Source organism: Lysinibacillus fusiformis, assembly GCF_003049525.1.
Classification (GTDB): Bacteria; Bacillota; Bacilli; order Bacillales_A; family Planococcaceae; genus Lysinibacillus; species Lysinibacillus fusiformis.
Genome location: NZ_PYWL01000015.1, coordinates 1 through 57,671 on the forward strand (window position 1 = coordinate 1; position 57,671 = coordinate 57,671).

Sequence of the window (57,671 nt, forward strand, 5' to 3'; positions counted from 1 at the left end):
TACTCATGCTAATTTCTCCCGTTCTTAATTTCGTATATTTAGTATAACGAGATTTTTTTGTGAAATGAACAAAAAACCCCGAATAGGGTCACTTTTTAAAGTGTCCACTATTCGGGGTTCAGTTCAATATCTAAATTGTGTGGCCCTTTATTTTCAACACTTTTCCCCATCTAACCTAAATATAAATTATTCTAGTAAAATAAAAAAACCCAATCCATTAATTACTAAAATATACGTAAACGTTAGTTTTTGTTACACTATTGGAAAAAGCGAAAAGAGGTCGTCATGAAAAGAAAAATATTTATATTACATGAAATATACGGCATCAATCAATTTATCAAAGAACAAGCCCAATCCTACCTTGACGAGTATACCTCCGTTTGCTGTGTTTCACTTTATCCAGAAGGAAAATCCTTTTCATACAAACAGGCACAACAAGCTTATGATTATTTCTTACATACAGTCGGCTTTGACGCACCTCTTGAGATGTTATCCAAAAAACTACTAAAGGCATGTGAAAAATATGATGAAGTAGTGCTAATTGGATATAGTGTAGGTGCCACATTAGCCTGGAGATTATCAACTCTTCCCTTACATCGAGTTATTTGTGTTTATGGCTCACGAATACGACAATTCTTAGATGTCCAACCATCATGTCCAACTTTGGTCATTTTACCTAGCTATGAAAGTAGCTTTGATGTGAATGCATTAAAACAGGAACTCAGACATAAATCCAATGTTCAAATGGAGCAATATCAAGGATATCACGGTTTTATAGATACTTATAATTCCAATTTTTGTCCAGCTAGCTACATGCAAGCACACGCAAAAATCTTAAACTTTTTACGAGTAGAACAACATTAGGAGGAACAAACAATGGAACAACATATAGATATTTTGGTTGACCCTTATATTGAGGGAGGTAATGTGATATATCCGAGCTTTCCTATATCCTTACAACCCGGCATGATTATCGGCATCTACACGGATGTTTCTAAAATACATACTTTAATGCAATGGTTTATGAAACGAGATCATACATTTACATATTTCCGCGAAAGTGCACTCTATGAACGCCTTACTGTTCGTGAGCATATACGTTTTTATTTAAAATTATTCAAACGTCCAACTAATGAGGTTGAGGATTTATTAAAGATATTTAGCTTAACTGATCAAAGAAACATTCGAATTAGTAAGCTTTCTACTAGTGAAAAACAGCGATTAAAGCTATTGGGTACATATCTTCAGGAAGTGTCTCTTCTTGTATTAGAAGAACCCTTTCAAAATATCGATGAGTTTTCCAAGCAAAATGTCCAACAAATACTAAAAACACTCACAAAAAGGCAAAAAAGCATCATTTTACTTTCTAATAATCTAGAAGACTTAATGATTGCAAGTACCGCTATACATAGATTAGATGGGGCCGGCTTACATACCTTGGATGTTAAAGCGGAAGAATTAGAGCAAACACCACCTCCCCAACTTGAAAATTCACCGATTCGCATTGATAAAATTCCAACAAAGAAAAATGACAAGATCATTTTATTCAATCCGCCAGAGATTGATTATATTGAAAGTGTGGAAGGTATCGTTTCTGTTAATGTTGCAGGTGAAGCCTACCCATGTACACTATCACTGAATGAGCTAGAGCAAAAACTGACACCATTCGGCTTTTTCAGAAGCCACCGTTCATACATTGTTAACCTACAAAAGGTTCGAGAGATCATTACATGGACACGCAATAGCTATAGCCTTGCACTCAACAGTACTGATAAAACCGTTGTGCCTTTGTCGAAAAATAAACTAGCAGATTTAAAGGAAATACTCGGAATTTAGTAGATTTCCCAGGAAATAAACGACTCCTGTCACCTTCCATATTGTTTCGTTGATGGTCTTTTTTCCGCCTCTCATCTAATTTTTGCTGTGAACCTTTCACTTGTTGTTTATAGTTTAGACATCAACAACAAACAGGAGGCTTACACATGAACGCAGTAATTGATGTACAGCATTTGAAAAAAATCTTTAATAAAGAAACCGCCCTACAAGATGTTTCCTTTACTATACAAAAAGGAGAAATATTTGGTTTCCTTGGTCCGAGTGGCTCTGGAAAAACAACTACTATTAAAATATTGACTGCGCAAACTGAAAAAACGGCTGGAAATGTTCTATTATTTGGACAGCCAGCAGCTGACATGAAACAAAGTCAAAATCGTAAACGTTTTGGCATATTAACAGATAATAGCGGTTTGTATACTAGGTTATCTATTGAGGAGAATTTATTACTCTATAGTAAGTTATATGAGCTGTCAGTCACTGCCGTTAAAGAAGCTCTTGATTTTGTGAACTTATATGCTGATCGTAAAAAGAAGATTAGTCAGCTATCAAAGGGAATGATACAGCGGGTTACACTGGCTAGAGCTATTATGCATAAGCCCGAATTATTATTTTTAGATGAGCCTACTTCTGCCCTTGATCCTGTAAATACAGAACATATCTATAATGGTTTACGAAAACTGAATGCCATGGGGACAACGATATTTTTAACAACACATGACATGAGCGAAGCCGAAATACTTTGTGACCGAGTTGCTTTTCTGCATAAAGGGAAAATTCGAGCAATTGGTGCTCCAAGCGACTTGAAGCAGGAATTTGGCACCGATTCTCTGACTGTTGAGCTTACAGATGGTACACAAGAAGTTATTCAAAACGGCGCTCAAGATGCTGAGAAGCTGTATCAATGGATGAAAGCCAATGTCGTTACTCGAATCCATACAAATGAACCAACATTAGGCGATATTTTTATGCAAATAACAGGGAGTGATTTAGTATGAATATTTCAATGACAAGAATTCAAGCTATATTAATGAAAGATTATAAGGAATTTTCACGTAACTATGCTGTATCTTCGATGGTACTCTTACCGATAATTTTGGCATTTTTATATAACCAATCCGGTGCATCCTCTATCAACGCTTATCTCTTACCTATTAATATGACATTTTCAATGGTAACGGCTTATATACAATGCTGTTTAATTGCGGAGGAGAAGGAGAAAAATACATTACGCAGCCTGATGCTCTCCCCTGCCTCACTAGGAGATATATTAATTGGTAAAAGCTTATTTGTGCTTATCGTAACGATGATCGTGGTAGCTATGTCTATTTTTATTGTCGGATATAAACCATCTAACCTACTCATTTTAGCGATTTCATTAGTACTTTCTACTGTATTTTATATTGCACTTGGAACGATTTGTGGACTATTTTCTAAGTCTATTATGGAAGGTTCCATCATTGTTTTACCGGTTATCATAATTTTCTCTTTTGGCCCAATCGCCCTAAATTTTGCTTCTACTTATCCAATCCTAAAGATTGCAGAATGGTTACCAAGCTCACAATTATTACTGTTAGCAGAAGCATTAGAAGGTAAATATTCAATGTCAGATGTATTCATTCCTATGATTACGATAGTTGTATGGTCTCTACTTTCTTGGTTTCTCGCTGCATTTATTTATAAAAAAAGAATGGTCGATTAATGACTATTCTTTTTTTACTATAATAGTTCCTGCTCAAGTTTTTCAATCTCGCTAAGTTGATCGGCATACCATATTCCAACGAATCTAGAGGGAACAGGTTCATCGAAATAATCCCCGTCATAAAATGATAACGGAAATAATATTTTCTGTTCAACAAACTTCTTAATGGTTTGAAAGAAAACTTCATTTTCCTGTGGACTTTGTGCAACATAGGAGGCAAATTTATTGATAGGCTTACCTAAAGTATCATGAAACATTAGCATAGAGGTGGAGCCATTTTGGCGGAAATTCAAATCAATAGCCTGAACATCACCAGCCTCTGTGACAATTAAATCAAACCCTGCCACACCAACGAATCCTTCTGCAACGCCTTGCTCCATAATATGTCTTCCTACTTCGATGACCTTTTCAGGAACTTCATCTACTATTATATTACCGTGATAAATACCGTTTTCATCGGTAATTTGTTGAGAGGCTCCTAAATATTGAATACCTAGCTCCTCGGAGTAGACAAATTGACAGCTATAATTGTCCTTTGTCTGTAATAACTCCTCAATAATTATGCTCTCCGTTCCAGTCATTCGGAATTGCCGCAGACCTTCCGTCAGTTCCTCTTTATTATGGCAAATGATGACTCCATATCCTCCAGAGGTTGGGGAATCATCGCCCGGCTTAAGGACCACAGGCGGTTGCCAATTTTTGATGGCATCTGAGAGCCTATAGGTTTCAACATTTAAACGACTCGGAACAAATTTGCTATCGATTAAATGATCAATATATGCTTTTGAATTCAATTCATTAAATTTCTCGGCATCCATCCAATAGCATTGACGGTCCATATGATCCAAGTCATGTATATATTGACAAACAATCGTTTTGTCGTCTTCACACCAAGAACGAATATGAGCTAAATACTCCTCCTGTGTGTCATAACTAAAAGGCTGTTCGACCCATGGTAAACCTGTTAATCGATGTAGTTCCTGAGCTTTTCCAGTTTGGGTAGCTCGGTGCACTAATACAGGAATATCAGCAATTGCTACTTCTCTAGAGGTTAGGGCATCCAGTTTATGAGGATCGTCCATCATCCATGGATTATCACTAAACGGCGTTCTTGGTGTATAAACTGCATTCTCACCATAGATTTGTCTTAGCGTGTATTTTGGTTTCAAGTAGATTACCCTCTTTCAATTTTTAAGTACTCTACCCTTCCCCTTATTTTTTGACACTTTTTAATAGAAAAAAAAGTCTTAGCGGCCAATAAAAATCCATTAAAACCCAAATATTAAATAGATTCGCCTAATAATTGATTTAAGTGAATTTTCACCTGCGGCCACTCCTCTAACGTCATACTATACATGACTGTATGGCGAGTGGTTCCATCTTTACGAATCATATGATTCCGTAATACACCTTCCTTTGTCGCTCCTATACGCTCAATAGCTTTCTGAGATTGAATATTTTCATGATCAGTTTTGATTTGAACTCGCTGTAAAAGAAGGATTTCAAAACAGTATTGTAATAATAGGTATTTACAATTTGTATTAATAGCGGTACGCCAGTAGGCTGGTGTCAGCCATGTTGTTCCTATTTCAACCCGCTGATGTGTATCATCTATATCCATAAAACGTGTAGACCCTATGATCTCTCCCGTCTTTTTATCCACAATAACAAAAGGAAATTCTGTTTTATTACGCCTCATTAATAAAGCATTTTCCACAAAGTTATTCACATCCACGATTTTTTCAATCGTTGTGGACATATGTGACCATATTTCTGGATAACTCGCCGCCTCTAGTATCCCCGATAAATCATTTAACTCTAAAGGCTTTAGTTTAACTATTTCATTTTCTAATGCAATAAATTCCATGATGTATCACTCCTTTTTTTAATTATTTAACGGTAAAATTGGTAGGATGGAAAGTACCAATTATTAAAAACCAGACCATATCAGAGGAGGTTATCTTGTGGAGCTATCCATTTCATTGACAGGAGATTCAGCCAAATACATTCAGATTTACGAAGAAATTAGACAGTCTATTTTATCTAAAAGGCTATTAGGTCATGAGCAATTACCCTCTAAGCGAGCCCTTGCACGAACTCTCGATGTAAGTGTACATACTGTGAAGGAGGCTTATGAACAATTACTGGCAGAAGGTTATGTTTATAGTAAAGAACGGTCGGGTTATTTTATTGCTCCCTTTGAATTTGATTGGGTACAAGATGAACAGCAGCATGAGGTTCCTCTAAGGACAATCATATCCAATGACATTCAGTATGATTTTCATAACGGGCATGTGGATAACGAGGCTTTTCCCTATTCACTTTGGCATAAGCTCCTGAAAAAACATGTAAACAGGAATAATTTATCCACAAGTCCTTGGGCAGGAGAAGACGTTTTACGATCTGAAATTGCGCGCTATGTACAACGTTCACGTGGCGTTGTTTGTGATGCCTCACAAGTGTTTGTTTATGGTGGAACACAAAGTCAACTTCAAGCCCTTAGTCTCTTTTTAGGTCCCCAGAGTAAGGTCGGAGTAGAAGAACCGGGTTTTAAACGGGCACATATTACTTTACGACAATGCGGTTTGTCTACAAAGGCCATCCCTGTGGATAAAGCCGGTATAACTCTTCCTTCAAAAACAATTCACATGTTATACACAACACCAGCTCATCAATTTCCTTTGGGCATGATTATGACCGTAGAGAGAAGAGCCGCCTTGTTGCAATGGGCAAATTTGAATGAGGCATACATTATTGAAGATGACTATGACTCAGAATTTCGTTATAAAGGGCTGCCAATCCCCTCTTTAGCAAAAATGGATCAGCTTCAGCGAGTTATTTATTTTGGAACATTTTCTAAAACGTTGCTGCCTTCTTTGCGAATCAGTTATATGATTTTACCAAAGTCATTAATTGCATCGTTTAATGCCTTTAACCATGATCAAAAATCAGTTGTCTCCAGAGTAGAGCAACTTGTTTTAGCTGATTTCATTGGACAAGGTCAATTTGATAAACATTTAGCGAAAATGCGGACAGTTTATCGTAAAAAACAACAAGCTCTACTAACTGCTATCTCCACTCATTTTTCGGAGGAATTTCAAATCATCGGTGAAAAATCTGGGCTACATATCGTGATGAAGTTACCTAATAGACTCTCTGAGAAAAATGCGATTCAACTTGCTCAAAACATTGGAATTCTTGTCTATCCATGTTCTACTTCCTATCAGCATGGTACAGAGGATACTTTAATCATTTTAGGCTATGGGGGACTGACACTTCAGCAAATAGATGAAGGTATTGCACTCCTTGCTTCCATCTGGCAATAACATATCATTTTATTAGATGGTCGGAGTCCATTTGTACTTGAACCTTTATTTTCGACACAAAAAATATACAGATGAATCAAGACAAGGCGAAACCTTATACTATTTTTTTCGTATGTAAAGTAAAAGAACACATAAGGGGATAGACAATAATGGAGAACCGTCAGCTATTAGAGCAGCACTTGCAGGAAATTCAGGTTTGGGAAAAGGATCAAAAGGATTTATGGTTTTGGGAGAAACTAGGTAGAATACCGTTTAAGTTGTTAGATAAAATGACGCCTACTTTTATTCAAAATAAAATTGCATTATTAGTCGATGAATTAGGGAACTACATACAATCCGGTGGAAAATATTTAATCAATGAACAAGCCATGATTCAAAAAATCCGTAACCATTCTTCCACAGAGCATATTTTGGGCATTTCAGATATTGGTCAAATCCCATTAGAGGATATGATTACTCTTAGTGATAAATTGCAAAATGAGCGTGTAAAGTTTGCGACTGTTCAAGGGGCTTCTACTGGATTTGGCGGAATATTTACCTTGGCTATTGATATACCTGTTATTTTAGGAACCGCACTGAAGACATTGCAAGAAATTGCTATTATACATGGCTATGACCCTAACGATAAAATGGAGCGAATTTTTATTGTGAAATGCCTGCAATTCACATCAGCAGATATCGTCGGTAAGGAAGCCATCCTACAGGAGCTTTCCACTATGAATAGTACTAATAAAGCTACTGATAATATGATTTCCCAGCTACAAGGCTGGCAGGAGGTATTTTATACGTATCGGGACCAGATGGGCTGGAAAAAACTGTTTCAAATGATACCTATTGCTGGTATGATCTTCGGCGCATACGCAAATAAAGGCATGATTCAAGATGTTGCTGAAACGGGTATTATGCTATATCGAAAAAGACGTATATATGAAAAACTAAATGAATTAGACCGTTGATAAAGAGAGATGGCGCTCTTCCTATGAGCGTCACTCTCCCCTTGTTTCTATATTTTTATTACTATTTTTCCCTGATGCTGACGACTTTCCATCAGTTCATGAGCCTTCGGCATATCCTCTAATGAAAATTCTTTAGCAATAGGCACTTGAAAACTATCCTCTTTTAATAAAGTAAAAATATGTTGAGCAACCTGTTGTAACATTTCCGGTCTTAAGTCCCTAGTCGTACCAAGACTAAATCCTTTTACATTACGACAGCTACTATGTAAATTCGATGTTTTAATAATTCCTGCCTTGCCTCCACTATTGCCGAATTGTACAAGTGTGCCATATGGTGCTAGGCAAGTTAAGCTTTCCTCTGTTATAGCTCCCGCAATGGAATCAAAGACAATATCGGCACCAAGACCTCCAGTAAAGCCTCTTACATGTTCACTAAATTGATCGTATGTAAGAACAAGATCTGCCCCAAGCTGATAAGCTATCGATGCCTTCTCCAAAGTACTTACAGTTCCAATAATTTGTTTAGCGCCTAGCTTTTTGGCCATTTGAATAAGCATTGTTCCTACCCCACCAGATGCAGCATGAATTAATACCGAATCATTCTGACTAATAGGTGCTATCTGATGTGTTAAGATGTACGATAAAAACGATACAGTTGGCACAGCTGCTACCTTCTTTAGCGGTACATCATAGGGGACTTTAAAAACCAATTGTTCCTTTGCTACGACATACTCTGCATATGCACCATTTATCGGAAATGCAATGACCTGGTCCCCCTTCTGAAAATTGCTTTTCTCATTAAAAACCTCTTCTACAATACCAGCAACATCTAACCCAAGAATCATTGGAAAATTTCCTTTAGCCTTATTACCTGTACGGTTTTTAATATCTGCATAGTTCACACTCGTATAGATTGTACGTATTAGGATTTCTCCTGTAGAGATTGTAGGCTTTGGATATTCCGTATATGTTAATACATCAGACGTACCAAATTCATTTATTACTATAGCCTTCATTTTTTTCTCCCTCCTTGTTATAGTCGAATTATAAACTAAATTTCCAAAGACTGGAGATATCTTTATGAAAATTAAACCTAAGCAAGAGAATTGTAATGGAATGCCCTATGATTTTTTTGATCAAAACAGCAATAGCATATGCTTTATGTTATCTGGTACAGGCTATAGCTACGAAAAACCTGTTCTTTATTATTCACGATTACTACTGTTAGAGCTTGGATATGATGTTATCCAAATCAATTATTCGTTTGAACAACAACTGTTTGAGCAGGAACCACAGGCCATTTCAAATATGGTCTATAGCGTTGTCAATCCTATTGTAGAACATTGCTTAAGAACAAAGCCTTATACAAATGCCGTTTATATAGGCAAATCATTAGGCACCTTACCTATAATAGATTTTTATATGCAACAGTCGTCTTTAATACCTACTCGATATATACTCTTAACACCTCTATTGTCACTAGACCATACAATGGCTAATCTATTAGATAAACAAGCATTTTTGGCGATTGGCACAGCAGATCCACATTTTTCACAGAAAAAAATAGCTCAACTTACTACTCTCGATCTCGCTGTTTTTGATGGTCTTAATCATTCCCTTGAGGATGCTTCCAATATGATTCATACTATCCAGTTTTGCGAGTCGCTTTTCATGCAACTGAAAGCTTACATTCAAAAAAATGGACCATCTATTTCAATGTAGCGCTTTACCAAAATTATCTATATATGCTACACTATCCAAAATACAGTGAAGAGAAGAGTAAATAAGGCTGTTCTTCCCAGAGAGCTCCGGTTGCTGAAAACGAGCAAGAACTAATTATTGAAACAAGCCTCAGAGTTGCGCATTGGATTTCTATTAGAATGATGGTGCGACGGGTACTCCCGTTATAGAGTTACAGTATAAGCATTCATTCATGCCGTACTGAAAAGGCTATTATGGCAACATACTAGTGAACTAGGGTGGCACCACGTGAGCATAAATTCTTCCGTCTCGTCCCTAAGACTACTGTCTTGGGGGTGGGATTTTTTATTTTGCAAGATCACTTTTGCTGAAGGAGGAATTTATATGAAAAAATCTTTAAAATCGTGGCGCTATCCAATTATCCTTTTAAGTAGTATTGGTATTTCTAGTATCGGTGAATGGATTTATTTTATTGCTTTGAACCTTACTGTACTCAATCTGACGGAATCAGCACTTGCTGTTTCTGGCTTGTATATTGTAAGGGCCCTCTCCACATTGTTTACTAATTTTTGGTCTGGTAGTTTAATAGACCGCTTTAATAAAAAACACCTGATGATTCTATTGAATCTTTGCCGGTCCATATTGATTGTCGCACTTCCCAGCTTTTCGAGCATAGGATGGATTTATATTTTAGTCTTTATCATTACAGCTACTAGTTCTATGTATCATCCTACCTCTATAACTTATATCACTAAATTGATACCGATAGAGCAAAGAAAACGCTTTAACTCATTACGTAGTTTGCTTGATTCTGGGGCCTTCCTAACAGGTCCAGCTATAGCAGGCTTTCTATTTACAATAGGCACACCGAATATGGCTATATACTTAAATGCTATTGCTTTATTTTTATCTGCCTGCATAACTATAAAGATGCCAGACGTTGAAGGACATGTACAATTAGGCTTTGCTCATCGTACAGAAAATGCAACACTTTATAAAATATGGCTCCATGATTGGAAATTGGTCATCCATTTTAGCTTAAAAAATGCCTATGTGATGGCAGTCTATTTATTATTTAGTGCTACCATTGTATTGATGACAGCGACTGATTCTTTAGAGGCTGCTTTTGCCACTCAAGTACTTGCTTTATCAGAGGGAGAATATGGGGTTTTAGTCAGTATTGCAGGTGTCGGTGTATTAATTGGCTCTCTAACCAATTCAGCCTTTGTTGAAAAAACCTCTACTGCTTGGTTAATCGGCATGGGGTCTATAATGACGGCCTTCGGTTATTTACTGTTTACTTCTTCCTATACTTTTTTTATGGCAGCTTTAGGTTGCTTTCTCTTATCATTCGCAACAGCTTTTGCGAATACAGGTTTCTATACTTTTTACCAAAATAATATCCCTGCTGAAAGCATGGGACGTATAGGGAGTATTTATGGTTTTTTTGAAGCCCTTTTCATCATAATTCTGACTGCTGCATTTGGAATGACTGCTGAATTTATTTCTATACGATTTGTTATAGTAAGTGCCTCATTTGTCATGGTGATGGTAGCTTTCATTTTATTTATTTTAACGATACGCCCGTCTAAAGCGACTTTGTATCAAAGTACTTCTCCTAGGTAAACAAAAAAAATAGGGCTTTTCCTTACGTGGAAAAGACCTATTTACATATGACCTAGCTCTTGTGAAAGTAGGTGAGCAGCTCTTGTGACTTCCTTTGCAATACTTTCTAATTTTTCAGTATCTGTATCATACTCAAAACACTCTGCGCTAATAGCTGCAATTGGTTCTTTATTTAAATCAAAAACAGGTGCCGCCACCGATACTGTTCCCTTTGTTTTTTCTCCATAGCTAATGGAGTATCCCTTATCTTTGATGACATTTAATTGTTCCATTAACTCTATTTTTTCAAGATCATTTATATTTTTTAGAAAGCCTGCATGCATTTCCTTCTCTGAGAATGCAAGTAATACCTTATTCGCTGCTCCAATCGGATAGGGGATTTTTTCACCTATCATATCAATGATACGTACATTTTTTGGGCTATCTACACGATCAATAATAATAGAATTATTTAGTTTTGGAATATTTAAATATGTTGTTTCCCGCACATTAATGGCAAGCTCTTCTAATAAAGGATGGGCTTTTTCTCGGATATTTGTATGGTGGTACATTTTCATGCCGAGCTGTAACCATGTATACCCTAAACGAAATTCCTTTTTTTCCTCATTTCTTTCTACTAAATCAAAGTTTTCTAATGTATACAATAAACGATAAATTGTACTGCTAGGTAAGTCTGTTTCATTATATATATCTTGAACAGAAAAGAATCGTTTAGGATTCTTGGCTAGTACATGAATAATCATCATTGCTCTTTCAATGGATTGAATCATTGCTCATCCTCCTTTTATTCATTTTAACGAATTTTTACTCATTTATATAGACTTGCAACCGAATAAATTAATAAAAAGAAACAGAATTTTATAAAAATGAAAATTGACGTTTACGATTTTTTCTTATATGATGAATTATATTCCACAATGCGGATTTATTTTCATATAACGAAACAATTAAGTAAATATAGTTGCTATTTTGAATGATATCTAATCGAACAAAAAAGGAGCAATATACATGTATTCACAACTAAGACAGTTACCCATCGCAAAGCAAATTGAAGAGCTTACAAATGAGTTAGTAACTATTAATAGTATTAATGGTACTCAAGGTGAAGGGAAAATTATCGAGTATATCTATGAGAAAATGAAGGAATTCCCTTACTATCAAGAAAACCCTGCATTTCTTTGGACTTTAAACGTAAAACAGGACCCCATTGGCCGAAAAAATCTTTTTGCCTTCGTAAAAAGTCTTCATGCAACAAAAAAGACAATTATTTATCACGCTCATTTAGATACAGTGGATATAGAAGATTATGGTCATTTAAAAGAGTTTGCTTTTTCTCCTACCAAGCTTGAGGATTTCTTTAAAACCTATGAAGGAAATACGGATGTACAGAAGGATGCTCAAAGTGGCGACTGGATGTTTGGGCGTGGAGCTGTAGATATGAAAAGCGGAGCTGCAGTCCATATTGCCAATATTCAATATTTCACCAATCATCTTCATGAATTAGAAGGAAATATATTACTTATTTTAAACGGTGGCGAAGAAGCAGAGCATAATGGAATTATTGATGCATTAGATGAGCTTAATCGTTTAAAAATGGAACAAGCACTAGATTTTCTAATGGCGATTAATACTGACTTTACAACTCCTTTATATGGTGAAGATCCTCACCGTTATATTTATACTGGTGTTGCAGGAAAGTTACTACCCTCCTTCCACATTTATGGGCGGGAAGTACATGTGGGAGATACATTAAGTGGTATCGATCCCAATTATGTGGCAGCTAAAATAACAGAGCATATTCATAATAATTTAGCATTAACGGAGGCAATTGCAGGAGAAACTATCCTTCCACCTACATGCTTATACCAACGTGACACCAAAGAATCCTATACGGTACAAACGGCGTCTACTAGCCACATTTATTTTAACTATTTTTTATATGAAGAGTCACCAGATCATGTTGTTAAGAAACTTAAGTCTGTCGCACAACAGGCATGTCTTGAGGCAGAACAATATTTACAGCTTCAGTATGAGAAATATATTGAACGCTCCAACGTACCTAAGCGTTCATTATCATGGCATATAGAGGTTGTTACTTATGATGAGCTTATTGTTTATTTAAACGGAAAGGGTATTCAAACCGAGCCTATTATTGCTGATGTCTTGAGAAAAAATGCAGGCAAGGAATTACGCCAACAGTCGTTTGCAATCGTTGATGCCATGCAAAAGGCAGATCCAGAGCATAAGCCTCGAGTTGTGCTATTCTTTGCACCACCATTCCTACCCCATAATTATTTAAAGGAAAATGTGGTAAGAGATCAGTTATTAAAGCAGACCATATCACAAGTCGTTGATGAGGTAGCGTATGAAACAGGCGAAGTATTTCAAGTTAAGCGCTTTTTCCCTTACTTAGCGGATGGAAGCTTCTTATCTATTCATTCTACCCAAGAGGAACTTCAAGAGTTGCTCAATAACTTCCCAAAATGGGATACACTCTATCCCCTACCATTTGAGAAAATAAAGGAAATGAATATCCCTTCTGTTACTATGGGTGTATACGGAAAAGATGGACACAAATGGACTGAGAGAGTTTATAAGCCTTATTCCTTCGGCGTGCTACCAAAGCTAATACAGAAAGCTACAAAAGAAATATTCAAATCCAAACTTTAGTATCGAAAAAGCACCATTCTAATCATTTTTAGAACGGTGCTTTTTTATGTATCAAGTAAAACTATAGTTAAATTGAATGAGGGAAACCCTTCACCTTTTCAACTGCTTCTAGTAATTTTTTTGTGACCATATCTGATTCATCAATATGGTCAGTTAAAACTTTATTTGTTTCATCAAAAAGTACTGTCGTTGTTTTAAATTTACTCATGACATCTTCAGTCGAAATTTTTTGGCTATCTATATAGTGAAGTAATTCCTTCACTTCACCTTGGACATTCATAATGATTTGGAGTAATACGTTAATTTGCTCAGACGTATCCGTGCTCTTTTGAAGTCCCTCTGTCACCAGTTGCATATTATTTTTATTATCCTCATATGCCTCAGATATTTGATCCTCAATTTTTTTCGTAAGATTCACAATATCCTCTGTACTTGATTTGGTATTTTCAGCAAGCTTTCGTACTTCTTCTGCAACGACTGAAAACCCTTTGCCATGCTCCCCTGCTCTCGCTGCTTCAATAGATGCATTTAATGCTAGTAAATTGGTTTGATTAGAAATCTCACTGATGACTTTGACGATATCTGTTATTTGCTTTGAACGTTCACTTAAATGGTTCATACTATTTGTTGTTTTTCTTGATTGCTCACCAAGCTCATCAATAACATGCTGAACTTCTTTTACAGCTTGTTTACTATCAATCGATAAAGAAACCATTTCATCTGATGAAAGAATTAAAGAGTTTCCTTTTTCTAGAGCATGGCCAGATATGATATTGGATTCAATGGTGCTGTTTTCTACTATTTTAAACTCGTTTAAAATAGTAGTAACCATTTCACCCAAAATGACATGTTGATGATTAACTATATCGTGCTGTCCAATCGTCGAAATTAATTCCTTATGTAATTCATTGAGAAAAATTTGAAATTCATGGTCCTTCTTATCTAGCTTTGCATTCAACTCATCAATTTTATCCTTAAATTGCTCTATATCTTCTCTTTTTGATTGAAATATCGTTAACACATGTCATCACTCCAGTAACTAGATTTGTATTAATTTTACTCTCTTTGAAGTAATTAATAAACAAATATCGTAAGAGCAAACTTTCCATAAAAAAGTCCCACCTCCTAATGGAAGTGGGATAATAATTTTTAGTAAGCTAAACCGAATAGAGCTTTAATATGTGTTAAATAACGAATATTTGAAGCTTCTTTCATTAATGTTGCAGGAAGACCTTTAAGTTCTGTGTTGCTTGCACCAATTGTAGCAACCGCATCTTTACGGCCAAGGCTTGCAAGTGTACCAGAGTTCACTGCAGAGAATGTTTTCATCTCTTGATTTTTATATTGTGCAAAGACGTTATAACCAGCAAGCTCACCCATTTGCCACGCAACTTGCGCAGTTGGTGCGTAAAGTGGACGACCACCATCAGCTGGTAATGCTACAGATGCGTCACCAATAACAAATACATCTTCGTGAGATGTAGATTGTAGGAATTCATTAATTGTTGCTTTACCGCGATCAGCTGCAAGGCCTGATTCACCTACTAGTGGAAGTGGTGCTACCCCACCTGTCCATACAAGTGTGTTTGCAATAATTGGTTCACGGTCTTTTAGAGAAATAACGTTGCCGTCAACACCAGTTACAGGTGTTCCAGTAATAAATTCTACACCGCGTTTTGTTAAGCTTTCAGTAGCTCGTTGGATAAGTGTATCCGGAAGTACTGGTAAGATTTTTGGACCAGCTTCAACAAGTTTAATTTTAAGATCCGCAAAGTTAACACCGTGTTTTGCAGCGATTTTCGGGAAGTTGTCCACGATTTCACCAACAAGCTCAACACCTGTTAAACCGCCACCACCGATAACAATTGTTGCATCTGCTTCATCTTTAGATTGTGCATATGCTTTAATGCGATCTTCGATATGTTTGTTAATTTTATTGGCATCATTTACTGATTTAAGAACCATTGAGTTTTCTTCTAATCCAGGGATACCGAAGAAACCAGTTTGGCTTCCTAAAGATACTACAAGCGTATCGTACGTTAATGTATAGCCATTATCTAAATCCACTTTTTTATTATCTACATTGAATTTCGTTACTTTTGCAATGTGTAGATCGATGTCTAAACCTTTAAAGATTTTTTTAAGTGGTAATGCAACAGCACCCTCTGCAATTGTACCACCTGCTAAACGGTGAAGTTCAGTGATAATTTGGTGTGTTGGGAATTGGTTTACTACAGTAATTTTAGCTTCATCAGCTGATAGATACTTACGTGCTGTTAATGCAGTTAAAACGCCAGCGTAACCTGCACCTAAGATGACGATTTCTTTTGACATGATTAATTAATCCTCCGTCCTTACGAATTGAATTTACCTTAAGTCTTATTTAGCTTTGCGTTCTGAGCTTACTTGTAAGAAAGCATTAACAAAACGGAATACATTTTGAACTTGAGGGTCTTTTAACATTTTCACAAGACCGAATAAACCAATTACTTCGTGGCTTTCAGATGCTCGGTCTTTCGCTTCAATTGCAGTTGCTGCTAGGTTTTTCGCAGAGCCTACTACAGGTCCAGCGATTTCTGTTACTGCACCAACAGTATCATTTTTGAGCACTTCATCTGTTGCAACAGCTTGAGCAAACTCGTATGATTTCGTTAATAAAGTCATCATTTCAGTTAACTTTGGTAATTGCTCAACTAAAGTTGTAAGTGATTCTTGAACTTCAGGTTTTAGTAATTGATCTAGTACATCTAATTGCTCTTTACTCACAGTTACTTGTTCAGCCTGTGTTTGGTTATTCGTTTCTGACATTTTGAACTCTCCTTTGCCATCACTAGTACTATTTTTTATTGCTTACATGTAAAAAAGACCATTAAGGTAAAACTTAACAGTCGTTACAGCGTATATCCTACACAATCACCAGTCACAAGGGCTGGATAGCGATTCGTATGACTTGTTATTACAATGTTAACTTTAAGTCGCAAAAAGCGCATCATAATACCATCCTTATCTTGTCTTGGTGACATTACAACCTTCATTATAAGACTGTTTGTACATTATTTCAATGCGCTAAATCACAATTTCGACAATCTTTTCAAAATTCATTGATTTTATCAACTATTAACTGCCTTACTATCATAAATTTTCTAATGCATCAAATTTTTTTATGATCATTCACTTTCTTGTCGTTTTTAGAACCCTTTTTTGAAATATAACAATGAAAGGAGTTATCTCTAATTTAATGAGATAACTCCTTTCAAAGCTTTATTTATTTTGAACAGACAGCCAAAAGAAATTTGTTACTTCTTTTGCTGTTACATCTACTGAACCTAACAAAGTTTTTCCATCGCCATCTTTAAAATACCCTACTGTCATCAATGCCATAAAGTTATGAGCAAAAAACTTGGCATTCCCTTTTCGAATCGTGCCCTTCTCCATCTCCATTTGCATAGCCTGCTCAATCGTTTGATACATTTCATTTTCGGATGCTTGTACTTGTCTCAACTGAGATTCCGATAAATTGATGGAGGCCTCCCGCATAAAATTATTCATATCAATATCAATAGTTGCTGATAAATGAACTTCAACGAGCTGTTCAAGTCGTTCTTTAAATGGTTTTTGTTGCTCCAAAATTTGTAGAATGGATAGCCTGATGCGATCCATCATAGCAATGAGTGCCGATGTATACAATTCGCCTTTAGTTGGGTAGTAGTAATAGATAGTCGCCTTTGTTACGTTACAAGCTTTCGCTACATCATCCATCGAAATATTTTTGTAGCCTTCTTTAATAAAAAGTTTTGTAGCCGTCTCAAGGACTAGATCTTTTGTCGGTTTCGCATTTTCATCATGGCGAGGTCTTCCAAGCATACGCGGTGACTGTTTCAACAAGTTCACCTCCTTTATAAATAAGCAGTCTTTTTACTCATATTATAACATATCAGTATTTCTAGATTGATTAATTAACCTTCTAGTATATATAATTAAATCACTTACATGAAATGGAGGTCTTCTCATGAAAAAACATCCACTTGAGCAATGGGGCTCAATGGTTGCAAGTAAAAAGGGGCGCTTATTAGCACTAGCCTTTTGGGTATTATTAGTCATTGTATTGTCTTTTGCTTGGCCACAAATTAATAGCATCGAAAGTGAGTCAGGCAAAAACCTACCTGACACGGAAATGTCTGAACAGGCCGCGGCAATGATTGCCGAACAATTCCCTAATGATGCCGGTACACCATTATTATTAGTTTGGTACCGAGACAGCGGTCTAACGACTGAAGACTATTCGGCTATACAAAGTATATACAGTGAGCTTCAAGCTAAACCATTAGCTCATCAAACGATGGTTCCACCATTTGATAAAATGCCTCCGCAGGCTCTATCAGCCGCTGCTTCAGAAAATGGCACAACCATTGTTACACCTGTGTTTTTTGAAAAAGGTGTCGCTACAGATGCCCTACAAGGTAGTTTAGATAAACTTACAAAAGTAATGGAGAGTAACAAAGTTCAATTAGATAAGAAACTTTCGAATGACATGCTTCATGTACGTTATTCAGGGCCAGTTGGAATCGCTACTGATGCTGTTAGTTTATTCTCCCAAGCAGATGTGAAGCTATTAATTGCAACCGTATTGCTTGTTTTAGTATTACTTATTATCATATATCGTTCGCCATTACTGGCTATTATTCCTTTACTAGTTGTAGGTCTTGCCTATGGAGTGATCAGCCCAACATTAGGCTTCTTTGCGGATCAAGGATGGATTGATAAAGATTCGCAGGCTGTCTCTATTATGACGGTATTGCTTTTTGGCGCAGGTACGGATTATTGTTTATTCCTGATTTCTAAATACCGAGAAGTTCTCTTCCATGTTGAGGATAAAACTGTCGCAATGAAACTCGCTGTGAAAGAATCAGGTGGTGCTATTTTAATGAGTGCCCTGACGGTGGTCATTGGCCTAGCTACCCTTAGTCTTGCTCATTACGGCGCATTCCAACGCTTTGCAGTACCATTCAGCTTTGGTGTACTTGTAATGGGAATTGCAGCTCTCGTTGTCCTCCCTGCTATTCTTGTTATCATTGGTCGTGTAGCCTTCTTTCCATTTGTTCCACGTACAGAAGAAATGGCACTTAGCAAAGGGAAGAAACAACATAAGCCGTCACATAAGATTAGTCATAAAATCGGACATTTCGTTACGCATAAGCCATGGATAGTTATTACTGTAACTGTTATTTTACTTGGTGGATTAGCGGCATTCGTTCCACGTATTCAATATACGTTTGATCTACTTTCATCCTTCCCAAAAGACATGCCGTCAAGAGAAGGCTTCACTTTAATAGAAGAGAATTTTTCGCCTGGAGAATTAGCACCTGTACAATTAGTGATTGATACAGAGGAAAATGAAATTAATTTACAGCAACAGCTTTCAACAATTTCTTATATTGATAGCGTGGCAGATGTGCAAATAGGTGAAAAAAATAACGCTATTCAGTTATATGAGCTATCTTTAAATGCCAACCCCTATGCAAAGGAATCATTGGCTCATATTCCTGAGTTAAAGGCAGAAGTTGTCGAAATGCTGGAGCAAAGTGGGCTTAAAAATGCTGATAAGCATGTTTGGATCGGTGGAGAAACTGCTAGTCAGTATGATACCCAACAAATAACTAAGCGTGATGAAACGGTTATTATGCCAACTATGATTGCTTTAATAGCATTATTATTATTTGTTTATTTACGTTCCATTACGGCCACTGTTTATTTATTAGCAACCGTGATCATCTCTTACTTTGGAGCATTAGGGGCAGGTTGGCTGATTTTACATCATATCATGGGGGCAGAAGCCATTTCTGGAGCTATCCCGTTGTATGCATTCGTGTTCTTAGTAGCGCTCGGCGAAGATTATAATATCTTTATGATTTCAGAGATTTGGAAAAAACGTAAAACAACGGATCATTTAACAGCTGTAGAAGAAGGAGTTGTCCGTACGGGAAGTGTCATAACATCCGCTGGTCTCATTTTAGCAGGGACTTTCGCTGTTCTGGCAACATTACCAATTCAAGTACTTGTTCAATTCGGTGTCGTCACTGCAATCGGTGTCCTTCTGGATACATTCATTGTTCGACCATTGCTTGTACCAGCCATTACAACGGTTCTAGGCAAATACGCCTTTTGGCCAGGAAAACTATTCAAAAAAGAAGTCTAGCCTATTTTAAATAACACGGTCATTAGCAACTCTACTTGCTAATATCCGTGTTATTTTTTGTATGAATACTAGAAAGAGCTGCTACAAATCTTTTCTGGCCCTATTGCTTTGCCTTTGGATACTACAGTGGATGTAACTGAATTACTTGGAGCTAGTAATCTTTCTCCCATGTTTAGTTTTTTGATCCTGCTGTATCAACACTCCATTTGTGACAGAGCAATAAAAACGAAGACGATGCTAAGAAATCGTCTTCGTTCTACTTTATTTTTCTTTTAGCAACTTTTTTATGCAGTCCTTGAATAACCGTTCGTGTCTCATCTAAATAATCAATTGTCTGATTATAGGCACTGGTCACTACTCCCATAAATAAAATATCAATGACAAGAAGCTGGGCAAGACGAGAGGAAGTGGCACCGCTTCTAAAGGTCGCTTCGACATTCGGTGACACATATAAACAAATATCGGCTAAACTCGATACTAATGAATTACCGTAACGCGTTAAACTTATGGTAGTAGCAGGAGTTTGGCCCGCTATTTCAAGGATTTTGGCCACTTCGTGCGTTTCCCCAGAGAAGGATATCCCGACTACCACATCCCCCTCCTGTGCATTGACGACCGCTGTAGCTCCTAAATGTAAATCCATGAATACTTTACTATGCTTATTAATTCTTAAAAACTTTTGATCTGCGTCCATTGCAGTAATTCCAGAAGCACCTACGCCAAAAAATATAATTCTTCTAGCCTTTGCTAAAGCTGATACAGCACGTTCTAATTCAGCCTTATCTATTAAATTAGCCGTTTGTGTCAAAATTTCACTACTTTGCAAGGTCACCTTCTCTACAATTGATTGTAACGGCTCATTTGCCTCTATATCTCTGTCGTCGGTGTTATTACGCTGTAAATCACCAGCAATACGCAATTTTAATTCCTGAACGCCGCTGACATGCAGAGATTTGCATAATCGTATAACAGCTGCACTGCTTGTCTGACTTGCCTCTCCCAACTCTACAGCGGTCATTTTAATCGCCTGAGTGGGATGCTCTAAAATAAAGCTCGCCACCTTTTTCTCGGAAGGGGGCAGCTTCTCACGCATTTCTGATAGCATAATTAAACCGGCATTTATTTTTTCCATACGTCCATCCCCACCTCTAGTATGTAGCCTTCAGGGAAAAGTGAATGGAGCAGTTCCATCCACCTCTTTCTTCAAAGCTTACGTAATTCTACTGCTCTACGGACATGCCCTTCGGATTGGGCGAGTAATGCTGTCGCTTCTTCTAACACTGTATTTGTTAGTAACATGACAATAGCCAGTTTTACTTGATAATTGGTTTGCTCTAAAACTTGCTCAGCTTGAATATACGATACTCCTGTCACTTCACAAACAATTTGCTTGGCACGTTCTCGCAATTTAAAATTACTAGCATGAACATCCACCATTAAATTTTTATAGACTTTACCAAGCTTGACCATAGTTGCGGTTGTAATCATATTGAGTATTTGTTTATGGGCGGTTGCAGCCTTTAGTCTAGTGGAACCAGTTAGAATTTCTGGACCAGTAATAACCTCAATAGCTATATCTACATTTTCGCTAATGGTGGAACGAGCGTTACTGACCAAGCTAATCGTTTTGGCTCCCATTTGCTGAGCATAATTTAAAGCTCCTTTGACAAAAGGCGTTCTACCACTTGCCGCAATACCAATGACTATATCTAGATTTGTTAAGCGTTGGTTCTCCAATTCTTGACGACCTAAAGATAAATCATCTTCTGCCCCTTCTATGGCGATCATTACTGCCTCTGAGCCACCCGCTAATATGGCTTGCACTAGTTTAGGCGAAGTACTAAATGTGGGTGGACATTCAACAGCATCTAACAGCCCTATTCTCCCACTTGTCCCTGCCCCTACATAAAACAATCTACCGCCATTTTTTAGCGCATGTACAACAGCCATAATAGCCTGTTCTATTTCAGGTAATACTTTGGCAATAGCCTGTGGAATTTTTTGATCCTCTTCATGCATTAGCCTTACAATTTCAGCAATGGACATTAAATCCAAATTGGTTGTGTCTGGATGATAATCCTCAGTCGTCAGTTTTGTCATTCGCTCCATCGAAATCAAATCACTCCATTCGATTTTTTTACACTCATCCAAGTTTCCTTTACTGTTTGTTGTAAAGCCTTTGTCATTGGAATTCCTTCACTAAAGAGTCCATTTATAAAAGCACCAATAGCAGGTGGTACTTCAGGCTGAATAATTTGATTATCAATAGTAGATTGTTGCAATTTTGCTTGAAAGCATTGAACAAAGTATTGATTTTCGAATAATCCTCCACAAGTAACAATTGGAAATTTTTTCACCTGTGGTTCTTTTCTATACATCATTTGGAGAAGTTGAACTAAATGGGTAACTGCACGGTCAACAATCCTCTTCGCTATCTCATTATTTTGGGTAGCTAAAAGTAATACCGTCCTAGCAATAGAGGAAATACATATGCGTGGCTGCGAATGCTCATAAATTAGTGTAATAATTTCCGTAGGATCTGTTAGTGCTAGATGCTCTAAAATGGCTTTAGAAAAGGCATCTTCATTTAAACCATAAGCATCATATTGACGAGTAATGGTACGCAATGCCTCTTGTCCAATATAGTAGCCACTTCCTTCATCTCCCAATAGATAACCCCATCCCCCCATACGACTAATTGAATTTTGTTGAACCGCATAAACAATTGAGCCCGTTCCCGCTATAACTACTAACCCTTCCTGTGTAAACGTCCCACTAGTAAGTGCCGCGACTGCATCATTGGTGACAGTAACTTTACAGGAAGTAGAAGGGAACATAGGAGCTATCCACGCCTTCCAGCGTTTTATATCCTCCTGACGATCCCCTCCTGCTACGCATAAGAAAATCGTTGAAACATCGTATTTTGTAGCGCTTATTTTTTGCACTAGACTCTCCAGTAAATGTTCAATATGTTGCCTTACCTCATGGGCTGGAGTTGATTTTATATTCGTACCGTGTCCATCCATAAAGGCGAGAATATTTCCTTCTTTTGTACCGATTATGGCACGGGTTTTCGTTCCACCACCATCGACTCCAATAATATATTGCTTATTTAATGGCACCTGCCGTCAGCCCCTCCATAAATTGCTTTGAAGCAATAAAGAATAATAGAATCATTGGTAATGATGCTAATGTCAGTCCAGCAAATAGTGAGCCCCAATCAGCCGAATGCTCCCCAAACAGCGACATCATTCCGACCGGGATTGTCCGTTTCATCTTTTCCGTAATAAAAATAAGCGGGAAGAAAAAATCATTCCATGCTGCGATAAAATTGATAATCACGACTGTTCCTAGTGCAGGTCGCATTAATGGCAAAACAACATACCAAAGGACCCTTAGATTACCTGCTCCATCCATACGGGCAGCCTCTTCCAATTCAGACGGCATCGTTTTAAAAAAGCCTGTTAGTATGAGTATGGATAAAGGTATACCTGTCGCTGTATTCATTAAAATTAAAGACCATAAAGAATTAATTAGTCCTAAATCACGCATTAAAATGAAAAGAGGGACAATCCCCAATTTTATTGGGATCATCATGCCTAATAAGAAAATGAAGAATAAGGCATGATTCCAAGAAAATTTAAAGCGTGCAATATAAAAGGATGCCAATGAACAAACAACAACAATCAGTACAACAGATACAACACTGACAAATAGGCTATTCAAAAAATATGTGGTAAATGGAATTTTAGACAATAATGTGCGGTAAGTATCTAAGCTAAAGCTAGATGGAAAGCCTAATGGATCCTTATAAATGTCCACACTTTTCTTAAAGGAGGACAAGATCATTAACAATATAGGATATAAGCTGATTGTCGCCACTGTAAACACAACAAGATAATAGAATGGTCGAAACCAAATGGCCCCTTGCTTCACATACTTCCCCCTTACATTTGGACGTCTTTTTTATTGGCCAAGCGTAAAAATAGCGTTGTACAAATTAATATAAATAGGAACAGTACTGTCGCTAGCGCAGACCCTAAGCCAATAGCTGTCGCACCAGAAGCTGTAGAACTACCAAATGCTAAGCGATAGAAAAACACGGCTAATGTATCTGTAGAATAATAAGGCTCTCCCATCGAACCTTGCATGGCATAAACAAGTTCAAATGCCTCAAAGGATTGAATAAATGTTAAAATGCCCATGATCATTATCGATGGCACCATTAAAGGTAAATAAATCGTACGTAATAAGGTGAAGCCCTTTGCACCGTCTAGTCTTGCAGCCTCAATTAATTCATTGGGGATGCCCTGAAACCCAGCTAAAAAAATTAAGACGCCAAATCCTAGTCCAAACCAACAATTGACTAAAATAATTGTAATCAAAGCTGTTCCAGGATCACCGAGCCAAGCCTTTTGTAACGTCTCTAAACCTAATTTCTCTAAAAGGACATTTAAGGTTCCGAAATTGGGGTTTAAAATAAGCTTCCATAAAAAACCTACGACAATTACAGATAAGACTCGCGGGAGAAAAAAGGCTGCCTTGAAAAACTCAGCACCTTTAATTTTTTGGTAGATAATAAATGCTAAAAAGAAAGCTACACCATTCATGACCACCATTTGCATAATAAAATAAAGAACATTATGTTTGAAGGCATTCCAAAACATGGAGCCATAAGGTTCTGTTGTGAAAAGCGTCACAAAGTTTTGGAAGCCAATAAAGTCCCCTCGTGCCATCCCTTTCCATTCAAAAAAACTATAGGATAAGGCCGCTAGAATTGGATAAAGCACAAACATTCCATAAATTATAATTGCAGGGATAGGGAAAAGGTGGATAGACCACCCTGCCCATGATTTTCTTTTTGATAACGGTGAAGCTGTAGGTTCTCTCATGATGAACAGCCCCCTTTAAATTTTTGAAAAAGGAAGATTCCTTGTAGGAGCATTATTTATTTTTGAAATGGCGTATACCAAGTTTTAGCATTGTCTTGTACTTTTGCAGCGACCTCTTCAGGCGTTACCTGACCTAGATACATACCTTGTAATTCACTTTCAAGTAAACTTTTTGTTGTTGGGTCCCCACCTGTAAAATTAGTCACCCACATGTATGGTATCGCTTCATTTGCAGTGGATTTACTAATCTCATTTAATAGGGCATCGTCAGAGGTAATATCAGGTATAGCACTGATCATGGAAAACTCCTTCACAAACAACTCACCAAATTCCTTTGTTGTTAAAAACTCTAAAAATACTTTGGCGGCCTCTATATTTTTCGAATTTGCATTAATAGCAAATGAGCCATCCACCCAAGTCGTCACTGTTTTCTGACCCCCTTTAGATGGAATAGGAAAATACCCTAACTCTAAATCTGGATTCATTTCTAATACAACAGGAATTTCCCAGCTACCTAACGGGAACATAGCAGCGTCCTCTAATGCAAACAAAGTACGAATATCATCCATTCCTAAGCCTTCTGAATTTGCAGGAAAATACTTCTTTAAGTCATTCATTACTTGTATCGATTCTATAAATTGAGCATCTGTAAAATCCTTTTCTCCAGCGAGCACTGCTTGGTAGAAATCATTCCCTTCGTAAATCGCTGGTCCAACAATCCCGTGCAGTAATGACAATAGCCACCCTTCCTTAGTACCCATTGCTATCGGGGTAATGCCCTTTTCAAGCAATTGATCATTTAATGCTATAAACTCTTCCCAAGTAGTCGGTATTTCGAGGTTATTATCCTTGAAGATTTTTTTATTATAGAAAAATTGCGTGGAGCTCAAATTGATCGGTACCCCATATTGATTTCCATCTTCATCACGTGAAGCTAGTAATGCCTCTTCAGGAAACGAAGCTAAACCGTTTAAGCCATTTATTTTCTCTACATATCCTGCTTCAGCAAGCTTTAATCCTGCTGCATAAGGTCGTAAGTGGAAAATATCTGGGCCTTCCCCAGCCTGTAGTGCTGTATTGAGAACAGTGTTATACTCTGTATTTTTAGTCGGATTAAAGGAAATGTGTATTTCGGGATGTTGTTCATTAAATAAAGCAATCACTTTTTCATATTTTGCCACATCTTCAGTACGCCAACTTCCTATCGTGAGAGAAATCTCTTCCGTTTTCTCCCCTTCTTCCTTATCAGGTGTTGTTGAAACCGTTGTTTTCTCTTTTGAGGTACACCCCACTAAAGCTACAACGATTAATAATGGAAACAGCCATAACCATTTACTCTTTTGTTTCATATCAACTAATCCACCCTTCATATAAGTAATTTTTCATAGATCAACGTATGAAGCTTTTCCCGAATACTTCTCATATTTGTATTCCTTCCATAATGAACTGCATTCGTCAGGAAAATAACAAAGGCCTTTTCAACAGGGTCCATCCAAATACTTGTGCCTGTAAAGCCTGAATGACCAAATGACCCCTTACTCCACCTCCTAGCAAAACAAGATGATGAGTAGTCTCCGTTCCATACTTCAAAACCAAGCCCCCTATTCCGAAATGTCTTCGTATGAGCAAGTTCTAGCCACTCATATGGAAGAACATCTTGTTGTGTAAAACCTAACCATATTTCTGCAAACTTCGCTAAATCTTCCGCACATGAAAATAGACCAGCACTACCAGCCACACCTTCCAACAGCAGGGACTTTTCATCATGGACAATTCCTTGAACAAATTTTCCATCCACCATTTCTGTGGATGCCGCTAGTGCCTGTTGATGGTCCGGTAATTGAAAGCGAGTATGCTTCATCCCCCAAGGCTTCAATATTTCCTGTTCAACGAATTGGCTAAGTGACCTTCCTGATACTTTTTCAATTACTTTCCCTAATAAAATCATACCTAAATCACTGTAGAGTACTTGCTTGCCTGGCTGAAACACTACTTTACTGGAAAATATCTCTGTCATGATGTCGCGTTGATGATGCCTCTTCACTACTGGCATTAAGTCTGCTGGTAACCCTGAATTATGCTGTAATAAATGTTGAATGGTTATATTGGCATACTTAAAATTCGGTAAATATGTTTGAACTTTATCGTCCACAGTCATTTGCTGTCGACTCAAGAGCAGTAAAGTAGCTGGTAGCGTTGCCACTACTTTTGTTAATGACGCTACATCGAATAATGTATGGCTCAAAATGAGTTGTTTGCTGCCATCCTGCGCTGTAAAAGCCCCGTAACTACGAGACAAAATTCTTTTATGATGTTGTTGAACAATCAATACTGCACCTGGAATTTCCTTTTTCCGCACTAATTCATTTATATAGGCATCTACCAAATGAACACCCCACAATTATAACTATCTAAATTTTCTGTAAATTAGTATTATCATATAAAATAAAATGATAAAAAATTACTCCAATCTTAAAATTTTTTTTCACATAAAAAAACTCCCCATCAAGTAATTTCTTACTTAATAGAGAGTTTTTCCCATTATTTAGTTGGTTTTTTCAAATCCATTGAAGCTGCTGCGCTTTCAAACTTTACGCGTTTTAAGAAGAATGCAAGCACGACTGCAATCACTGTTATACCAGCTGCAATTAAGAATGAGTGTGTAATCCCATCTAATAAAGCAGTTTGCATAATTTGATCTTGCATTTGTTGCATTTGCTCTGCGGTAGGTGCTGCACCTGCTTGTGCCGCATTTGCTTTCGCCTCGACAATTAATTCTTCAGCTTTGGCTTTTGTACGATTATTCATGAATGTAACTAAAATCGCACTACCAATTGCTCCTGATACTTGTTGTAATGTGTTGTTAATAGCTGTACCATGTGGATTCATAATTTGTGGTAATTGGTTTAAACCGTTTGTCATAATAGGCATCATTACCATCGACATACCGAACATACGAATTGTATACATCGATACGATAAATGTATAGCTTGAATCAATTTCTAATTTTGTTAAACCGAATGTAGCGATTGTTGTAATCGTTAATCCGATAATGGCCAATATACGTGGACCAAACTTATCGAAAAGCTTACCAGTAATTGGTGACATAATCCCCATTACAAGCGCTCCTGGAAGCATCATTAAGCCAGCTTCAAATGGTTCAATACCGCGAATAGATTGTACGTAAGCCGGTGTTAAAATCATCCCTGAGAACATTGCCATCGAAACAATAACAGAGATAACAGACCCTAATGCAAACATTGGGTATTTATAAATACGTAATTCCAATAATGGTTGATCCATTTTTAATTGTTTAATGATGAAAATAATTAAGGCAATAAAGCCAATTGAAATTGTGCCATATACCCAAGGACTTGACCAGCCTTTATCTCCTGCTGTACTGAAGCCGTATAAAATACCGCCGAATGCAACTGTTGATAAAAGTACTGATAGGAAATCTAAGTGGACTTCACGTGTCTCCATCACGTTTCTTAATTTCCAAACACCAAATAATAAACTAATAATCGCAAATGGAATAATCATTTGGAAAAGCATACGCCAATCATGGTGCTCAACAATATAACCTGATAATGTCGGTCCAATTGCTGGAGCCATAATCATAACTAAACCGAAGATCCCCATTGCTGCCCCACGCTTCTCTTTCGGGAAGCTAGTTAACATAACATTCATTAACAATGGTGACATACTAGATGCTCCGGCTGCTTGCACCATACGACCTGCTAATAGCATGTCAAAATTAGGAGCGAAGCCTGCCATAATTGTACCAATAGTAAAGATGGACATTGCCGCAATAAATAAATGTCTATTTTTAAAGCGTGTCACAAAAAATGCTGAAGCAGGAACTAAAATACCGCTTACTAGCATATAACCTGTTGCGAGCCATTGTACTTTTGAATATGTGATCCCAAAATCTTTCATGATTGTTGGTAGTGCCACATTCAACAATGTGTTGTTAAGAAAAGCAACAAAAGCACCCACAAATAATATAGCTATCATGCCATAAGGGGGCTTCTTCATTGTCTGCTCACTATTCATTTATATCCCTCAATTCTTTCTTGTGTTTTTCGATAAAACTTATTTTATACTCGTAGTCTACTTTTTTCAACAAATAAGTTTATATTTTTTATAAACGTTGATATATCAGTGTTTTTAGTGTAGAATAAGAGTATAATATTTTAAAAAAGGTGAGGTCATGAACAAAAGAAAAAGACAGATTATTACAGCTGCACGCGCACTTTTTATTGAAAAAGGATTTTTAGATACATCGATTAACGACATTATCCATGATGCTAAAATTTCAAAGGGGACGTTTTACAATCATTTTTCTTCGAAGAACGAATGCTTAATCGCAATTTTAGATGAAGGACGTGAGGAAGCAAGTAATCGTCGACATGAACTTATTTACGGGAAAGATCCTACAGATTTAGAAGTATTAACGCAGCAAGTCGCTGTTCTCATGTACGTCAATCGTGAACATAATTTAATTCAAATTTTTGAATCAATCTTCCATTCAAGAGATAAAGAACTGAAAAAAATTATTATTAACTACCACCTACAGGAATTAGAATGGTTAGCTAATCGACTTGTTCAAGTCTTTGGTGAAGAAATTAGCCCAATAAGCTATGAATGTGCTGTGCAAACACTTGGAATGATTAACCTCACATTGCGCGCAGTTTTTATTGCTGATTATAATAAATATATCAATCGAGAAGCCATTGTACGTGTAGCATTGCGCAATATTAGCGTTATTATACCTACGATGCTTGAATCGAAAGAAATCATCGTTAGCGTTGAAATGATCAATACAATTCAAAATGTAGTGAATTATAAAACCGTTACAAAAGATATGGTCATTGATCAATTACATGGCTTTGCCAAAGGATTAACGAACAATGAAACAGTGGAAGGCTTGGAGTATGCGGAATTCTTATTAGAAGAGCTTCAACGCGAAAATCCAAAGCTCTTTATTATCGAATCACTTCTTACACCTTTCCGTAAAGCATTCGTTGGAACAGAACATGTCGCAGAAGCCCGCGATATCGCTAATAGCCTATGGCGTTATGTAAAAATTGAGCGCCCAGCTGAGCGGTGCAATAAAAATAGACAATAATAAAAGAGGTATCAAAGTGAATTTTGATACCTCTTTTTAATGACATTGAAATTTTAAAATAAATACCGTACCGGCACGATCTGAACGTACACTTATGGTGCCATTGTGGAGATCAATGAGCTGTTTCGTAATGGCTAGTCCTAACCCTGTCCCTGCTGTATCATCTGTAGTGTTAGTTCCACGATAATAACGTTCGAATAGGTTATCGAGCTCTTCCTGAGGAATGCCAGGACCATGGTCAGCAATAGTTAGCATCACTTCTTTACCAGTATGTTGCGCTTCCACCATCACCTTCGTGCCTACAGGTGTATATTTCTTTGCATTGGTTATTAAATTATCCATAATCCGCTTGAGTAAAAGTTCATCTGCTTGCAGCATCACATCACCATAAACCTTTACGCTTACCTGTTCATCTGCAAATTGTGTTAACCATGTTGTCAAAGGCAGTAATACCTTATCCAGCTGTATAGCTTTATTTTTCAACTGATACGTATACGTTAAATCTTGTATAAGCGCATCCATATACGTTGCCTTTTCCTGCATCGTTTGTGCAAAAATACGCATCTCTTCCTTTGTCCACTCATAATCCTCCGAGGCAAGCATTGTGGAATAGCCATAAATAGAACTTAAAGGCGTTTTTAAATCATGCGATAAGCCTGTAATCCACTCCTCACGTAACTGCTCTGATTGCTTAATTTGCCTTTCATTTGAATCAAGCCGCTCAGATAAATGGTTTAGGGACTCCTCTACAGGCTGAAATAATTTAAATTTCCGTTTCAATTTCCCTGTTTTCTTATGATGGATTTTCTTATCACTTATATCACTGTAATCAAATTGGGTAAGTCGCTCAATACGTGATATGACATAAACAAGTGGTCGTACAAATTGTCGCGAAATACTTATCGATAAAAAGATAACGCCCAGTAATAAAATAATATGCCCACCAAAGAAAATAGAAACAAATAAAATCATTGCCTTATTGAAAGGCTCTTCGAACGGTTTATAGGATGGATTCGGCATGCGGACAACAAATGTGGAATCATCCGCTAAGGTCGTGCTTTGCTTAAGTTCCTCATGCTCAAAAATATCGTATTTCTCCTCAACCAGTTGCGGCTTCTTCAGCTCTTCGTAACGCTTTCCTACAATGTCTGTTCGGTTCCATTCCGTATCATAAATTTCAACACTAGCTTTATGTTCCTTTAAACGCTGTAGTGTCACTTCTGAAATCGCTCCTGTGGCTAACCAATTATCAAGAGCCTCCTCAAATAGTGGCTGAACAGGAGAAATAGGTAGAAATAACAAATAATTTTTTGGGAGTTCCCATGTATGCATACCCGGCTGCTTTAATGCAAAAATTTCGCTATCAGGCATTCCACATAGTTCACATCTTTCCCCTGTATAATCTACAATGGTCATCGACTGATCAAATAAGTAAAGTTGTCCTGCATTTTCCTCAGCACGTTTTACTAAATAATCGGCAATTTTAATGGATTCTCCTTTTTCGACGACAGCATCATCCTCAATTTCAAAGGAGCTCATGACATGAATGTTGTCTCCTACACGATCATTAATAAAGATCGCAAAAAATACCAAGCTCATAATAAAGCCTGAAATAATTAATAAATAGAATATGATGAAATAAGATACAAAACGAAGCGTTAATTTCCCTGCTGGCTTCATGGAGAAACATCCCCAACAAGCTTATAGCCAATACCTCTGACCGTTATAATACAGGTAGGCTTTCCAGGATTCTTTTCAATTTTTTCTCGCAGTTTTCGAATATGTACCATTACTGTATTATCATCAAATAAACAATCTCCCCATACACGCTCGTAAATTTGTTCCTTAGATAAAACTTGCCCCGCATTATCACATAAATATTTCAATAAATGAAACAAACGGCCACTAATGATTTCCCTTACGCCATCCACAGTGATTTCTGCAGCATCAATATCGAATGTAAAACGGCTACATGTAAAAAGATGATTTTCTGTGACTTGCTTTTTCTTCATATAACGTGCTAGCTGCACCTTCACCCTTGCAACAAGTTCCAGTGGGTTAAATGGTTTTGTAATATAATCATCTGCACCATTCATAAAACCCCGAAGTTTATCGGCGTCACTGCTTTTAGCTGTTAAATAAAAAATAGGAGCATCGCTTTTTTCCCGAATAATATGAGCCACTTCTAATCCACTACCATCTGGCAGCATAATATCTAAAAGATAAAAATCAAATGTTTTAGCATAAATCTCGGATTTCGCTGCTTCTATCGTGTTACATACTGTAATACTTGTCATTCCTTCTTTTCTTAAAATGATATCAATCATTTCAGCTATCGCGCGTTCATCCTCTAATACTAATATGGATGCTTTCTGCATATCCTCACCTACTTTTAAGATTACTTTAAGGTAGTCATTATTTCACCATAAGCTTCCTCAACTATTCTATGTATAAGATAACCAATTAAGGAGATAAAACGCAATGACAACTAATCGTATTACTTTCATTGATACAATGCGTGGGTTTAGTTTATTTGGCATCTTAATGGCGAATTTGCTGATATTCCAATTTGGGATGTATGGCAAAGATGAATTAAAAAATCTTTCTACCTTAGATAATGGAGCTTTATATTTTGTAAAGATTGTGATTGAAGGCTCCTTTATGCCAATCTTCACTATTTTATTCGGCTTCTCGCTTATTAAATTAATTGAATCCATTCGAAGAAAAAAAAATAAAAGCCGCTGGTCTGTATTACGTCGGGCAATTGGTTTAATTGCCCTCGGTTTACTCCATTCCATTTTTTTATGGGAAGGCGATATTCTTTTTTCTTATGGCTGTATGACTTTATTTTTAATTCCCTTTATTAATCGTAAACCCAAAACTTTGTTTATATGGGCGGGTATTCTATTTGTCCTTACGACGGCTTTAACATACGGTTCTATGGAGGCAACTAAAAAGGAACAAAAGGAATTAGATACTTACATTGAACAAGCAAATGATGTCTATGCTAATGGAAGCTACTTAGAAATTTTTGATTTCCGAGCAAATGCAGAAGTACCTGGAATGGAAGACCCTTCCTTCATCTTTATTGTATTAATTTTTGCGCCAATGTTTTATGCTCCCCTATTCCTCTTCGGTATGGCACTCGCTAAAAAGCAAGCCTTTACGAAAATGGACGAGGAAGTAAAGTGGTATAAGCTAGGGGCACTCCTAGTTCCTATAGGACTCGCATGTAAAAGTGTAAGTTTTATAGAAAGTGATTTTTCTTCCATCTTATTGATGGGCGGATCTCAACTATTAGCACTTGGCTATGTCAGCCTTGCAGCTTTACTCTATAAAACACGCCCTGTACAACTCCTTGCTCCTGCATTCGAGAGCGTGGGAAAATTATCTTTAACCAATTATTTACTACAAACTATTATTTGTACAACTGTTTTTTACGGTTATGGTCTCGGATTATATGGCAAGTTAGGTGTCTTTGGTGGTATTTTATTCGGTATCGTTGTTTACAGCCTACAATGTGTCCTCAGCCTTGCCTATTTAAAGAAATTTAAACGTGGCCCATTTGAAACAGTCTTACGTGTATGGACGAATTGGTCGTGGACCGGTCAGGTGAAGTAAGACTCCTACAAACTACTATATACGAAAGGAATTATTTCATATGAATAGTGACTCTAAAGAAGACTTTACAGACTCGTGGTGGTTTTTAGGTATTTGTGCGGCTGTAGCAGTAATTTTAACACTATTGCATTTTAATCGATAATATCGGCATTCGTTTTCCTTGCCCCCTACTGTATACTATTACTACAACCATACAGCTTAGGGGGCATTTTCTTGTTAACGCGTATAATGATTACAGGCTATAAGCCACATGAACTTGGTATTTTTAACGATAAACATCCTGGGATTAGTATCATTAAAAAGGCATTGGAAAACCGTCTACGTCTTCTACTTGATGAAGGGCTCGAATGGGTGATTATTAGCGGCCAACAAGGTGTAGAATCTTGGAGTGCTGAAGTTGTATGGACGCTAAAAAAGGAATTTCCTCATTTAAAATATGCAGTTATCACACCCTTTTTAGAACAAGAGAAAAATTGGCAGGACCATAAAAAGGAAAAATATCAAACCATAATTGCCCGAGCAGATTTCGTCACAAGCATTACGAAAAAACCGTACGAGGCTCCTTGGCAATTTATTGAGAAGGATAAATTTATTATTCAAAATACAGATGGTCTATTATTAATTTATGATGAAGAAAATGAAGGCTCTCCAAAATATATCAAACGTCTGGCAGAAAAATTTATGGAGTCTCATGACTATTCACTTTTGACAATAAATGCCTATGATTTACAAATTATAGCAGAGGAAATACAGCAACAAGATTGGTAGATATTAATTGATATAATTTTCCGACAATTATATACTAGTATTATGAATTAGGTTGTCTGTAGCTAACTTTTTGATCACATTTCGAAAGGAGCTGTCACATTTGAAGAAACAAATCGAAGTAATTTTTGAAGCTTCTCCGATAAATATTGCTCATGATACGTATCGCCGAGAGTGTAGCTATACGCGTGGCATTCATATCGAAGAACAAGAATTTCTAGCCATTTTAAGGACTATGAGTAGGGATTCCCGCTTATATTTTGATTTTCATAACCCTCGTAAGGAGATTAAAAAAGGAACATATTTAAATGGACACTCCGGTTTAGCCTACAATATTTTTGAGTACTATAAAGAAAACTTTAATATTGAAATTACTGAAATAATCAATGGTAAAGATTTTTATGTAAAGATCATATAAAAACAACCCCCTTTAAAGTTTCACCTTTAAAGGGGGTTCTTCTATCTTATAGGTCTGCTACTTGAGCACCTAACTCTTTATTATTATACATTTCAATATCCAATTCTTTCGTAACACGTGCTGTTGTAACACCAGCTGTCATTGAACCACTTACATTTAAAGCTGTACGTCCCATATCAATTAAAGGCTCAACTGAGATTAATACACCTGCAAGGGCAACTGGTAAATCAAGAGCTGATAATACAAGGATCGCTGCAAATGTTGCACCACCACCAACACCTGCTACACCAAATGAGCTAACTGCTACTACTGCAATAACTGTAATAATGAACACAGGATCAAGTGGATTAATACCGACTGTAGGTGCGATCATAATTGCTAGCATGGCAGGATATACACCAGCACAGCCATTTTGACCAATTGATAAACCAAATGAACCTGAGAAATTGGCGATACCTTCAGATACCCCAAGACGACCTGTTTGCGTTTTAATATTCATCGGTAAAGTACCCGCACTTGAACGTGAAGTAAAGGCGAATAATAATGTTTCCGCAGACTTTTTCACATACGTAATTGGGTTTAATCCGCTTAATGTCAAGATTAACAAGTGTACTAAAAATACAATTATTAAAGCTGCATAAGAGGCAATCACAAACTTACCTAAATTATAGATGGCACCGAAATCAGATGTTGCTACAGTACGAGCCATAATAGCTAAAATTCCGTACGGTGTTAAACGTAAAATAATTGTTACAACACCCATGACAAGGGCATAAATAGCATCTAACCCTTTTTTAATTGTTGCTGCTGTTCCTTCATCTTTACGTGCTACACGTAAATAAGCAAAGCCAAGGAATGCTGAGAAAATTACGACAGCAATTGTTGAAGTTGAACGAGCTCCTGTTAAATCCAAGAATGGATTGGCTGGGAATAACTCAACAATTTGTGTTGGTAAATCAGGTGCTGCTAAGCCAGTCGTTTTTTCCTCAAGGTATTGGCCACGTGCTGTCTCCGCTTCACCTTGTAAAATGTGTGTTGCATCTAAATCAAATACTGTTGCAGAAAGAATACCTACTGCTGCCGAAACAGCTGTCGTACCAATTAAAATAGCTAAAATAAGAGCAGCCATTTTCCCAAAATTTTTACCAATTTTCATTTTTGTAAAGGCAATGAGAATAGATATAAATACTAATGGCATCGCTACCATTTGTAATAATTTAACATACCCAGTACCTATAATATTGTACCAAGATGTTGTTTTAGCTAAAACTTCAGAATCAATACCGTAGATAAAATGAAGTCCAAGACCAAGCAAAATCCCTAAACCTAGACCTGCAAAAACACGATTCGAAAACTTGACGTGTTTTTTATTCATCACATATAAAATTCCAACGAACACAAGCAGAACTGCTACGTTAAGAATGATTTGTAAATTCGACAATGGAATGCCTCCTAAGGTGTTTTATAATAATGTAATCGAATTATATACCTATAATCCCTATAATTCAAGTATGTTTTATTAAGATTAATAATTTCATAAAATAAAAACGATTTGTCGCTATTCATTATGCCCTCAAAACGTAAAACGATCATTTTAAAGAGACTTCTTTAAAATATTTTAGTCTCCCATGCTTCAATTGGTGACAACATCATCACTTTAATGGGTTACGATCCCTGTGATTACAAAATTAATACCCCAAAATACCCCAACATTAACAAAAACATACATCGTTTAATGAACGAAGTAGGTTTCTTGTGTATTAATCAAATAACAGCTTCCAGTAATTTTTTTACACTGTTTTTTCACGTGTGTCACCGCATTAGATAATTGTTCTACGGAGCCAAAATATTGAAATTTATTCGTAATAACTGCAACGGATAAAGTAGTGCATGTTAATGGCTCCAGTTTTCCAATTCTATTGGCTACCTGCACATATTCAAGATCCTCTAATTCATAAAAACTCAAAATATTAGCATCAAAATCATCAATAATTCTTTGGCAAATCGAAGCAGCATCATAATAGGGCAAAATCGCTACAAAGTCATCGCCACCAATATGCCCTAAAAAATCATCTACCTCACATATATGTCTTTTAAGTATATCTGTTAAATATAGTAGGATTTTATCGCCTTTATTAAAGCCATAGGTGTCATTATAGGATTTAAAATGATCTAAATCGAAATATATTAAACTATATTGTGGAAGTTTTAAGGCTTCCTCAAGCTTTTCATTGATTAATTTATTACCTGGTAAACTACTTAGTGGATTCAAAAAGCTAGCAATGGCCACCTGTGTATCGACGAGCTTTAACAGAAGCTCCCTTATACTAACCATTCCATAATATAGGTCTTTTTTAGTGACAATCACATCATCATATAAATCCTCCGGAGGTCTAGACATTGCTTGAGTACTAACCTCAGTAATCGGTATATTCCGATCTACAATTAAAGGATTCTCTTTAATGATTAATTGATTTTGCCGTCCCATAAATAAATGATAGCCATATTGAGTACCTATTTTTTGATAGAAATGTGTACGTGTAATATGCCCAATAGGTTTTTCATCACGAACTACCACAACACTACGTAATGAAGGATTACTCGTAAAAAGTACATCTACTTCTTTATTTTTCACATATTCATCAATACATGGAACCTTTTCAATGACTTCCCCAATCTTCATGGTCACCCACCCTTATTTTTCCTAAATGTATTTCCTTTGCGGGCTTTCCTATCGCATAACCTTGCGCATAGTGAATACCGATACGATGTAGATACTCAAGCTCTTCCTGTCTCTCAATTCCCTCAGCAATAATTTTAGTTTTGGCCTGCTCGGCATATTTCATTAGCAATGTAACAAGCTGCTGCTGCTCACTAATCTGATCAATACTTTGAATTAATGAACGGTCTAGTTTAATAAATTCTGGCTTTAAATAAATAAGTGTTTTCAAGCTATTGTAGCCTGAGCCAACATCGTCTACCGCAATACGATAGCCCTGCGATCTATAATGTGATAATACACGTTCAAACTCAACAAAATCTATAACAGCACTACGCTCCGTTAATTCAAAAACTACTTGTTGTGGCTTAATGCCGAGTTCCTTTAATAATTGTAGCGTTTCCCCACTATGATATTTTTTATCTAATAATACATTCGGATGTATATTAAGAAACACTAAAAGGTTTTTATCCATCAAATCATTGTGCATACGTTCCTTGAAACGTTGTAAAGAAAGATTTCTACAAAAACATTCAAATAAAAATACACAATCTGTTTGTCCTACAAACTCATAAAACTGGTCGACACTTGTAAACAATTCCGAGGATATTGGACGGTTTAAAGCTTCAAATCCAATTGTTTGTGCTGTCTGTAAATCCACAATAGGCTGAAAGTATGTATGTAAAGAACCTTGTTGAATAATTTGCTTCAATGCTTTTAAACGTTTCATATATAACGTATTTTGTTGATGTTGCCCGTATAAATATTTTAATAAAGAAAAAACATTATTCGTTTTTATATTTTGTTCCACAGCTGACTCCATGCTTGCACCTCTTTAATTGGTTATTATGGTTCATTGTACGCTTCAATTGTAAATAGACTGTGAATCGCATGTAAAAAGAGCAAGCTCTAGCACTAGAATTCAGGGTATCCCTTTCCGAGTAGTAAGCTTTTATTCATATCTATTAAATAGTTTTAATTTCATAATATTCTTTCTATTTAGAATTATTTATTTGATATAAACTATTGTTAGTGTATGATTGTAATAATAGGATTATCTTACCTATTATAATTATTTGTGATTGACGATATTGGTCTTTATGGGGAAACCTATTTAGATAATAAAACTATTCAAGGGAGGATCTAGTTAATGAGCTTGTCTATTCAACAATTATTGGAGAACAAAGGAATTACACCGAAACCTGAACACCTTGAACGATTAAAAGTACGCTGGGAAGGTATGCAGTCACTACGTAACCACCTAGAAGGTATTGCGATTGATGACGCGGATATCGCTGTACGTAGCATTCCTGGAGGTGATCACATTGACAACTGATTTACATTTAAAATCTGTTGAAGAGCTGGCACCTTTACTACAATCGAAGGCTTTATCACCTGTGGAACTTACGAAGGCTATTCTAGACTTTGCTGAGGAAAGCCAGCCTAAAATTAATGCCTATATGGCCTTTTATCGAGAAGAAGCATTGTCTCAAGCAAATGAAATAGAAAAAGAGATTCTCCAAGGGCAATATAAAGGAATGTATCACGGAATTCCGATGGCCTTAAAGGATAACTTATATTTTAAAGATAAAATTACAACGATGTCCTCCAAAATTCATAAGGACTTCGTTTCAGATTATGATGCAACAGTAGTAGAGAAACTTCGTGACGCTGGTGTTATTTTCACTGGAAAATTAAGCATGCATGAATATGCTTGGGGAATTACTAATAATAACCCTCATTACGGACCCGTTCGCAACCCTTGGGATTTAGATAAGATTCCAGGTGGTTCTAGTGGTGGCTCTGGTGCCGCTGTTGCGGCAGGTGCAAGTGTCGCCTCACTAGGAACGGATACAGCAGGCTCGATTCGAATCCCTTCTTCTGCCTGTGGTATCGTTGGCTTAAAGCCTACGCATGGTCGTGTAAGTAAATATGGCTGTTACCCACTTGCTTGGAGCTTAGACCATATCGGCCCAATGACAAAGACAGTAAAGGATGCAGCAGGCTTGCTGGAAGTCATTTCTGGTTTTGATCATCGAGACCCTACTTGCATAGATGTACCTACTGACAATTACGTGCAGCAACTTTCAGGTAATAGTAAGGATTTAGTCATCGGCATTAATGAGGACTACTTCTTTAAAGACGTAGATGCTGACATAGAAAAGGCTGTTCGAGCGAGCATTCAAAGTTTAGTAGATCAAGGTGCTAAAGTGGAAGTAGTGCGAATTCCATCCTTACAATATGCAGAATGGGCAGAGCTTGTAACATCCCTTTCAGAGGCAGCAGCTATACACCATTCTGATTTACAAAAGAGACCTCAAGATTTCGGAGACGATATCCGGTTATTATTTGAGCTAGGGGAACTGCCTTCTGCAGTTGATTACTTACAGGCACAGCAAGTACGTCTTCAAATTAAGCAGGAGTTTAACGAAATTTTTAATCAAGTAGATGTGCTTATTACCCCTACTCTACCTGTGGTGGCAAATACCATTGGTGATGATTTCGCTGAGCTAAATGGCAAAAAAGTAGATTTAATTGATAATATTATTCGTTTTACAGGTCCAAGTAATTTAACAGGCTTACCTGCCCTTTCCGTTCCTTGCGGCTTTAAAGGAAATTTACCAATAGGTCTTCAAATTATTGGTCCTGCCTTTAAAGAAGGTCGAATTTTAAATGTTGGGTATGCTATCGAACAAACAAACCCATTAAGAAATAGAAAGCCTAATATTTTTTCTACTATTTAATCGATAAATAACGTTGAAAAATCTGCTCACCAGGAGCAGATTTTTTTATTGTATGTATAATCTTTTCAAACTAATGTTTTTTTATTAAGACGTACTTTTATAATAGAAGATAATAGCTTACTACAAGAAAGGCAATGATCCATTCATGAATGTAGAGAACTTTTTACAATTACCCATTACAAAAGAATTTACCGTTATTGCTGGTCACAGCGGTTTGCATAAAGCTGTTCACAACGTAGAAATACTCGACTTTGAATTCTCCCCAGATATACATCATGTGCGAGATACAATATTCACTCCTAACAGTGTTGTGTTAAGTAGCTTATTATTTGCAAAGCAAAAGCCTGAGTATTTATTAAATGCCGTCAAAAGCTTGATCGAGCTTGGAGCAAGTGCCTTAGCCTATAAGCCTGTTATTTATAAAGATTTACCTAAAGAGGTTTTAACTTATGCGGAAGAACGTAATTTTCCTATCCTTCGATTTGGTGGAGATGAGTTTTTTGAAAAAATCATTTTAGAAACGATGGCTTATGCTAAAACACAGGATTACTCGTTCTTTTTAGAAACAATTGTACGAAGATTAATGGAGGAGGATCTTGCAGAGGAGCAGCTGAAGTCGATATTACAGCAAATTGATAGACCCTTTGACAAGTATGTATTTGTCGCTAATCTACGGGGAAGGGGTTTATCTCAAAGTGATTGGCAACAGAACTTTTTATCAATGGAGCCTTTATTAAAATCTGGTTTACTTTGTTCCTATAAGCAAAGTCATTTTATAATTATCACTCACCCATCTCAGCAGTTTCAGGCTGAGAGGTTTATACATGAATGGCTAACATTAAGTGCTATCCCTACCGAAGCATTCACCTTTGGCTATAGCAATTGGTACGACACACAAACAGGCATCTCTACTGCTTTACGAGAAGCCTTTTTTGCTAGTGTTTTTGCTGAAATTGATAAGGTACTAAGCTGCCATTATAAGTCCCTTGCATCAGATCGTTTATTAATAGAGCTGTATCGTAAAAATCCTACATTTGCGATGGATTATGTTACTTCCTTTTTAGCGCCTTTATTCGATGATAAGGCATATCCAGATTTATTGGAAACGGCCAAAACCTATATTACAAAAAAAGGAAACATTAAAGAAGTAGCTGTTGACCATTATTGTCATCCCAATACCGTCCGCTATCGTATGGCAAAAATCCGTCAGTTAGTAGTACCTATAGATAATGACTATGTATTTTATGAGCGTCTAGCTGCAGCCGTTAAATTGTACTTATTACATAGCAAATTGAGTGATGAATAATCGCTTTGGAATAAGTACAAAAAAACGCCTGAATATTTAGAAATAAAATCAAATTATTTTCTTCTCTCTTATGCTATCCTAATTGAAGTTAGGAGGAAGAATTTCATGAAAACTTACATAGCGGATGGCATGCTACTCGTTACAGCCATTGTTTGGGGCAGTGGGTTTGTTATAACAGCCATTGCCTTAGAATATTTAACGGCTTATCAAGTTATGGCTGGTAGATTTTTATTAGCTTCAATTATATTAACTGTTTTATTTGGTTCCCGATTAAAAAAAGCGTCAAAATCGGTCATATGGAAAGGTGCTTTATTAGGTACCATATTGTATATAGCATTTGCTCTTCAAACGGTTGGACTTCAATATACAACACCATCGAAAAATGCCTTTTTAACCGCAGTTAATGTCGTTATTGTTCCGTTAATCGCCTATGCGGTTTATAAGCGTCGTATTGATGGGTATGAAATTATTGGGTCCTTAATAGCCATTATTGGAATTGGCTTTTTATCGTTACAAGGTTCATTGACGATGAATATTGGTGATGCCCTTTCGTTAGCTTGTGCCGTTGCTTTTGCCTTTGATATATTTTGTACAAATCTTTTTGTTCAAAAGGAAGATGCCATTGCACTAACTATCATTCAATTTCTTACCGCTTCCTTTATAGGTATTCTTGTGGTCATTAGCCAAGGAGAAATCCCTACGTCACTAGAAAAAGAAGCTATTTATTCGATTATTTACTTAGGAATTTTTTCAACAACGATTGCTTACCTTTTTCAAAATGTGGCGAATCAATATACAACTGCTACAAAGGCTGCGATTATTCTATCAACGGAATCTTTTTTCGGCATGATCTTATCGGTTATCTTCCTGCACGAAATTTTAACGAGCCGTATGGTTGTAGGAGCTGTTCTTATATTACTCGCCATACTCATTGCAGAGGTCAAACCAGCACATCCTAAAAAGAAGCTTATGAAAACACTCGACAATCAAACGCCAAAATAGTTTCAGTCTCTTACTGGAGCTATTTTTTTATGCGACACGCTCAGGAGTAAACGAATGTTATGAAGCACGACTCGTAATGATGCTCGTCGTTATGCCTACTACTAGAACCGTAATAATAGACAATAAAAAAGTAGTGGAGGATAACAGGAAGCCGCCCACAACAATAAAGATAGAATCAATGAAAAATATTAATATCCCTACATTAATACTTGTTTTATCACTAATAAATTGCGCAATGAGGTCTGTCCCTCCTGTGCTTGTCTGAAAACGAAGCATTAAGCCGATTCCAAAGCCTACGAGAATCCCCCCAAGTATAGCACTGTAAAGAGCATCTATATGAACGAGATTTCTGACTGGCTTTAACAAGTCTATAGTCAAGGAAGAGGTAATTAAGCCATGAATACTATTGTAAAAATAAGCTCTATATTTAAACCAGGCAATAATAAAAATAGGGATACTAATGATAATAATCATTAGACCAATCTTTAACTTATATAAATAATGTAAAATCAGCGCTAATCCTACTACTCCCCCATCTAATATTTCATAGGGCGTTAAGAATAAGTTAATTCCTAACGACAAAGAAATACTCCCTACTATAATGACAAGGCTTTTCGTCAAAAAATACATATAACCCCCCTCCGTAACTGAGCATGTCTTATAGTATGAAAATAGGTGATTGAACATGTTACGAAATAACCCTAGATCCTAAGCCATTTTTATCGAGCCCTTTTGATAAATTTCTTCGAAACCTATTCCTTTATTTTTCGTATATACATGTAACCTAAAGGGGGTTTTTAGATGAAGCATGCATTATTGGAACAGGTGAAACATACAAGAGTTTTTTTAAGAAGGGAGCTATTAAATACCATCTTTGAGGAGTTTGATGCTCAACGAATGAAGTTAACTGAGGCACAGCGTTTGGAGAAGTATCAGAAAATGCTTGAAAGTCCATTCCGCTTTTTCCGAGGAAGTGCTTATCTATTTTATTTTGACATGACAAAAACTTCCTCCATTTTCCATACGCCTACTCTCAAACCGACTTGGATTCAAGGAGACATGCATATGGATAACTTCGGTGCCTTTCAAAATGAAGACGGCACGATTGTCTTTGATGTCAATGATTTTGATGAGGGTTATGTTGGTTCTTATTTATATGATATTGTTCGTATGAGTGTAAGTATTGCGCTTTATTTAGAAGAACAAGGCATACATAAGGCTGCTCAGGAAACGGCCATTCAACATCTGCTCAATAGCTATATAGATCAGCTTAAACGATTTCAGCGTAAACAGGATGATCCTCTAACGCTCGTATTTACGAAAGACAACACAAAAGGACCCGCCAAAAAATTATTGAAAAAGCTAGAGAAACGTCAACGCTCCCAGTTTTTACAGGATATTTCCTATGTCGATGAAGACGGGCAACGCCTATTTATTAGCAATGATGAAATTAAGCCCGTTACTGCCGAGGAATATAATGCAATTTCGAGTGCACTTCCTGCTTACAAGATTAAGGACATTGCTTACAAGCATGGCTCAGGTACTGCTTCAATCGGATTAAAACGTTACTATATTTTAGTGGAAGACAAAAAAGATGCATCGGGAGTAGACGATTTAGTATTAGAAATGAAAGAGGTCCGTACAGCGATCCCTGCCTATTTCCTTCCTTACAATCATGAATTTTGGAAGCATTATGAGCATCAAGGTGCGAGAGTAGTTGGGACACAAAAAGCTATGCACCATTTAGAGGACCCTCATTTACACTATATCACCATGAATGAGCAGGAATTTTACATTCGAGAGCGTTCCCCTTATAAAAAGAAAGTAAAGCCTAAAAACTATAAAAATGTCGACGATTACTATACAACAACCTCGATTATGGGACAAATTGCCGCTAAAATACATGCACGAGCGGATATCGATTATTCTCCTGTTTTCACCTATCATAGTGAGGATGAGATACTAAAAACGATTGGGAAAGATCGACATGTATTTGTTGAACAAGTAATTTTACAGTCTATGAACTACAAAGATACAGTCTACTCAGATTATCACCTCTTTAAAAACTGGATGGATGCAAAGTTTAAATAGCAACGAAAAGGACCTCAGCTAGTAGCTAAGGTCCTATTATTTTTGCCTAGCCTTCATACGAGCTAGTAAAAAACCGCCTTTAAATGACTTTGGCTCGTAGGAAATTATAAATGCATTCGGTTCAAATTGCTCTACTATTTGAAAGAGTTCTGCCTCTCGATTTCTCTTTGTTAAAATTTCATATTTATAGCGATTACTATCTCGCCCCTCACCAACATAAATCGTAACAGCAAATCCCTCATTACGGAGAAACCTCACAAGCTCTTCATTTTTATTTTGAGTATTAATGGTTGCATAAACATAGCCAATCGCCAGCTTCCGTTCAATTTTGGCTCCTAAAAAAATACCTAAGCCAAAACCAATTGCATAAACGACCATAGCTAACATACTTTGTTTCCCGCTAAAAACAAGCGAAAGGCCAAATACATACACGAGCATCTCTAGCATACCGAATATGGCAGCAAGGAAAGTAATATTTTTCACCAAAAATATTGTACGTAAAGTTAAAAAGGGTACATATACTAATTGAAGTATTAAAATCAAAACGATACTTTGCATTTATACTAGACCTTTCTAAGAGTAGTTATATAAGTGTATGTTGAAATAGAGAATTACATTCTATTAAAAATACCTTATTTATAAATTCCCTCGCCACTCAATTCTAAACATTCACGCCTAAAACAAGCTGTGTACTAAAAAAAGCCGTTCGATTATTCCAACGACTTTAAAGGAAAACAACAAGCTATTTCCCCACTATTTAAACGAAGTTAACATATTGCGGTCATTTTCAAATTAATTCCTTTGATTTATTTTTCCCAAAGCTCGATACGTCTTCCTTCTGGATCTTCAATCCAAATAAATTTTCCAAACTCATGAATTGTCTTGTCCATTGCAAGGGGCACACCTATTTTTTCAAGATGTTTGATACTGTCTTCTAGATTTTCCACTTGAAAGTTTAGCATCACTTGCTGATCTGTTGGAAAATAGCTGTCATGCTCAGAGAAGAAGGAAAAGATCGTTTCATTGCCTGACTGTGGTGTAATCATGGTACCATTCCAACTTTCAATTTCCATGTTTAGAACTTTGCTATACCACTGTTTAATTTCTTCTAGATTTTCAGTCCTCCAAAAGACTCCTCCCAATCCCTTTACTTTCATAAAGATCTCCCTCCTACCAATTAGTTATGAATTTAAATTCTAGTTTTAAATGTGAATACCTTCTTTCGTTAACATACCCATACCAGTTGAATAGTAAAAAGCTTTTATGCAAGACAATCATATTTTTTCTTGCGGATCTCTTGATAAAGGGACATATTAAAAAACGTTCTACAGCCGAACATTTTTAGAAATTTTTACCTTTTATGTAAATGTGATAGCTTTTATATCATCTCAACAAACATTCGTTACTTCATTAAGAATTCCTCACTAAAAAGCCTCATTGATAAATGAAAATAGCCAATCCTTAAATAGAATATTGTAAAGAAATTACAGAATTACTTTGAATGCATCCGTTTGAAAGCATTATATTTCTCATTGGAATATTGTCAACTCGGGTCATCCCTAAATAAGACATAGCTTTAAATTCATTTTTCAATCTATATAGGCCTATTAAATGTAAGTCCTTACCTAATCCTGTCCCCATAAAATTAGGATGAATACCAATCCAAAACATACGACCTTCATTATTTGTATTTGGTTCTATATGAGGGAAAACTACACCAACAGGTTCACCGTTAACAATATATACTGTATACATATTGTTGACTTGTGATGGGAGTTCCGTCCTCATTTCCGTCAGAAATTTCTCTGCATCTATAACACTTGTACTCATCACTTCAGATAAAAAAAAGATAGACTTTTTCTCAGAGCATGACCATATTTCATAATCTAGTTCTGAAATAGTTAATGGTGTCAGTAAAGATCTCTTAAATGCTATTCTTTTATCAACAATTTCCATTTTAGTTCTTGTACAATTCAAGCTATCTAAAAGAACTTTAGGACATTCAAACCTAACATTTTCTAAACCACTCTGTAAGTTATCTAAAAGCTCATTTATTAACACATCTATCTCAGCGGCAAAATCAAGTCTATCCTCTAAAATCTCTAGCAGCATTACACTATCACTTTTTAGGTAATGTACGCCAACACTTGGGAAATGTTGTAGCAGATTATCCATATGTTTTCACCTCTTATGATTTATACTATTCTTCTCCTTTCAACCATTTTCCTCTTAATTGGTCAAAGAAGTATTTTTACCAAGTTTCTAATCATACATTGATCAGACACATAATAAACAAGAAACTTGCTTATTACTACCTAATGTTTTTCTTCGAACATTTTCTGCCCTTTTTTCGCATAAAAAAATGCCACCTCCTCCAATCTAAATCAATAGATAAAAGTAGGTGACATTGTTCTTTATATGTTTGAATTCTGATACATGCTATTGAATGATCTCTTTATGCTTCTCCATGCATCGGGTCTTTTTTATGCTTCGGCCCAATCATGTTGAATAAAATATTAAGGATAATTGCTGTGACTGAACCACAAACGATACCGTTAGATGTTAAAATTGACACTTTTTCTGGTAGTGCATCAAAAATTCCAGGAACCACTGATACACCGACACCTAAACTTACTGCAATCGCAGCAATCATCGCATTTTCTGCTGATTCGTTCATTACTGGTACAAGCATACCCATACCCTGTGTGATTACCATACCGAACATCGCAAGCATTGCTGCACCTAGTACAGACGTTGGAATAATCGTTGTTAACGCTGCGATTTTTGGTAGGAAACCAAGTGCTACAAGTAAACCACCTGTGATGTAAATGACTTTACGATCTTTAACACCTGACATACGTGTAAGTCCCACGTTTTGTGAGAATGTAGTGTACGGAAAGGCATTGAAAATTCCACCGATTACAGATGCAAGACCTTCTGAGCGATAACCACGAGCCAAATCTTTTGAATCTAATTTTTTATTACATATATCACTTAGTGCAAAATAAACACCAGATGATTCAACTAAAGATACCATTGCTACAAGCGTCATTGTAATAATAGCCGTTACATCAAATGTTGGCATTCCAAAGTAGAATGGTTGTACCATATGGAATACATCCGCTTCTGCTACTGGGTCGAAATTAACCTTGCCCATGAATGCCCCTAAAATTGTACCAGCTACTAACCCAACTAAAATGGAAATAGCACGGATGAAGCCTGTAGAAAAACGATAGACGATTAAAATAATGACTAGTGTAATAAATGCTAATGCAATATTTGAGCCGGATGCAAAATCCTCTGCCCCTTGTCCACCTGCCATATTATTTAAAGCTACTGGCAGTAAAGAAATACCGATAATAGAAACGACAGATCCTGTTACTACTGGTGGGAAAAATTTCACTAGCTTCCCGAAGAAGCCCGCAATAATCACGACAATCAAACCAGATGCAATAATGGAACCATAAATATCTGTGATACCTTGCTCTGGGTTTGTACCTATAGCAATAATTGGACTTACCGCTGTAAATGTACAACCAAGTACTACAGGTAAGCCAATACCAATAAATTTACCTGAGTAAACTTGTAAAAGTGTTGCGATCCCGCACATCATAATATCAATCGCCACTAAATACGTCATTTGTGTTGAATTAAAGCCAATTGCCCCTCCAATAATAAGTGGCACTAGGATGGCTCCAGCATACATCGCAAGTAAATGTTGAATTGCTAGCGTCGTTGATTTAAAGGTATTCATTACGCACGAGCCTCCGTAGCAAATGTCACTTTGCCATCTTCAAGAGAATCTACAATCGCTAATGATTCCACGCGAACACCTTGCTCACGTAATAATTTTCCCCCATCTTGGAAGCCTTTTTCAATAACAATGCCAACTCCTACAACATTAGCACCTGCTTGAGCTGCAATATCAAGTAAACCCTTTACAGCTTCTCCGTTTGCTAAGAAATCGTCAACAATTAAAATATTGTCGTCTTCACTTAAAAAATTACGTGATACAGAGATATCATTCGTTTCATTTTTAGTAAATGAATGTACTTTTGATGTGTAAAGGTTATCTGAAAGTGTTAATGATTTACGTTTACGAGCGAACACTACCGGTGCACCGATTTCTAGCCCTAACATGACAGAAGGAGCGATGCCTGAAGATTCTATTGTTAAAATCTTTGTAATTACTTGGTCAGCAAATCGGTTTGCGAATTCATGACCAATTTCCTTCATTAACAATGGGTCAATTTGATGGTTTAAAAATGAATCTACTTTTAATACTGAAGATGATAGAACTTTACCCTCTTGCATAATTTTGTCGTGTAATAACTTCATTTCTGTCATATCCTTCTTTCTTAAATATTAATAAAAAAAGCTGAACACCTTGGTCCCATTCAGCTACGAGTGGAGCAAAGCATTCAGCGTTAAAACGTCGAAAGGAATAGAAAACATCATGAAAGAAGTTCTCTAAAAGCATTGCTACCCATAGTCGATTTATTTACGGTAAATCGGTAGAAACTTGCAAGCCATATCCTCGCTATTATATGAGTAAAATTGTATGAATCTATCAGAATACCCAATTTAACACTTTATTCGGTAGAAACCTATTTCTCCTACTGAAAAATGTTTAATTTTTCGGAATTTAATGGTATTCTGCGACTTTTTAATTGTAAACGTTCGTGTTTTCAATCAACGTACTGATTATAACAGACAATTTTCTAGCATGCTAGCATTATTTTGATAAATGAAAGGGTACTGTCATAATCACGACATTTCTGTGAAATAACAATGTTGTACGTATTAATAAGCTAGATTGATTGTGAAGCATATGATGCCAGCCTTTTTTAGGTAAAAATTGAGGGATGACAACCGTTACTTTATGACCTGTTTTCGCACATTGATGGTCCACTTTATCTATAAATTTGATCAATGGCTGTGTGATGCTACGATATGCTGAATAATAGGTTACTAGTCGAATATCTGGTTGCCAAGCCTGCCATTTTTCTTCGAAGGCTTTTGCATCCGCTTGATCGAAAGCCACATAAAAGGCAATAATTTTATCAACCTTTAGTGATTTCGCATAATGAAGGGAATTTTCAACCACCTTCGTTATACCAGCTACTGGTACGATGAATACATTTCCTTCAATAGTAGCGACTTCCTCTTTACTCAATCTCAGCTGTTCCCCAACGGCTTGATAATGAAGCTTGATCCGATGAAATACAAAAATGATAATTGGTAAAAAGACAAACACTGGCCATACCTGAGGCAACTTCGTTACAAAAAACATCATCGCTACAATAAACGAAATGGCTGCACCAATTGTGTTAATCGTAAATTTTGTCATCCAGCCAGTAGGTTTTTCACGCCACCATTTTCGCATCATTCCCGTTTGTGCTAATGTAAACGGAATAAATACCCCAACAGCATAGAGTGGAATCAAATGCTCTGTTGCCCCATCAAATAAGATGATTAAAACAATGGCTGCTAGTCCTAGCATCATAATGCCATTAGAATACCCTAGGCGATCCCCACGCATTTGAAATATTCTTGGAATAAAACCGTCTTTTGATAAATTGACAGCAAGTAGAGGAAATGCTGAATAGCCTGTATTTGCTGCAAGTACCAAAATCATCGCTGTTGTACCCTGTACTATATAATAAAAGAAATTTCGACCAACACTTGCTTCTGCTAGTTGGGAAACGACTGTCGCTTCCGAAGTTGGCGCAATTCCGTAAAAATAAGCTAAACTAACAATACCGATAAATAAAACCGCTAAGATTCCGCCCATTGCTAACAATGTTTTAGCAGCATTATTAGGAGCTGGATTTCTAAAATTAGGGATCGCATTCGATATAGCTTCTACCCCTGTTAAGGCTGAGCTCCCTGACGCAAATGCCTTTAATAATATAAATAAACTAATCCCTGCGACGGGTGTACCTATCTTTGGATGCAGCTCTGCTGGCACCTGACCTGTTGCAACATTATAGAGCCCCATCCCAATCAACACTAACATAACGACTACAAACAGGTAGACAGGGTATGCCAAAACCGAGGCGGACTCTGTTACACCACGTAAGTTCAAGACCGTTAAAAAAATCACAAAGATAATAGCAATTGGCACATTGTATGGATGCAGACTTGGAAATGCCGATGTAATAGCATCTGTCCCTGCTGATACACTTACCGCTACCGTTAAAATATAATCAACGAGCAATGAGCCACCTGCTACAAGACCCGCGTTCACACCTAAATTTTCCCTAGATACTACATAAGCGCCGCCCCCGTGTGGATAGGCGAATATAACCTGACGATATGATAAAGTCAGTGCCACCAATAGGACAACAACCCCTGCCGCAATCGGTAAAGAATACCAAAATGCTAATGTTCCCACAGTCATCAGGACAATTAAAATTTGTTCCGGTCCATAAGCTACGGAAGACAAAGCATCGGACGATAATATGGCCAATGCCTTTGTTTTACTAAGTTTTTGCTCCCCTAACGCATCGGATCTTAATGGTTTGCCGATTACATAACGTTTAAATGAGGATTTCATCAATAAACACCTTCTAGTTTCTTAGATTGTGTTTCGCCTTCCTAAATGAGATCAAAAAACGCCTACAAGTCATCACTAAATAAGACTTGTAGACGCTCATCTGTCTGCCAAGCTCCAACTTATCTGCTCTTAACGCTTACGAGGTTAGCTGTCGGATTCGGGCCTGAGTAGCCCTACCCTTCAAAAGAAGAGATTCACCCCAAGGATTGCTTATGCACTCCGTCTAAAATGGGTCCCCCGCGTCTAGTTTGCTTCAGCGATTTAGAAATTTGAAACTTTAATAATGATGTCATATTACGCCTGGCGATTAAAAAAGTAAAGAAGAAAATTTTTATTTTTTACAAGTGAAATACATAGACTTTTTAAAATACATTGTTAATATCCATGGTAGAAATTAATTTACCCGCGAATACCTAATTTAAAGGCATTTTACAACAAAAAAACCTTAAAAGTATGCTCTACTTTTAAGGCAACAACTATTATTAGTCTTCCATATCTTGTTCAAAATCAACAATTTCTCCTGTAATCGAATCAACATCAACATCATATTCATATTGCCCATTTTTTAACTCGATTTCATAAATACCATCATCTAATTTAATTTTTGTGACTGTACCCTTTGCTTTTGTTAGAGCCGCTTCAATAGCCTTTTCTTTACTTATAAGGTTAGTAGCAGTATTAGCGTTAACCCATTCATTATCATCGTCATCTTGACGCTCTTTCTTCTGCTTAAGTAATTTTCCAGTATAGGCATCGAATTTTAAATCATACTCTTCTTTATCAGCATGCACCTCTACCTCATAAACAGAGCGGTAGCGATTTTGATCTAGTTCAATATCTGCTACTGTCCCATCCACTACTGCTAATGCTTTCTTTTCGATTTCTTGCATGGATAGAATCTTTTTTTCTTGTGCACTTCCTGATAATAAAGTTGTTGAACCAATTGCCGCTCCAACACCAAGAGTCACCACTAATGCGGGAATCATAATTATTTTTTTCATGTTCATCTCTCCTTTGTTGTATCTGCTTTTAGCTTACCAAGCAAAGATGATAGAACTATAAGAGGAACATTAGAATTTCATGAGAAAACTCGTTTAATCGTCCCATGAAACAGAAAGGACCCTTCCAGATACAGCATGAATTTGGAACGTGGCTTCTTCATGCTCTGTTTCAATTTCAACTAAATAATAACCGCCCTCCGCCGTATCTTCAAAATCTACAGAATCCACTTTCCCAGTTAATTGTTGCAGCGCTATATCAACGGCTTGCTGTTCGGAAATAATATGGGGTTTTTCAGGCTGATTTAGTGGTTCTACATCTTTTTCAGATAACACTTCACCCGAATAGCCATCTACCGTTATATCTTTTTGCTTATGTTCCTTTTCAACACGTGCGGTATAAATAGTTTCCGTGAGCATGACGTTTTCTACCTCACCATATTTTTCTTTCACCATTTTTCTTATTTGATTTTCCGTTAACAATAATTTACTTTGCCCTTTTTGTAACGTTAGATCAGAAACCTGCTGTGTTGTAGCATCAAGCATGGCTGTATATTTCAAATTCTCACGTGTAAATTGTATTTCAAATGAATTTCCACGCTTTTTTACTTCTGAAACTTGACCTTTATAAATAGCTTCGATATGGCGTATGGCCTCCTCTTCACTGAGAGGCTCCTTTTGAAAATAGCGATTTTGAATAAACCAAAGCACTCCGCTACAAAGAAGGACAATCACAATAAGTATTAAAGCCCACTTTTTCATTGCTGCCCCTCCTTTGGTATACACAAGGTAAAACTTGAACCTTCTCCAACTGTACTTTCCACATCTATGGTGATGCCCAATTGTCCCGCAAGTTCATGTGCAATCGCAAGCCCTAAGCCAGAACCGCCTGTTTTACGATTACGATCCTCTGTGACACGGTAAAAACGCTCAAACAAATGTGGAACATGCTCTGCAGGAATACCGACGCCAAAATCCTGAATCGTCATTCGTACATGCGTAGTAGTTTCAGCTGTGGAAATATGAACATCATCCTCACTATATTTCCTAGCATTATCAAGCAAAATAAAGAGTAATTGCTTCAAAATTTTTTCATCACTGTCCATAAATTGTGGTGCTTCTGCATCGACTATAAAATTCCGATGGTATGCCTGCTGCATTTGCGCAGCCACTTTATTAAGGAAGGGAGCCAGCTCTAGCTGTTCAATATGAATATCCATATGCTCATTATTTTTGGCTAGCTCTAATAATTGCAATACCATTTCATGCATACGAGAAGATTCATTTGCAATAGCCTGCAGCGATTCCTGCGCTACTTCACGATTGTCAAGGCCTCTTCGTAAGAGCAACTTTGCATAGCTTTCGATGACAGTAATGGGCGTCTTTAATTCGTGAGAAGCATTTGAAACGAATTCCTGTTGCTTTTGATAGTGCTGTTCAAGCTTCACCATCATCATATTGAACGTTCGATTAATTTTTGCTAATTCATCCCCACCTTTAGCTGGGATGTCCATTTTTTCATATTTCCCCGTCAATGCACTTTTGCGCATTGTTGCATTTAAGCGTTCTAGTGGTAACAAAATTAGGCGACCGAGTGCCAAGCTCGCTAAAAAGATTGGAATGGTGGCAATAATGGACACAACGATCAAAATAGCCTTTAATAAATCCAGTGTACTTTCTACTTCCTCCATTGATTGCTGTAAGGTGATGTCCACAATTGTCCCATCAATCCAAATAGTAGGCATTGTATAGGTAATGGAAGTAACATCTGGCATGTCTAGAGTGGCCTGAACCTTCGTCTTCAAATTTTCTCCATCATAAACATAGATAGCACCACCAGCTGGCATATATGCTCTTAATACTTGCTGTAGGTTGGTTTGTGCATTTAACTGACTTAATGTTGAGCTTAAATCATTCGCTCGTGTATGAAGTTGACTATATTCCGTATTATAGGCAAATTTCTCGTACAAAAAGTAAATTCCACTATTAGTTGCCACTAAAATTACTAGCATTAATAAAGTGGTAAGTAGATGAATTTTTGTTTTTAGCTTCATGATTTATTTTCCTTCAGCACATAACCTACACCGCGAACTGTTTGAATAATGGGTGTTACATTAGCGATTTCAAGCTTTTGGCGCACATAGCGAATATAGACATCCACAACATTTGTATCTCCGTAGTAATCAAAGCCCCATACAGTCTCTAATATTTGTTCCCTTGTGAGCACCTGCTTAGGATGCTTCATTAGATATAGCAATAAATCGTATTCTCTAGGAGTCAGTTGGATCTCCTTACCATAATAAATAACTTCTCTTGTCTGCTCATTGATCGATAACTGTCCAAACGACACACCAACCTTTGTTGGACTAGCCTTTTGAGAAAACCGTAGAGCATTACGGATACGGGCCAGTAATTCTTCAATTTCAAAGGGCTTTGTCACATAATCATTAGCTCCCAAATCCAATCCCTTTACCTTATCCTCCACCTCACTTTTAGCAGTCAGCATAATAACTGGGGTCTGTGATTCTGTTGCGCGAATACGCTTTAGCACATCTATGCCACTCATTTCGGGTAACATAATATCCAGTAAGATTAAATCCCATTGCTGCTCACGATATTGCAATAAACCATCTGCTCCTGTATGGGCCATCACCGCTTCATAGCCTTCAAACTGAAGCTCTAACTGGAGCACTCTCGCAATATTTTCCTCATCTTCTATAATTAAAATTCGATTGCTCATGTCGAATCAGTCCTTCACCTTTTCTTTCATCGTAAACGATACAGGTAAGGAAAGTCTAATTAGAAATTGATGAGAAATGTGCATACTTATTTTTTAAAAATTTTAAGCAAAGCGCTTCCCTTTTTCTAATCCTAGCGTTAGAATACTATTATCTCATTTTCCTCTAGGAAACTTTATTTCACGAACGATACATTTTGAAATGAGGGAACAAATATGGTATACAAACAAGTCACAAAATCGTCTGCTGAGGCGGTTTTAGATGGAGATATAAAAGGTTGGCGACGGTTTTTACCTTTTCTTGGGCCTGCATTCATTGCAGCGGTCGCCTATATTGACCCTGGCAATTTTGCCACAAATATTACAGCTGGCTCTCAATATGGTTACTTACTCCTTTGGGTAATAGCCTTTTCTAATTTAATGGCGGTGCTCATCCAATCCTTATCTGCCAAGCTTGGTATTGCGACAGGAAAAAATTTACCTGAGGTGGCACGTGAACATTTTTCTAAAAAGACATCTATATTTCTTTGGATTCAGGCTGAATTAGTCATTATTGCTACCGACCTTGCTGAATTTATCGGGGCCGCATTAGGGCTTTATTTGTTATTTAATATCCCTATGCTTCCAGCAGCTATCATTACAGCAGTCGGATCATTTGCTATTCTAGAGCTTCAAAGAAGAGGGTTCAGAGCCTTCGAGGCAGGCATTTCTGGCATGGTTTTAATTGTCGTATTAGCATTTGCCTTCCAAACATTTTTAGCACAGCCAGAATGGGGCGAAGTAGCGTTTGGTATGTTTACGCCTCAATTTGAAGGGGTGGACTCATTACTATTAGCAACAGGTATTTTAGGTGCGACCGTCATGCCCCATGCTATTTACTTACATTCTTCTTTAACACAAAGTCGTATTATCGGTCGTAATGAAGAAGAAAAAAGACGAATTTTCCGTTTTGAATTTATTGATATTATCATCGCAATGATCATTGCTGGAGCCATCAATATGAGTATGCTCATTATCGCGGCAGCAGTATTTCACACACAGGGGATTGTAGTAGAGGATTTAGATGTTGCCTATAACGGCCTAAAGGATGCTCTCGGCCCAATGGCTGCCATTTCCTTTGGTCTTGGTTTACTAATTGCAGGGCTAGCTAGCTCCTCTGTAGGGACATTAGCAGGTGACGTAGTAATGCAAGGCTTCATTCAACGAAAAATACCACTTTATTTACGGAGAGCCATTACAATGGTGCCTCCGTTAGCGATTATTGCATCCGGTGTAAACGCAACCCATGCGCTCGTTCTTAGTCAGGTTGTGTTATCTTTCGGTATTGCATTTGCCCTCGTCCCTCTCGTTATGTTTACAAGCAAACGAGACATTATGGGTGGCTTAGTGAACCACCGTATTACTACTATTTTAGGATGGTTTGTAGTTGTCATCGTTGTGGCATTAAATATTTACTTACTAGGTGAAACAATATTTGGGTAAAATAGTGAATTAATAGACTAACAAAAGGCATCGAGAAGAAAAATCTCGATGCCTTTTTGTTGATAATCTAAAGGTGACAATTATAAACAAATTTACTACCATTGGATCATACATGATCCGATGCTCTAGTAGGTTAGCTAAAGCAGTGCAGAAGTTACGTTGATAATAAAGCAACAATGGTTGCAATTCTTAATTTCCTCATTGAAATCACCTTTAAATAAATATAAGATTGATAAAACATATATTTCCTTTTTTATCATTTTTAATATAGGAGGTTTTTCCATACAATTTTATATACCTATACTTATTATTGTATTAATAGTTATACAATGCCATCATGCCAAAAAAGGAAATCTTTTATTTACTATTTTATTGGCCATCTCTTTTTCTATTTTAATTAAATTTCTATTATGGGAATCTAATTACTTATTTTTATTGCTTTACGTTAATTTATTTCTATATTTAATAAGTTTAGTTACCTATTTTACAAGACTAACTATGTGAGTGTAACAAACGATCGAATTGCTATCATCATCGTTCGATATCAACAAAACTTATGAGTACCTGGCTCTTTCATTAAACATCAACCTTCTCAATATTGCGGATAGCTAGATAGGCAATACTAATACCTATAATTGCTAACGAGATTGGAATAATAATGATGTCATTTAATGTGAAGTTACCTGTATTGGATGAAGTCACTGATACGATTAGAATAGAAGAAATAATTGTTGCTGGAATAGAGTATTTTCTCATACCGAAATACAACGGAATTAAGGCCATCCCTGAGGCAGCAATTGCATTCATGAGTACAGATGGTATATGTTGCATGATTAAAGTATTAGATAATATATCAGGAATTAAATCAAATTTATCGCTTACGATGCAAAAGATGGTTGTAATCAAGACATTGGAAACGATGATTACACTAAAGGTAAACAGCATGACAATCGCAAGCTTAGCAGCAATTAATTTCTTTCGGCTTATAGGATACATAAAGGCCAATGTGATTGTTTTAAACTTATATTCTCCGATGATCAGCTTAGCTATTAATGTAGCTGCAAAAATAATAAATACCGCTCTGACAAATGAATCAATGACACTTAAAGCCATTTCATAATTTTCAATACCAACTTCCCCTTCTACTTTAGAAATAAATAAAATCATAAACATAAATCCTAAAATAATAAAGTTAG

At 36.8% G+C, this 57,671-nt stretch carries 54 protein-coding genes, 2 riboswitches and 1 other annotated feature (1 of these 57 running past the window's edge); of the genes, 20 read left to right on the plus strand and 34 right to left on the minus strand.

Translation table 11 applies throughout. From position 1 onward, the window contains the following. Positions 1-285: 285 nt before the first annotated feature. From C9J29_RS20930 to C9J29_RS20945, 4 genes are all read left to right on the plus strand, one after another. Positions 286-864, plus strand: a complete 579-nt coding sequence (locus C9J29_RS20930; RefSeq protein ID WP_043990110.1) for a dienelactone hydrolase family protein — start codon at positions 286-288, stop codon at positions 862-864. Between the two features lie 12 nt (positions 865-876). Further along, complete coding sequence (locus C9J29_RS20935) at positions 877-1,836, plus strand: LytTR family transcriptional regulator DNA-binding domain-containing protein (RefSeq protein ID WP_008176314.1); 960 nt, start codon at positions 877-879, stop codon at positions 1,834-1,836. A gap of 146 nt (positions 1,837-1,982) precedes the next feature. Beyond that, positions 1,983-2,831: an ABC transporter ATP-binding protein gene (locus tag C9J29_RS20940; RefSeq protein WP_008176316.1), complete on the plus strand. Its 849-nt coding sequence runs from the start codon at positions 1,983-1,985 to the stop codon at positions 2,829-2,831. Next, positions 2,828-3,535 (plus strand): ABC transporter permease, encoded by a 708-nt coding sequence (locus C9J29_RS20945; protein WP_008176318.1) that lies wholly within the window; start codon positions 2,828-2,830, stop codon positions 3,533-3,535. The genes C9J29_RS20940 and C9J29_RS20945 overlap by 4 nt, the downstream gene beginning before the upstream one ends. Positions 3,536-3,552: 17 nt before the next feature. On the opposite strand, the gene ldmS is transcribed toward C9J29_RS20945, so the two are convergent. Together ldmS and C9J29_RS20955 are read right to left on the minus strand one after the other, a co-directional pair. Continuing rightward, on the minus strand, positions 3,553-4,704 hold the full coding sequence (gene ldmS, locus C9J29_RS20950; protein ID WP_089987087.1) for an L-aspartate--L-methionine ligase LdmS: 1,152 nt from the start codon (positions 4,702-4,704) through the stop codon (positions 3,553-3,555). Between the two features lie 113 nt (positions 4,705-4,817). Beyond that, positions 4,818-5,402 (minus strand): GNAT family N-acetyltransferase, encoded by a 585-nt coding sequence (locus C9J29_RS20955; protein ID WP_008176321.1) that lies wholly within the window; start codon positions 5,400-5,402, stop codon positions 4,818-4,820. A 97-nt stretch (positions 5,403-5,499) separates the two neighbouring features. Between C9J29_RS20955 and pdxR the strand changes: the two genes are divergently transcribed. Further along, positions 5,500-6,861 carry a MocR-like pyridoxine biosynthesis transcription factor PdxR gene (gene pdxR / locus C9J29_RS20960; protein WP_107922716.1) on the plus strand — a complete coding sequence of 454 codons (1,362 nt, stop codon included), beginning with the start codon at positions 5,500-5,502 and terminating at the stop codon, positions 6,859-6,861. A 149-nt stretch (positions 6,862-7,010) separates the two neighbouring features. Then, positions 7,011-7,817: an EcsC family protein gene (locus C9J29_RS20965; RefSeq protein ID WP_008176324.1), complete on the plus strand. Its 807-nt coding sequence runs from the start codon at positions 7,011-7,013 to the stop codon at positions 7,815-7,817. 47 nt (positions 7,818-7,864) lie between these two features. Here C9J29_RS20965 and C9J29_RS20970 read toward each other — a convergent pair whose 3' ends face one another. Continuing rightward, positions 7,865-8,833, minus strand: a complete 969-nt coding sequence (locus C9J29_RS20970) for a quinone oxidoreductase family protein (protein WP_089987084.1) — start codon at positions 8,831-8,833, stop codon at positions 7,865-7,867. A 64-nt stretch (positions 8,834-8,897) separates the two neighbouring features. Between C9J29_RS20970 and C9J29_RS20975 the strand changes: the two genes are divergently transcribed. Then, positions 8,898-9,539 carry a hypothetical protein gene (locus C9J29_RS20975; protein WP_089987083.1) on the plus strand — a complete coding sequence of 214 codons (642 nt, stop codon included), beginning with the start codon at positions 8,898-8,900 and terminating at the stop codon, positions 9,537-9,539. A 36-nt stretch (positions 9,540-9,575) separates the two neighbouring features. Further along, positions 9,576-9,838 (plus strand) — a binding site (T-box leader). A 64-nt stretch (positions 9,839-9,902) separates the two neighbouring features. Next, positions 9,903-11,144, plus strand: coding sequence for an MFS transporter (locus tag C9J29_RS20980; RefSeq protein ID WP_089987082.1), 1,242 nt, complete (start codon positions 9,903-9,905; stop codon positions 11,142-11,144). A gap of 41 nt (positions 11,145-11,185) precedes the next feature. Here C9J29_RS20980 and C9J29_RS20985 read toward each other — a convergent pair whose 3' ends face one another. After that, positions 11,186-11,914, minus strand: coding sequence for an IclR family transcriptional regulator (locus C9J29_RS20985; RefSeq protein ID WP_008176332.1), 729 nt, complete (start codon positions 11,912-11,914; stop codon positions 11,186-11,188). Positions 11,915-12,152: 238 nt separating this feature from the next. Here C9J29_RS20985 and C9J29_RS20990 point away from each other — a divergent pair, with 238 nt between their 5' ends. Then, positions 12,153-13,814, plus strand: a complete 1,662-nt coding sequence (locus tag C9J29_RS20990; RefSeq protein WP_107922717.1) for a M20/M25/M40 family metallo-hydrolase — start codon at positions 12,153-12,155, stop codon at positions 13,812-13,814. Between the two features lie 67 nt (positions 13,815-13,881). Here C9J29_RS20990 and C9J29_RS25010 read toward each other — a convergent pair whose 3' ends face one another. The 5 genes from C9J29_RS25010 to C9J29_RS21010 all read right to left on the minus strand — a co-directional run bounded on the left by C9J29_RS25010 (position 13,882) and on the right by C9J29_RS21010 (position 17,705). Beyond that, on the minus strand, positions 13,882-14,835 hold the full coding sequence (locus tag C9J29_RS25010) for a methyl-accepting chemotaxis protein (RefSeq protein WP_107922718.1): 954 nt from the start codon (positions 14,833-14,835) through the stop codon (positions 13,882-13,884). A 128-nt stretch (positions 14,836-14,963) separates the two neighbouring features. After that, positions 14,964-16,148, minus strand: coding sequence for an NAD(P)/FAD-dependent oxidoreductase (locus C9J29_RS21000; protein WP_008176337.1), 1,185 nt, complete (start codon positions 16,146-16,148; stop codon positions 14,964-14,966). A gap of 45 nt (positions 16,149-16,193) precedes the next feature. Further along, positions 16,194-16,622 (minus strand): helical membrane plugin domain-containing protein, encoded by a 429-nt coding sequence (locus C9J29_RS21005; protein WP_004227758.1) that lies wholly within the window; start codon positions 16,620-16,622, stop codon positions 16,194-16,196. An 83-nt stretch (positions 16,623-16,705) separates the two neighbouring features. Then, a complete protein-coding gene (locus tag C9J29_RS25015; RefSeq protein WP_255319038.1) occupies positions 16,706-16,837 on the minus strand; it encodes a hypothetical protein in 132 nt (43 codons plus the stop codon). Positions 16,838-17,075: 238 nt separating this feature from the next. Beyond that, positions 17,076-17,705, minus strand: coding sequence for a TetR/AcrR family transcriptional regulator (locus C9J29_RS21010; protein ID WP_237068896.1), 630 nt, complete (start codon positions 17,703-17,705; stop codon positions 17,076-17,078). 118 nt (positions 17,706-17,823) lie between these two features. Here C9J29_RS21010 and C9J29_RS21015 point away from each other — a divergent pair, with 118 nt between their 5' ends. Further along, on the plus strand, positions 17,824-20,010 hold the full coding sequence (locus tag C9J29_RS21015; protein WP_089987079.1) for an MMPL family transporter: 2,187 nt from the start codon (positions 17,824-17,826) through the stop codon (positions 20,008-20,010). 256 nt (positions 20,011-20,266) lie between these two features. Here the strand turns inward: C9J29_RS21015 and C9J29_RS21020 are convergent, their stop codons facing one another. The 8 genes from C9J29_RS21020 to C9J29_RS21055 all read right to left on the minus strand — a co-directional run bounded on the left by C9J29_RS21020 (position 20,267) and on the right by C9J29_RS21055 (position 28,958). After that, positions 20,267-21,142, minus strand: a complete 876-nt coding sequence (locus tag C9J29_RS21020; protein ID WP_089987078.1) for a MurR/RpiR family transcriptional regulator — start codon at positions 21,140-21,142, stop codon at positions 20,267-20,269. A gap of 71 nt (positions 21,143-21,213) precedes the next feature. Continuing rightward, positions 21,214-22,119 carry an N-acetylmuramic acid 6-phosphate etherase gene (gene murQ, locus C9J29_RS21025; protein WP_089987077.1) on the minus strand — a complete coding sequence of 302 codons (906 nt, stop codon included), beginning with the start codon at positions 22,117-22,119 and terminating at the stop codon, positions 21,214-21,216. 5 nt (positions 22,120-22,124) lie between these two features. Further along, complete coding sequence (locus C9J29_RS21030; protein WP_089987076.1) at positions 22,125-23,132, minus strand: N-acetylglucosamine kinase; 1,008 nt, start codon at positions 23,130-23,132, stop codon at positions 22,125-22,127. Next, positions 23,119-23,946: a carbohydrate ABC transporter permease gene (locus tag C9J29_RS21035; RefSeq protein WP_008179553.1), complete on the minus strand. Its 828-nt coding sequence runs from the start codon at positions 23,944-23,946 to the stop codon at positions 23,119-23,121. The genes C9J29_RS21030 and C9J29_RS21035 overlap by 14 nt, the downstream gene beginning before the upstream one ends. 11 nt (positions 23,947-23,957) lie before the next feature. Beyond that, positions 23,958-24,902 (minus strand): carbohydrate ABC transporter permease, encoded by a 945-nt coding sequence (locus C9J29_RS21040; protein WP_170844184.1) that lies wholly within the window; start codon positions 24,900-24,902, stop codon positions 23,958-23,960. A gap of 56 nt (positions 24,903-24,958) precedes the next feature. Beyond that, on the minus strand, positions 24,959-26,272 hold the full coding sequence (locus tag C9J29_RS21045) for an ABC transporter substrate-binding protein (RefSeq protein WP_008179556.1): 1,314 nt from the start codon (positions 26,270-26,272) through the stop codon (positions 24,959-24,961). Continuing rightward, positions 26,269-27,288, minus strand: coding sequence for a serine hydrolase domain-containing protein (locus C9J29_RS21050; RefSeq protein WP_090002381.1), 1,020 nt, complete (start codon positions 27,286-27,288; stop codon positions 26,269-26,271). Before C9J29_RS21050 ends, C9J29_RS21045 begins: the two co-directional genes overlap by 4 nt. 155 nt (positions 27,289-27,443) lie before the next feature. After that, a complete protein-coding gene (locus C9J29_RS21055) occupies positions 27,444-28,958 on the minus strand; it encodes a DHA2 family efflux MFS transporter permease subunit (RefSeq protein ID WP_107922719.1) in 1,515 nt (504 codons plus the stop codon). Positions 28,959-29,115: 157 nt separating this feature from the next. Between C9J29_RS21055 and C9J29_RS21060 the strand changes: the two genes are divergently transcribed. Beyond that, positions 29,116-30,033, plus strand: coding sequence for a TetR/AcrR family transcriptional regulator (locus C9J29_RS21060; RefSeq protein ID WP_008179565.1), 918 nt, complete (start codon positions 29,116-29,118; stop codon positions 30,031-30,033). A 36-nt stretch (positions 30,034-30,069) separates the two neighbouring features. Here C9J29_RS21060 and C9J29_RS21065 read toward each other — a convergent pair whose 3' ends face one another. Continuing rightward, positions 30,070-31,713, minus strand: coding sequence for a sensor histidine kinase (locus tag C9J29_RS21065; protein WP_089987073.1), 1,644 nt, complete (start codon positions 31,711-31,713; stop codon positions 30,070-30,072). Further along, entirely contained in the window at positions 31,710-32,411 is a 702-nt protein-coding gene (locus C9J29_RS21070) for a response regulator transcription factor (protein ID WP_008179568.1), read from the minus strand. Before C9J29_RS21070 ends, C9J29_RS21065 begins: the two co-directional genes overlap by 4 nt. 103 nt (positions 32,412-32,514) lie before the next feature. On the opposite strand from C9J29_RS21070, the gene C9J29_RS21075 reads away from it, so the two are divergent. From C9J29_RS21075 to C9J29_RS21085, 3 genes are all read left to right on the plus strand, one after another. Beyond that, positions 32,515-33,654: a DUF418 domain-containing protein gene (locus tag C9J29_RS21075; protein WP_089987072.1), complete on the plus strand. Its 1,140-nt coding sequence runs from the start codon at positions 32,515-32,517 to the stop codon at positions 33,652-33,654. A gap of 228 nt (positions 33,655-33,882) precedes the next feature. Beyond that, complete coding sequence (locus C9J29_RS21080) at positions 33,883-34,422, plus strand: SLOG family protein (protein ID WP_170844185.1); 540 nt, start codon at positions 33,883-33,885, stop codon at positions 34,420-34,422. Between the two features lie 100 nt (positions 34,423-34,522). Continuing rightward, positions 34,523-34,837: a hypothetical protein gene (locus C9J29_RS21085; protein ID WP_036222931.1), complete on the plus strand. Its 315-nt coding sequence runs from the start codon at positions 34,523-34,525 to the stop codon at positions 34,835-34,837. Between the two features lie 46 nt (positions 34,838-34,883). Here C9J29_RS21085 and C9J29_RS21090 read toward each other — a convergent pair whose 3' ends face one another. From C9J29_RS21090 to C9J29_RS21100, 3 genes are all read right to left on the minus strand, one after another. Continuing rightward, complete coding sequence (locus tag C9J29_RS21090; RefSeq protein ID WP_107922720.1) at positions 34,884-36,278, minus strand: L-cystine transporter; 1,395 nt, start codon at positions 36,276-36,278, stop codon at positions 34,884-34,886. Positions 36,279-36,569: 291 nt separating this feature from the next. Then, entirely contained in the window at positions 36,570-37,520 is a 951-nt protein-coding gene (locus tag C9J29_RS21095; protein ID WP_008179576.1) for a GGDEF domain-containing protein, read from the minus strand. Next, positions 37,498-38,379, minus strand: a complete 882-nt coding sequence (locus C9J29_RS21100) for an EAL domain-containing protein (RefSeq protein WP_089987070.1) — start codon at positions 38,377-38,379, stop codon at positions 37,498-37,500. Before C9J29_RS21100 ends, C9J29_RS21095 begins: the two co-directional genes overlap by 23 nt. Before the next feature lie 327 nt (positions 38,380-38,706). Here C9J29_RS21100 and C9J29_RS21105 point away from each other — a divergent pair, with 327 nt between their 5' ends. The 4 genes from C9J29_RS21105 (at position 38,707) to C9J29_RS21120 (ending at position 42,608) form a co-directional block, all read left to right on the plus strand. After that, a complete protein-coding gene (locus C9J29_RS21105; protein WP_025115609.1) occupies positions 38,707-38,892 on the plus strand; it encodes a hypothetical protein in 186 nt (61 codons plus the stop codon). Continuing rightward, complete coding sequence (locus C9J29_RS21110) at positions 38,882-40,300, plus strand: amidase (RefSeq protein WP_107922721.1); 1,419 nt, start codon at positions 38,882-38,884, stop codon at positions 40,298-40,300. Before C9J29_RS21105 ends, C9J29_RS21110 begins: the two co-directional genes overlap by 11 nt. Positions 40,301-40,445: 145 nt before the next feature. Then, on the plus strand, positions 40,446-41,606 hold the full coding sequence (locus C9J29_RS21115; protein ID WP_107922722.1) for a PucR family transcriptional regulator: 1,161 nt from the start codon (positions 40,446-40,448) through the stop codon (positions 41,604-41,606). 105 nt (positions 41,607-41,711) lie between these two features. Continuing rightward, positions 41,712-42,608, plus strand: a complete 897-nt coding sequence (locus C9J29_RS21120; protein ID WP_008179586.1) for a DMT family transporter — start codon at positions 41,712-41,714, stop codon at positions 42,606-42,608. A 57-nt stretch (positions 42,609-42,665) separates the two neighbouring features. On the opposite strand, the gene C9J29_RS21125 is transcribed toward C9J29_RS21120, so the two are convergent. Continuing rightward, a complete protein-coding gene (locus tag C9J29_RS21125; RefSeq protein ID WP_107922723.1) occupies positions 42,666-43,238 on the minus strand; it encodes a YitT family protein in 573 nt (190 codons plus the stop codon). Between the two features lie 171 nt (positions 43,239-43,409). Between C9J29_RS21125 and C9J29_RS21130 the strand changes: the two genes are divergently transcribed. Continuing rightward, positions 43,410-44,699: a DUF2252 domain-containing protein gene (locus C9J29_RS21130; protein WP_089987067.1), complete on the plus strand. Its 1,290-nt coding sequence runs from the start codon at positions 43,410-43,412 to the stop codon at positions 44,697-44,699. A 36-nt stretch (positions 44,700-44,735) separates the two neighbouring features. On the opposite strand, the gene C9J29_RS21135 is transcribed toward C9J29_RS21130, so the two are convergent. The 10 genes from C9J29_RS21135 to C9J29_RS21185 form a co-directional block, all read right to left on the minus strand. Next, on the minus strand, positions 44,736-45,257 hold the full coding sequence (locus C9J29_RS21135) for a DUF2179 domain-containing protein (RefSeq protein ID WP_008179593.1): 522 nt from the start codon (positions 45,255-45,257) through the stop codon (positions 44,736-44,738). A gap of 248 nt (positions 45,258-45,505) precedes the next feature. Then, the gene (locus C9J29_RS21140) at positions 45,506-45,856 is read right to left on the minus strand and encodes a VOC family protein (RefSeq protein WP_089987066.1); all 351 of its coding nucleotides are present in this window, start codon (positions 45,854-45,856) and stop codon (positions 45,506-45,508) included. Positions 45,857-46,160: 304 nt separating this feature from the next. Beyond that, entirely contained in the window at positions 46,161-46,874 is a 714-nt protein-coding gene (locus C9J29_RS21145) for a GNAT family N-acetyltransferase (RefSeq protein WP_107922724.1), read from the minus strand. Positions 46,875-47,154: 280 nt separating this feature from the next. Next, positions 47,155-48,453 (minus strand): nucleobase:cation symporter-2 family protein, encoded by a 1,299-nt coding sequence (locus C9J29_RS21150; protein ID WP_036122372.1) that lies wholly within the window; start codon positions 48,451-48,453, stop codon positions 47,155-47,157. After that, entirely contained in the window at positions 48,453-49,037 is a 585-nt protein-coding gene (locus tag C9J29_RS21155) for a xanthine phosphoribosyltransferase (protein WP_036145342.1), read from the minus strand. Before C9J29_RS21155 ends, C9J29_RS21150 begins: the two co-directional genes overlap by 1 nt. 131 nt (positions 49,038-49,168) lie before the next feature. After that, a riboswitch (purine riboswitch) is annotated at positions 49,169-49,270 on the minus strand. Positions 49,271-49,434: 164 nt separating this feature from the next. Then, entirely contained in the window at positions 49,435-51,258 is a 1,824-nt protein-coding gene (locus tag C9J29_RS21165) for an APC family permease (protein WP_089987064.1), read from the minus strand. A 119-nt stretch (positions 51,259-51,377) separates the two neighbouring features. Beyond that, a riboswitch (cyclic di-AMP (ydaO/yuaA leader) is annotated at positions 51,378-51,527 on the minus strand. A gap of 213 nt (positions 51,528-51,740) precedes the next feature. Then, positions 51,741-52,259: a PepSY domain-containing protein gene (locus tag C9J29_RS21170; RefSeq protein ID WP_069479786.1), complete on the minus strand. Its 519-nt coding sequence runs from the start codon at positions 52,257-52,259 to the stop codon at positions 51,741-51,743. 93 nt (positions 52,260-52,352) lie between these two features. Next, the gene (locus tag C9J29_RS21175) at positions 52,353-53,018 is read right to left on the minus strand and encodes a PepSY domain-containing protein (RefSeq protein WP_107922725.1); all 666 of its coding nucleotides are present in this window, start codon (positions 53,016-53,018) and stop codon (positions 52,353-52,355) included. Further along, positions 53,015-54,310, minus strand: a complete 1,296-nt coding sequence (locus tag C9J29_RS21180; RefSeq protein WP_089987062.1) for a sensor histidine kinase — start codon at positions 54,308-54,310, stop codon at positions 53,015-53,017. Before C9J29_RS21180 ends, C9J29_RS21175 begins: the two co-directional genes overlap by 4 nt. Beyond that, the gene (locus C9J29_RS21185) at positions 54,307-54,996 is read right to left on the minus strand and encodes a response regulator transcription factor (RefSeq protein WP_008179612.1); all 690 of its coding nucleotides are present in this window, start codon (positions 54,994-54,996) and stop codon (positions 54,307-54,309) included. Before C9J29_RS21185 ends, C9J29_RS21180 begins: the two co-directional genes overlap by 4 nt. A 213-nt stretch (positions 54,997-55,209) precedes the next feature. Here C9J29_RS21185 and C9J29_RS21190 point away from each other — a divergent pair, with 213 nt between their 5' ends. Beyond that, positions 55,210-56,475 (plus strand): Nramp family divalent metal transporter, encoded by a 1,266-nt coding sequence (locus C9J29_RS21190; RefSeq protein ID WP_008179614.1) that lies wholly within the window; start codon positions 55,210-55,212, stop codon positions 56,473-56,475. A 576-nt stretch (positions 56,476-57,051) separates the two neighbouring features. On the opposite strand, the gene C9J29_RS21195 is transcribed toward C9J29_RS21190, so the two are convergent. Then, positions 57,052-57,671 carry the 3' portion of an ABC transporter permease gene (locus C9J29_RS21195; RefSeq protein WP_008179615.1) on the minus strand. It continues 70 nt past the right edge of the window, so 620 of the gene's 690 nt are visible here — the last part of the coding sequence; its start codon lies off the right edge, out of view; the stop codon is at positions 57,052-57,054.

Bases quoted from the DNA above. Each gene is read 5' to 3' on its own strand.
- C9J29_RS20930 (WP_043990110.1), top strand. From the start codon at position 286: ATGAAAAGAAAAATATTTATATTACATGAAATATACGGCATCAATCAA.
- C9J29_RS20935 (WP_008176314.1), top strand. From the start codon at position 877: ATGGAACAACATATAGATATTTTGGTTGACCCTTATATTGAGGGAGGT.
- C9J29_RS20940 (WP_008176316.1), top strand. From the start codon at position 1,983: ATGAACGCAGTAATTGATGTACAGCATTTGAAAAAAATCTTTAATAAA.
- C9J29_RS20945 (WP_008176318.1), top strand. From the start codon at position 2,828: ATGAATATTTCAATGACAAGAATTCAAGCTATATTAATGAAAGATTAT.
- C9J29_RS20955 (WP_008176321.1), bottom strand. From the start codon at position 5,402: ATGGAATTTATTGCATTAGAAAATGAAATAGTTAAACTAAAGCCTTTA.
- C9J29_RS20965 (WP_008176324.1), top strand. From the start codon at position 7,011: ATGGAGAACCGTCAGCTATTAGAGCAGCACTTGCAGGAAATTCAGGTT.
- C9J29_RS20970 (WP_089987084.1), bottom strand. From the start codon at position 8,833: ATGAAGGCTATAGTAATAAATGAATTTGGTACGTCTGATGTATTAACA.
- C9J29_RS20975 (WP_089987083.1), top strand. From the start codon at position 8,898: ATGAAAATTAAACCTAAGCAAGAGAATTGTAATGGAATGCCCTATGAT.
- C9J29_RS20980 (WP_089987082.1), top strand. From the start codon at position 9,903: ATGAAAAAATCTTTAAAATCGTGGCGCTATCCAATTATCCTTTTAAGT.
- C9J29_RS20985 (WP_008176332.1), bottom strand. From the start codon at position 11,914: ATGATTCAATCCATTGAAAGAGCAATGATGATTATTCATGTACTAGCC.
- C9J29_RS20990 (WP_107922717.1), top strand. From the start codon at position 12,153: ATGTATTCACAACTAAGACAGTTACCCATCGCAAAGCAAATTGAAGAG.
- C9J29_RS21000 (WP_008176337.1), bottom strand. From the start codon at position 16,148: ATGTCAAAAGAAATCGTCATCTTAGGTGCAGGTTACGCTGGCGTTTTA.
- C9J29_RS21005 (WP_004227758.1), bottom strand. From the start codon at position 16,622: ATGTCAGAAACGAATAACCAAACACAGGCTGAACAAGTAACTGTGAGT.
- C9J29_RS25015 (WP_255319038.1), bottom strand. From the start codon at position 16,837: ATGTCACCAAGACAAGATAAGGATGGTATTATGATGCGCTTTTTGCGA.
- C9J29_RS21015 (WP_089987079.1), top strand. From the start codon at position 17,824: ATGAAAAAACATCCACTTGAGCAATGGGGCTCAATGGTTGCAAGTAAA.
- C9J29_RS21020 (WP_089987078.1), bottom strand. From the start codon at position 21,142: ATGGAAAAAATAAATGCCGGTTTAATTATGCTATCAGAAATGCGTGAG.
- murQ (WP_089987077.1), bottom strand. From the start codon at position 22,119: ATGGAGCGAATGACAAAACTGACGACTGAGGATTATCATCCAGACACA.
- C9J29_RS21040 (WP_170844184.1), bottom strand. From the start codon at position 24,902: ATGAGAGAACCTACAGCTTCACCGTTATCAAAAAGAAAATCATGGGCA.
- C9J29_RS21045 (WP_008179556.1), bottom strand. From the start codon at position 26,272: ATGAAGGGTGGATTAGTTGATATGAAACAAAAGAGTAAATGGTTATGG.
- C9J29_RS21055 (WP_107922719.1), bottom strand. From the start codon at position 28,958: ATGAATAGTGAGCAGACAATGAAGAAGCCCCCTTATGGCATGATAGCT.
- C9J29_RS21060 (WP_008179565.1), top strand. From the start codon at position 29,116: ATGAACAAAAGAAAAAGACAGATTATTACAGCTGCACGCGCACTTTTT.
- C9J29_RS21065 (WP_089987073.1), bottom strand. From the start codon at position 31,713: ATGAAGCCAGCAGGGAAATTAACGCTTCGTTTTGTATCTTATTTCATC.
- C9J29_RS21070 (WP_008179568.1), bottom strand. From the start codon at position 32,411: ATGCAGAAAGCATCCATATTAGTATTAGAGGATGAACGCGCGATAGCT.
- C9J29_RS21075 (WP_089987072.1), top strand. From the start codon at position 32,515: ATGACAACTAATCGTATTACTTTCATTGATACAATGCGTGGGTTTAGT.
- C9J29_RS21080 (WP_170844185.1), top strand. From the start codon at position 33,883: ATGATTACAGGCTATAAGCCACATGAACTTGGTATTTTTAACGATAAA.
- C9J29_RS21095 (WP_008179576.1), bottom strand. From the start codon at position 37,520: ATGAAGATTGGGGAAGTCATTGAAAAGGTTCCATGTATTGATGAATAT.
- C9J29_RS21100 (WP_089987070.1), bottom strand. From the start codon at position 38,379: ATGGAGTCAGCTGTGGAACAAAATATAAAAACGAATAATGTTTTTTCT.
- C9J29_RS21105 (WP_025115609.1), top strand. From the start codon at position 38,707: ATGAGCTTGTCTATTCAACAATTATTGGAGAACAAAGGAATTACACCG.
- C9J29_RS21115 (WP_107922722.1), top strand. From the start codon at position 40,446: ATGAATGTAGAGAACTTTTTACAATTACCCATTACAAAAGAATTTACC.
- C9J29_RS21120 (WP_008179586.1), top strand. From the start codon at position 41,712: ATGAAAACTTACATAGCGGATGGCATGCTACTCGTTACAGCCATTGTT.
- C9J29_RS21125 (WP_107922723.1), bottom strand. From the start codon at position 43,238: ATGTATTTTTTGACGAAAAGCCTTGTCATTATAGTAGGGAGTATTTCT.
- C9J29_RS21130 (WP_089987067.1), top strand. From the start codon at position 43,410: ATGAAGCATGCATTATTGGAACAGGTGAAACATACAAGAGTTTTTTTA.
- C9J29_RS21135 (WP_008179593.1), bottom strand. From the start codon at position 45,257: ATGCAAAGTATCGTTTTGATTTTAATACTTCAATTAGTATATGTACCC.
- C9J29_RS21140 (WP_089987066.1), bottom strand. From the start codon at position 45,856: ATGAAAGTAAAGGGATTGGGAGGAGTCTTTTGGAGGACTGAAAATCTA.
- C9J29_RS21145 (WP_107922724.1), bottom strand. From the start codon at position 46,874: ATGGATAATCTGCTACAACATTTCCCAAGTGTTGGCGTACATTACCTA.
- C9J29_RS21150 (WP_036122372.1), bottom strand. From the start codon at position 48,453: ATGAATACCTTTAAATCAACGACGCTAGCAATTCAACATTTACTTGCG.
- C9J29_RS21155 (WP_036145342.1), bottom strand. From the start codon at position 49,037: ATGAAGTTATTACACGACAAAATTATGCAAGAGGGTAAAGTTCTATCA.
- C9J29_RS21165 (WP_089987064.1), bottom strand. From the start codon at position 51,258: ATGAAATCCTCATTTAAACGTTATGTAATCGGCAAACCATTAAGATCC.
- C9J29_RS21170 (WP_069479786.1), bottom strand. From the start codon at position 52,259: ATGAAAAAAATAATTATGATTCCCGCATTAGTGGTGACTCTTGGTGTT.
- C9J29_RS21175 (WP_107922725.1), bottom strand. From the start codon at position 53,018: ATGAAAAAGTGGGCTTTAATACTTATTGTGATTGTCCTTCTTTGTAGC.
- C9J29_RS21180 (WP_089987062.1), bottom strand. From the start codon at position 54,310: ATGAAGCTAAAAACAAAAATTCATCTACTTACCACTTTATTAATGCTA.
- C9J29_RS21185 (WP_008179612.1), bottom strand. From the start codon at position 54,996: ATGAGCAATCGAATTTTAATTATAGAAGATGAGGAAAATATTGCGAGA.
- C9J29_RS21190 (WP_008179614.1), top strand. From the start codon at position 55,210: ATGGTATACAAACAAGTCACAAAATCGTCTGCTGAGGCGGTTTTAGAT.